The organism is Komagataeibacter sp. NFXK3 (genome assembly GCF_054182245.1).
Genome location: NZ_JAPIVJ010000007.1, coordinates 1 through 57,671, shown reverse-complemented (window position 1 = coordinate 57,671; position 57,671 = coordinate 1). Strand labels below are relative to the sequence as shown.

Genomic DNA, 57,671 nt, shown 5'->3' with positions numbered 1-57,671 from the left:
CTTTTTGCCTTCGGCCAGCAGGTCATCGAGTGTCATGTGGTCAGTGCTCCCGTATCAGGCACGACGGCCTTGATGTCGTGGCCCGCAGCCCAGGCCCCCATGTCCTCGCGCCGCAGGGCAGCGGCCATCATGTCGGGAAACAGGTCGGGCGTGCAGGCGAAGACGGGAATGCCCATGGCCGCGACCTGCCCTGCCATGGCCGGGTGGTAGGCGGGATTGCCCGTATCGGTCAGGGCCAGCAGCACGATTACGTTGACCCCGAGCCCGTGCAGCCAGGCCATGCGGGTCAGCAGGCCCTGCGCATCGCCCCCCTCATACAGGTCGGTAATCAGCACGAGATGGGTCTTGCCGGGCTGCTCGATCCGCTCGGCGCAATAGGCCACGGCCTGGTTGATGTCTGTGCCGCCGCCCAGCTGGAGGCCGAAGAGCATGTCCACCGGGTCGGCGAGTTCTTCGGTCAGGTCGATCACGGTCGTATCGAAGCACACAAGCCGTGTTGCAACGCCCGGCAGCGAGGCCATGACGGCGGCGAAAATGGAGGCATAGACCACCGATGTCGCCATGGAGCCGGACTGGTCCACGCACAGGATGACCTCATCAAGATCCACGCTGCGCCTGTTGCTGCTCATGAACCCCACCAGCCGCTCGGGCACGATGCTGCGGCATGCGGGCTGGTAATGGCGCAGGTTGGCCATGATGGTGCGCGGCCAGTCGATATTGGCAAAGCGCGGGCGGGCGGTGCGGCGGGTGCGGTCCACCCCGCCGCGAATGGCATCGGCCGTGCGCTGCGCAAGCCGGTCCATCAGGGCTGCGACAACCTTGGCAATGACTGCGCGTGCGCTCTCGCGGGTCTTGTCCGGCATGGCGCCGCGCAGCGCCATGAGGTCGGCCACGAGGTGCACATCCGCCTCGACGGTTGCGAGGAATTCGGGCTCGAGCAGCATCTGGCGCAGCCCCTTGCGCTCAAACGCATCACGCTGGATGACCTGCACGACCGAGGCAGGAAAATAATCGCGGATATCGCCCAGCCATTTCGCAATGCCGGGGGCGGAGTTGCCCAGCCCGCCCCGGCCTTTTTCGCCACCCGTGCCATACAGCGCGTCAAGCGCGCGCGACAGGCGCTGCTCACGCGCGGGCAGCGGCGGCATGCCCGGGGCCTCCTCAATGCCCAGCGCAAGGCGCCACCGGCGGCTGCGTTCGGCGGTTTCTTCCATATTCATGACACCCCTCCCGCATCGAGCAGCGCGAGCACGCGGGCCTGATGCGCGGGCCATAGCGCAGCTACATCAGGCACGGGCGTGTAGTCGCGCGTGGCCTGCGCGGGGGCGAACAGCGCATCAAGCAGGCGCCGCCGCTCGGCGCGGTCAAACGCCGCGAAAACCCGGCGGAACAGGGGCAGGCTGTTCATGAACACATCCTCATCAAGGCTCACGAGCCAGGCATCGACCGCCTGGCGCAGCGTGGCGTCATGGATCAGGCGCGGACCGGCCGCCTCAAAAAACCCTTCGAAGAAACCGGCGGCCTGCGCAATCGGCGTGCCGGGCGAGAGCATGCGCGCCATGAGGTCGGTCGTGGCCCCGGCCCCGAGTGCATCGGCTTCATACAGCAGGCGTGCCACCGTGCCGGTAACGAGGCGGGTGGTGCCCTCCTCCTCCATCACCTCACGCAGGGCCTGGCGCCATCGTGCCGTGATGTCCTGCCCCATCTGCGCCAGGGCTATGGCCTGATCGGCTGCCAGCAGCGCGTGGCGCAGTTCGGTTGCGGCGGCGGCATCAAGGTTACGGGCATCATGCGGCAGCGACAGGGCCGCGCGCACCACCATCTGCGGCATGAGGCCATCAAGATGCGCCACCGTGCCCGCACGCGCCTCGCCATAACGCATGATGGCGGCCATGGGCGGCAGCGTGCGCAGCAGGGCGTGGCAGGTGGTGGTCAGGGCCGCCCTGTTCGCCAGCACGCCAGCGCCTGCGGCAACCGCACGGTCCAGGTCGGCCACAAGGGCCGCGCGCACCAGCTCCGCCAGGCCATCGAGCGTGGGTTCGCGGCCCATGCGCTCCATGAGGCGGCCTGTCGCGGCCTCGGCAATGGTGGCGCCATGCACGAGGTTTTCAACCAGTTGCACCGCAAATTCGGGCTGCCAGCACAGAACCCAGTTCTCGCGGAACGTGCCCCGGCTGCCGCCTGCATCAAGCAGCCTGCCCCAGTCCACATCGAGCACATTGAGCCGGTGCAGCAGGGTGGAGCGGGCCAGACCGCTCGCGCTGCGCAGGTCAACCGACAGGCTGCGTTCCAGCGCCTCGGGCTTGAGGCGGGTCGCCTTGAGCTGGCGTTGCAGATCCTCGATCAGGGGGGCGCGGGGCACGTTGGCCGGGATGGCACCCACATCGGACCCGATGAGCAGGGCCGGGGCGATACCGTCCCACCGCGTGCGGTAGCCTTCGCACAGGCAGGCGATGACGGCATCGGCCAGTTCCTCGAACCCCGGCGCGGGGCGGTTGCGCAGGGCGGCCAGCGTCCGGGCCAGGCGCTGCGCCTCGATCACGCTGGCAACCGACACGAAATGCCCCTGCGCGCGCAGGGCCGCGACAATGCGCGCAAGCCATGTGACGGTGGCGTTCGCATCACTGTGGGTGGCCCACAGATGCGCGCACCACCCCGGCGCCACAACACCCGCCCCATAACCGCTGGCACGGGCCAGGCGCGGGGCGGTCCACGGCGCCCATGTAGCGCAGACCTTTACCCTGGGCCGCCCGCGCAGCAACGCGCGATCCGCCGCCAAGGGCCTGCGTTCGGCCAGGGCGGGCACATGCCACGCCCCGCACACCACGGCGATGGGGCCGTCAAACTCCCTGGCCGCCCGGGCAATGGCAAGGCGCATATGGGCCTCGCGCGCGGCTTCATGCGGGGCGGGGTCCGCCGCCTGGGCCCGCAGGGCTGCCATGGCATCGGCCACGGCGGTAAAAACGGGGCCGGGATGCGGGTTTTCCTCGATCACGTCCGCCCACCATGATTCCCCATCGCGGTAGCCAGCCAGCATTGCCAGCGTGCCGATGGGATCACGGGTGACGGGATCGGGCGGCTCGGCCTGCGCATCGGCCTCATCCGCTTCCCGCGCCAGCACGTCGGCCGCGGGCAGGTCGATGAAGCGGAGTTCCGCCCCATGTTTCACCCCCCAGCAGGCGGCCTGATATTCGGGCGAATATTCGGCAAACGGCGCGAAACTGGCCCGCGTGGGGTCCGCCACCACATAGGACAGCAGGGCCACCGGGGGCACCATGGCCGGGTCACCAAGCAGGGGCAGCAGGTCGGAGGCATCGGCCGGGCCTTCGATCAGCACCACCTGTGGCTGCAGCGCATCGAGCGCCTCGACCAGTCGCCGCGCCGAGCCCGGCCCATGGTGCCGGATGCCGAAAATGGAAACCGCGCCAGCCATCGGGTCAGATCATCTCGGTCAGCGCGGCGTAATATTCCTCGAACCCGACTTTTTTCTTGAGCACGGTTTCCAGATATTCGCCCAGCACCACGCGGTCCTGCACCGGGTCCTTCACCACCGCGCCGATGATGCTGGCCGCAAGCGTTGCGGGGGTCAGTTTTCCATCATTGAAGAAAGTCGCCTGGCTGATGCCGCCCACCAGCACCGCAATCCCCTCCGCCGTGGACAGCCCGCCCGAAGGGGTCTTGAGCGCCACCTTGCCATCCTCGGTGGCACCACCGCGCAGTTCGCGGAAGATGCTCACCACCCGCGCCACTTCCTCGGCCACGTTGGGGGGCGTCGGCAGGTCAAGGGTTGCGGTCATCTCGCTCACGCGCTTGACGATGATGGCGATTTCCTCATCCACGCGCTCGGGCAGCGGCAGCACCACCACGTTGAAGCGCCGCTTGAGCGCGAATGAGAGTTCATTTACCCCCCTGTCGCGGTTATTGGCGGTGGCGATGATGTTGAACCCGCGCCGTGCATGGATGGCGGTATTGAGTTCGGGGATGGGCAGCATCTTCTCCGACAGCACGGTAATGAGGGTGTCCTGCACGTCGCTGCCCATGCGGGTCAGTTCCTCAAGGCGGCAGATCTTGCCTGCCTCCATCGCGCGCATCAGCGGCGTGGGCACCAGCGCCTCGCGGCTCGGGCCATCGGCCAGCAACCTGGCGTAGTTCCAGCCATAGCGGATCTGGTTTTCATCCGTGCCGGCGGTGCACTGGATGACCAGCGTAGAATCCCCCGTAATGGCGGCGGCCAGATGCTCGGACACCCATGACTTGGCCGTGCCCGGCATGCCCAGCAGCAACAGCGCGCGGTCGGTGGCAAGGGTTGCGACCGCCGTTTCGATCAGGGCGCGGCTACCTACGTATTTGGGGGTGATGAGCGTGCCATCACCCGCAACACCGCCCATGAGGTAGGTCACGACCTGCCGGGGCGAGAGCTTCCAGCCCGGGGGTCTGTGGCCGCCTTCCTCGGCGGCCAGCGCGCGCAGTTCGCCTGCATAACTTTCCTCGGCGAGCAGCCGCAGTTTTTCGCTCATTCCTGTGCTCCAGTCTTCTCAAGGGCGATATTGAGCCTGAGCATGTCAAGCCGTGAGTCGGCGGCGAGGTAGCCCGCCTGTTCAAGTGCTGCCATGGCCTGCCGGGCGGCGCGGGGCGTGGCGATCAGGCCAAGTGCCAGCAGTTCGGTTGCAAGGTTGGAGGCGGACAGTCCATCCTCTGCCGTGCGTGCCGCCAGCACGGCGCGGAAGGCGGGGGTGTTCACCACGTCATCCAGTTCACCCCCGCCCGCCAGCAGGCCAAGTGCCGAGAAGAATGCCAGCCGCCCCTCAGCCGCAAGCGGGGCGCGGGCCAACTGCGCGCGCGCGGCCACAGGCAGCCTTTCGGCCAGGGCATCATAATCGCGCCTGTATGGCGGCCCGTTGACCAGTACGGCCTGCAGCAATCCGGGCAGCATCGCATCCGGGCCGCTTCTTGCCGCCATGCTGATGAAATCCATATCCAGGCGCTCATCCACGTTCCATGGCCACAGGCGTGGCAGGTCAGTGGGCGCCAGATTGAGGGCCGCCGCAAAGTCCAGAACAGGCACCTGGTACAGCAACCTCCAGCGGGCGTTTTTCTGCGCCTGTGTTTTGAGCGGCATGGCCTTTATAACCTGCTGGCCGCCTGCCGCGCCCACGGGTTCGATGGCGAAAAAACCTGTCAGTTCTTCAGCCATCGCCCCATCGCAGGTTCCTGTTTCCTGCCGCGCCAGCAGCAGCGTGGCCAGTTCCTTCAGCTTGCGCGCCCGGTCCGTGCTGGCAATATCGCGCAGCAGCGGCACATCATCAGGCCCGGCATCGGCTCCCAGAACGTCCAGCAGGCCCAGGCGCTCATCAGCCGTGAGATGCCTGCGCCTGTTTTCAAACAGGGCACGGGCGCCAGCGGGGTCACTGTGGCGCAGCCGTACAAACGCCGCAAGCCGGGTGGCCGGGCCGAAATCATGCCAGTTTTCCGCGCTCAGGGGCGCATCGGGCGCCATGGGCAGGGTTTCCTGCCCGGCGGCGATGGCGGCAGCCCAGTCCTGCCACGGGGCGTAAAGGGCTGGCACGTCATCCTGCGGGGTCGGCATCCAGTCCGCCGGGTTGAGGCTGTAGCCGCGCCGGGCCAGCAGATGCACGAGGCCAAGGGCGCGCACCTCCTTCAATTGACCAAGCACGCGCCGTATCGTCGGCGCCAGGGCCTCTGGCACGGGGGGCAGGGCGACCTGCGGAATGGGGGGGAAAGCCTTGAGGCTGGCGGGCACTGCCGCCTCCACCATCGCATCAAGGAACTGGCCACCCAGGGCCAGCAGCCGCAGTTCCGCCACCGCCGGGTCCTGGCCCAGCACAGGCTGCCACGCCGTTGCCACGGGAGCCGCCGCCGCCCCCATGGCCCAGCGCGCCAGCACCGGGGCCATCATGTCATAAACAGGCTCAGCCATGATACAGGCGCCCCCACGCGCTCCGGGCTGCGAGCAATGCCAGCCGGTCATGCGCCCACAGGCCGATGGCGCGCGCAAGATCAGTGCCAAGCCATACGGGCGGTACATCACCCGCCAGCGGCAGCGTCAGGCTGCCATCGGCGGCACGCCACCACAGTTGTTTCGCTTCATCATGCATGATGCGCCCCGCTGGCAGCATGAGCGGCACCTCAAGGCGCCACAGCTCGGCCAGAAGGGCCGCGTTGATAGCCGCACGCGGCGGCGCGCCCGCAGGCCAGTCGGGCGCATCGGCGGATGGCAGGGCTGCGTGTTCGCGCAATATGGCACGCAGCGGAAAGGGTGCCGGGTAGAAGGCGAGCGTGCCGGTAAAATACGCGCCCGGCGTGAACAGGCTGCTCCGCTGCATGCCAGCGCCCTTGGGAAAAAAATCAACCAGCATGGCAAAGCGCGGACCGTCATCGCCCAGATTGAGCAGCCATGTGGTCTGCACCACCAGCCTGTCGCGCTGCATGTGCTGCTGGCTGGCCAGCACTTCCCACACAGCATGAACGCTTTGGGTATCGGGGTGGGCCAGCAGGGTGTCCCGCGTCTCGGCCGTGCAGACAAGGCGGCGCAGGTCAGGCCGCTCCGGCTGCGCGCGGAAGGCGCAGGCAAGCTGCACCAGCTTGCCCAGTTCCACCACGCAGGCCTGCAGCCGCGCCCCCGCGGGCAGGGCAAGGATGCGGGCGGGCAGTTCATCCACCCGGCTGGCAAGGGCGGTGGCCTTGCCATCAACCAGCCGGGCCGCAACCTGCCGGCAGCGCTCGGGCATGTTGTCAACAAAGCTGGCCAGCCCCAGCCGGAGCTGGTCGCCAATCCACTGCTCGAGCGTGCGCAGCCCGTCGCACACGGCCTGCGTGGTTTCTTCCGCGCGTTTTCTGGCGGCCTCCTCGCGGCGGGCCCCGGCTTTGGGGGCGTCCGGCATAGCCTGCTGCACCTGCCGGGCGGCCTCAAGGTCGGGGGGTGTGCCTGCGGGCCCGGCCGTCGCGGCTGGCGTGGTCGCGGCCTTCGGCCTGCGCCGGGCCAGCCACTCCCCCACCCACTCAGGCGGGGCGCCGGACGTGAAGGGCGCCTTTTGCCCTGCACACAGGCAGATCAGCCCAAGCACATGCTTGCACGGAAATTTACGCGAGGGGCAGGTGCATTTACTCCCCATGTCACGCGCATCGACCATGACACGGTAGGGCAGGGCGCCAGAGCCCGCACATTCGCCCCAGAGCAGGGTTTCATCCGGGCTGTGCCCCAGCCCGGACCATTTGGCGGGCTTGGCCAAGCCAAGCCCTGCGCGGAGGGAGGCCTGATCGACCGCAAGCTGTTCGACAATGCCGGAATCAATCTTCATGATGGTTATGGCCTTCCTCCCGATGGAGAAAGCATATCCATCAATGGTAAACATTCAATACGCTACCGACAAATCATATATATTCAAGTATTTTATGTTCCAATACCGCATTTTAAGATACAAAATGAATGCATAAATTGTTTTTTCATTCTTCGTCTTCATGCGCCATGCCACAGACAGGCTGATATTCTCCTGCCCTGTGCCTTATGCTCCTGCACGCCCGATGCGGGCACGGACCAGCGATACGCCCCGCCACAGCACCATGGCCATCAAAGCCGCCGCATAGCTGACGCTGGTGGCGTTATACGTCTTGAATGCCAGCAGGAAATGCACCGCAACCAGCACCGCCACGCCATAGACCAGCCGGTGCAGCCTGCCCCAGCGCCGCCCCAGCCTGCGAATGGACCAGTTATTGGATGTGAGTGCGAGGGGCAGCAGCAGCATGAAGGCCGCAAACCCCAGCATGAGGAAGGGCCTGCGCGTGATGTCATGCCACAGCACGGCCAGGTTGCCCTGCTGGTCAAGCGCCACGTAAACGCTCACATGCATCAGCGCGTACCAGAAGGCCAGCAGCCCCAGCATGCGCCGGTAGCGCAGCAGGCTGATGCCGCTCACCACCCGCAACGGCGTGACCAGCAATGCCGCAAGCAGGAAACGCACCGCCCACAGCCCCAGCCAGCGCTCGAACACATTGACCGGGTCCGCCCCCAGTCTGTCGTGCGCACCATACCAGAAATAGAGTGCTGCAGGCAGCAGCCCCACCGCCATCAGCACCATGGTCTCGCCGCGCCATGGCAGCAGCGTGCGGGTGCGCCCCGCCCCGGTCAGGCGCGGCATGCTCAGTAAAAGCGGCGCAGGTTCATGGTGCCATAAAGCCCGGCCACCTGCGCACCATAGCCGTTGAACATGAGGGTTTTCCTACGACCGCCACCAAAAAATCCGCCTGCGCCAATCACCCGCTCCGAGGCCTGGCTCCAGCGCGGGTGGTCCACATCGGGGTTGACGTTGGCGAAGAAGCCATACTCGGCGGCGTTCATCTGGTTCCATGTCGTGGGTGGCATCTGTTCCACCAGCCGGATGCGGGTAATGGACTTGATGCCCTTGAAGCCATACTTCCACGGCACGACCAGCCTGACCGGCGCGCCGTTCTGGTTGGGCAAGGTCTCGCCATACAGGCCCACGGCCAGCAGGGTGAGCGGGTGCATGGCTTCATCAAGCCGCAGCCCTTCCACATACGGCCAGGCCAGGCTGTCGAGCCCACCCGTCTGGCCCGGCATCTCGGCCGGGCGCACGACCGATTCAAACGCCACGTAGCGCGCGTTGCCCAAGGGCTCGGCCAGAGCGAGCAGGCTGGCCAGTGGAAAGCCATCCCATGGGATGACCATCGACCACGCCTCGACACAGCGCATGCGGTACAGCCGCTCCTCGATCGGCATGGCGGCGATCAGCGCATCGATGTCCCACACGCGCGGATGGGCCACCAGCCCTTCGACCGACACGGTCCATGGCCGCGCATGAAACCGGCCGGAACGGGTTGAGGGATCGGTCTTGTCCAGCCCGAATTCATAGAAATTGTTGTAATGGGTCACATCTTCCAGCGGGGTCGGTTTTTCCGCTGCCTGAAAGGGGCCGGGCCGTGTGTGCAGGGCCTCGGCAAGGGCGCGAGGCCCCGTGCCGACCGCCATGCCCAGCGTGGCCCCCGCCAGCAGCCTGCGCCGCGACAGCCAGACCCCGCGCGGCGTAATCTCGCTTGATGACGGACGCGGATAGGACCATCGGGCCATGAATGCCTTCCCCCTGTGCCTGTTTACGGCACCTTCAACGCATCGCACCCTGCGCGGTATCCCGGCAATACACAATACGGGCCGTAAAACATGACCGGACGTTAAGGTTGGCCCCTTGCCTCAGTCTGGCTCGGGGGATGGTGGCGGCGGCGCGATCTCGCGTTTTTCCAGGCAGGACGGGCACAGGCATGCGCCCCCGACCTGCGGCTGGGGGTGCACTGCCGGGCGTTGCATGCACCAGCAATCACCCTGCGGATCGCACCCGAACGGTGCCTGACAGATGGCGCAGTAAGCCAGTTCAGCCTCCTTCCCGCCATGCGGGTTTTACATGAATGCCACGAACATCGCGGCACACGGCCACAAAGGCATAGCATGACGATGGTGCGACACTGAAAGGCCGCAGGAGCGGCTCTGGCCTGACATCTGGCCCCGCAGGGCCGGGGGAACGTGCAGGCAGGTGGCTTGACCGCACCACATTACAACGCGCGGTTGCGACAGACGGCAAGCGCTGCGTCCCCCCTGCACCCGGCGCATCAGGGCCACACAGGGGCATTCCCTGCCGGCTGGCCCTGGCCTGAGCGCGCCGCGTGGGCAAGCGCCATGGGAAAGCCATGGGTCTAGCCGTAATGCAGGCGTGATGTTTTACGCCCGCTGCCCTTCCATCAGGCGGAAAACGGCGCGTGGCTGGTTCGCAGCGCCTCTGCGGCCTGCCTGCTTTTTCAGGCTGCCCGTCAGCGTTGTGCCTGATCGAGGTGGAATTCCACCGGCACGCTCAGCACGATCGGGTCGCCCCTGACCTCGGGCGGGGGCACCGGCAGGGGTTCGGCCCGCCGGAGCAGGTCCAGCGTTTCCGCATCGAGCAGCGCATGGCCTGCGCTCCGTTCGATGCGGGCTGAAAGGACATGCCCCTGCCGGTCCATTGCAAAATGCAGCACCGCAACCCCTTCCTGCCGCCCTGCCTGCGCCTGCGCGGGGTAGCGTTTGTAGTGTTCCAGCCGTGCCAGCAGTGCGGCCTGCCAGGTGGGCAGCGCATGCGTGGCATGGGCCGGGTCGGCCCCCGGCGCGGGTGCGGCCTGCGCTGGCGCAGGCGGGGCGGCAAGACTGGGCGGCGCCGTTGTGGCCGCGGCTGGGGGCTTGCGGTCAGGGGGGGCATCCCTGACAGGGGGCGTGGGCCGTTTCTTTTTTGGCGGAGTCTTTCGGTCTTCGTGGCGGGGCACGACAGCGGGCGGGTTGGGCGCGGGTGAAGGGGGGGCCGTGATCTCGGGGGGCGGCAGAGGCGTGGGGTCAGGCTGCGAGAGAACCTGCATGGGGCCGGGCGGCGCATCGGTCGGGGACACGGGGGTGGCGACAGGTTCGGGGGCCAGGTCAATGGCGATGGCCGCTGGCGGGGCCTCAGGCACGGGCATGACCGGGGGTGGCTGGCGCATCACCCACCACGTCGCACCCGCCAGCCCGCCCAGAACCACCAGCAGGGATGCGCCCCATACCAGCCCATCGCGCCGGTCAGCCCGCCGCAGGCTGGCGGCGCGCCATAGCGTAAAGGAAGCGGGTGTGTCACGGGTCGGGAAAACGGTGGGCATCAGGGTGCCGTGCTCCCCTCACCCGCATTTTGCAGGTTGACCAGGGCGACTTTCAGATACCCCGCCGCGCGCAGCCGGTCCATCACGCCCATCAGCGTGCCGTAATCCACGGTTTTATCCGCACGGAGGAAAATGCGCGCGTCACGGTTGCCCTGCGTTGCGGCGGCAAGGGCTGCGGGCAGGCTGTCGGGGGTCACGTCATCCTCGCCCAGCGCCAGCCCGTGATCGGCCTTTACGGTCAGGAAGACCGGAGCATCGGGGCGGGGCACAGGCTTTTCGGTGGAAGAAGGCAGATCAACAGGCACATTGACGGTGGTGAGGGGCGCCGTGACCATGAAGATCACGAGCAGCACCAGCATCACGTCGATAAAGGGCGTGACATTGATGTCATGCGCCTCATGCACGCTGTCATCACCGTGGCGGATACGCTGCATTGCCATGACCCGCCGCCCTATTCCGCCGCCGCGCGGGCATCATGCAGCGTGTAGCCGCGCAGCACGGCGCTGCCCTGCGCCGCGCGCCCCAGATCGCGCGAGACCAGGCGCATGACCAGCGCGGTGAGATCAGCCACCTGTGCCCGGCACCCCGCCGACTGGCGCATGATGTGGTTATAGATCACCACCGCCGGTATGGCGGCCACAAGGCCGAGCGCGGTTGCCAGCAGGGCCTCGGCAATGCCGGGGGCCACCACGGCCAGGCTCGTGGCCCGGCTGGCCGCGATGCCGGTAAACGCGGTCATGATGCCCCAGACCGTGCCAAACAGCCCGATAAAGGGGGCCGTCGCACCAATGGTGGCCAGCAGGCCGGTGCCGCGCATGAACCGCCGCCCCTCGGCGGCCTCCAGCCGCTCAAGGTGCAGGACTATGCGCTCCTTCATCCCCTCCGCATCGCCCGCGATATCATGCGACTGCCTGCGCTCGGCCTGCACCGCCACGAGCAGGGTGCGGGCAATGCGGCAGGCGGGCGCGCCATCAGCACCATCCGCCACAGATGCGCACTGGTCCAGCGCGGCGGCGGCGTTGTGCATCTGCCTGCGCGCCAGCAGGAGTTCGACGGTTTTGGCGATCAGGATGGTCCATGTGATGAGGCTGCACGCCACCAGCACGAGCATGACGCTGCGCACCACGGGCCCCGCATGCACGAACATCTCCCACGCGGAGAATGACATGGGCGAAGAAAGGACTGGCGGCATGAATGAATCCTGGATTTTTACTTTGTGAATACAATAACGGCATGCACGCCTGCTGTTCAGGACACACGATCATTCCTGACACAACGGAACAACGCTTTTGTGCCCGCACGGGCATGCCGCACCAGCAGATGGCAAATTCCGGCACATTATGCAAGTGATAATCAATATCAAATTATTGATGCCATAGCGCAAGCCCCCGTCGCGCCACGGCCCTGCTCGCCACATTTCTTTGATAAAACAGGTCTCTTTACGCTACTTGGCACTCGTGCTGTTACATGATTACATATTATTTCATGAATTTTTCGCTCTTATTCTTTATTTGACCATGTTGCCCGCAGGCAACACTTAGCTTTGTTCTTTGTTATAATAATGAGAATCATTTGCGTTATGTGTTGCGAGCGATTATCAACACCCCGTTTCCGTCATCATAATCAGACAACACACCCACCATGTAGGGTGCAGCAGGAGTGGTGAATTGAGCCAGCCAGAACTCTCCCCCACCAGGGCACAGGGGCACGGTCTTCGCGTGGCCGTGGCACTAGGCATGTCGGTCGGCCTTGGCGCAGGCGCGGATGAGGCCCATGCCGAGGCCCCGCCCGAACCGACCGATACAGCCGACAGCACCATCAAGCTGTCTGCCGTGCGCGTGGGCGGCCAGGCCCACGCGGAAGATGCCGGCATTGAATCGGGCAATACCAATAGCGAGACCCTGCATATCGCCCGCATGCCCGCCAGCGTGCGCGACACGCCGCAGACCATTACCGTCGTGCCGCAGGAGCTGATCAGGCAGCAGCGCGCCTTCACGCTCGACCAGGCGCTGGCCAACGTGCCGGGCATTACCCTTTCCACCGGCGAGGGCGCGGGCGGGCTGAATGGCGACCAGTTCCGCATTCGCGGGCTGCAGGCGCGTCAGGATATCTATACCGATGGCCTGCGTGATTTTGGCACCTATACGCGCGATACCTTCAACACCGAGAGCGTCGAGGTCATAAAAGGCCCATCGGGCGAATATTTCGGCGCGGGCAATGTGGGCGGTGTCATCAACCAGAGCCAGAAGCATGCCCATGCGGGCAACAGCTACAGCTATGACCAGACCTTTGGCAGCGGGCCGCTCTTTCGTGGCGTGGGCGACATCAACTACCAGATCAATGAGGACATGGCCATTCGCATCAATGGCATGTTCAACAAGCAGGATGTGGTTGACCGCGACAACGTGACCTCCAACCGCTATGGCGCCGCGGTCGATTTTGGCGTGGGCCTGCGCAGCAAAACGTCATGGCACCTGACATGGCAGTGGCTGAACAGCAACAGCAAGCCCGATTACGGCGTGAGCATGATCGATGTCGGCGGCATCTATCGCCCCATTACCGATTATGGCGTGGCCCGCAACACCAGCTACACCCGCAATTTCGACTTTGACCGCTCCAATATCCACACCCTCACCTCCGCGCTCAAATCAGACATCACGCGCTGGTTCACGCTCACCAATGACACGCGGCTGAGCCTGTACGAGCGCGATTACACCGCCACCACGCCTGCCGCGTGCTCGGGGGCATGCGCCGCCGCCATCCTCTCGGGTGGCAATTACGCCCTGCCCTATGGCGCGGGCGGCGGTGCGGCCTACCGGCAGCAGGGCTGGGGCGTGCAGAATGTCATCATGGGGCGCGCGCGCTTCAATACCGGTTTTGTCCATCATGACCTCAAGGCGGGGGTGGACATCAACTACGCCAGTGATTCGCGCTGGCCGGGCAGCTTCACCAACCGCACCAACAACCAGACCATCCGCAACCCGCAATATGCCTATCCGGGCACGTCGCTCAGCTTTCCCGCTACAGGCTACGGCAATGCCAATGCGCGTGACCTCGGGCTGTTCCTGGCCGACCGCATACAGCTGACCCGGCAGCTTTCGCTGTTCGGCACCGCGCGGTGGGATTCGTTCAGCAGCACGTATTACAAGCAGTCAACCGCAAGCGATGGCCGCGCCGAGCAGAAATCCGACCGCTGGAGCCCTTCGGGCAGCATCATGTATTCACCGCTGAAGGATACATCATTCTACTTCACCTTTGCACGCTCGTACAAGCCCGTGGGCACGGATGTGTCCTCACTGGTCACGGTCAAGCCGCAGGCGGGTGACGTGGCGCAGAAAGGCGTCAACCTCTCGCCCCAGCGCAGCGACCTGTTCGAGTTTGGCAACAAGTCCGACTTCTTTCACAAGCGGCTGGGCACCACGGTCGCCTTCTTCCAGATCAGCGAGAACAATTCGCGTTATTATGACGTGAATGGCGACATGGAAACCGGCTTTGCCGATTCCGGCAGTGGCCGCCGCATCCGTGGCGTGGAACTGAGTGCGAACGGCAAGATCACGCGCGACTGGCAGGTCTTCGCCTCCTATTCCTACATGGACGGGCGCGTGACCCACAGCAACACCGGCGATAACGGCAAGGTCGCGCCGCAGGTGCCGCACAACAATATGTCGGTATGGAGTTCGTATGACCTTTCGCGCATGCTGCTGCGCCCACAGTGGGGTGACCTCAAGATTGGCGGTGGCGCACAGTATTCATCAGGCTACTGGGCCGGTCCGGACACGACCAATACAGCCCGCATGCCCTACACCTTCAATCTCAATGGCATGGTTTCATGGGATTACAGGCACTACCATGTCTCGTTCAACGCCAACAACATCACCAACCGGCTCAATTATGCCTCCTCGTTTTCCGGCTCGCGGGCGGTTCCTTCACCGGGGCGTTACTTCCTTGGCAGCATTGGCGTATCATTTTGATACTTCTATATTCCAAAATGAATGACATATACTGTCCAAAACAAGAGAATACCGTGCTGAAATGAATGAATGCGGACAGGCTGCCCCAAATCGCCACGCCCGCCCCATGCCAGGCGTGGTGGAGACGCAGCTCATGCTGGGGCAGATCCATCTTGACCAGGGCCGCAAGGAGGACGCCTTCCTCATGTTCGAGGCGGCCGCACGCAGTGGCGACCCGCGTGCGGTGAACATGCTCGGCCGCGCTTACGAGCGCGGCTGGGGCACCACGCGCAACCCGGCCGCCGCGGCCCTCCTTTACACCCATGCGGCAGATAGCGGGTATGGCTGGGCGCTGTTCAACCTGGCCGACCTGTACCTGGCAGGCCAGGGCGTGCGGGCCGATCCGGGGCGTGCCCATGTCCTTTATGTCGCGGCATCACGCGCGGGGGTTGCCAAGGCCCTGAACATGCTGGGCGTCATGGCGGAACAGCGCATGGTGCCCGCGGCGCAGCCCGCAAGCGCGCCGATGTTCTTTCATGCCGCAGCAATGGCAGGCGACTGCTGGGGCTGCGTCAATCTGGCACGGCTGCATCTGGCCGCAGGCCAGACGGCGCAGGCCATGCCGTGGCTGCGCAAGGCGCTGGAATACGGCTTCGGGGATGTCTTTGCCGCCATTGCCACGCTTGTGGCCGCAAGGCCCGAGCCCCTGCTACGCGCTGTAGCGCAGGAGGCCACAAGGCGGATAATGCCCCCTGCCGATGACAGGTAATGGGGGACCTTGCCGTAAGTGCCGGATATTTTTCCCGACAGGCTTTTCGCCACAACACGATCGCATGACACATGAAACTGATGATAAAGAAATACGCCACGCCCCTTATTACCGGCCTGTTCCTGGTCTCGGCCATTTCCGGCACGGCCCTGTTCTTTCACTGGATGCCGGGCATGTTCCACTCCATGCATGTCTGGCTGAGCATGGTGCTGCTGCTGCCTTTCGTGCTGCATATGTGGCGCAACTGGTCGCAGTTCCTGCTGTATTTCCGCACGCCCTCGATGCTGGTGGCCTGCGGGCTGTCGCTGGTTGCCGCCATTGCCTTCGTGCTCACCACGGGGCATGCGGGCGGCAACCCAGCGCGCCAGCTTTTTCCGCTGCTGACCCATGCGCCGCTCAACACACTGGCCCCCGTGCTGCACGCTACACCCGACGCACTGGCCGAACGCCTGAGCCATGAGGGCTGCACGGTGCATTCCACTGACGAGACGCTGGAACAGATCGCAACGGATTGCGGCCAGAAGTCAAACGACCTCCTGCTGCGCCTGCTGCCGCATCATGGCGATCATGGGCATTGAGCACAATGATCCGGTCAACAGGAAATTCCTCATGCTGATTCATATTCCCGGCGTGCTCAGCCGCCATGATGTGGCCCATTGCCGCGCGGTGCTGGGCCGCTCGCAATGGGTTGACGGGCGCGTGACGGCGGGCGAGCAGTCCGCCAAGGCCAAGTTCAACCTCCAGATCCCGCATGACAGCGCGGAAAGCCGTGACCTGGCCGACCTGGTGCTGCAACGCCTGGGGTGCAATGCCACCTTCAACAGCGCGGCCCTGCCGCTGCGCGTGTTCCCGCCCCTGTTCAACCGCTATGACGCGGGCATGTGCTTTCACACCCATATCGACAACGCCATCCGTCCCCTGCCGGGCACGGGCCACCGGCTGCGCACCGATGTATCCTCCACGCTGTTCCTCAGCGAACTTGATGAATATGACGGCGGCGAACTGATGATACAGGACACCTATGGCACGCAGAAGGTGCGCTTCCCCGCGGGCGACATGGTGCTCTACCCCGCCACCAGCCTGCACAGCGTCAGCCCCGTTACGCGTGGCAGCCGCTGGGCGTCGTTTTTCTGGTCGCAGTCCATGGTGCGCAATGACGTGCAGCGCACCCTGCTCTACCAGTTCGACCAGTCGATCATCGAAACTCGCCGCACCCTGCCCGACAGCCACCCCGCCGTGCTCGGCCTGACCGCCACCTACCACAACCTGCTGCGCCAGTGGGCTGAACTGTAGCCGTACCGGCCTGACACCCTTATGGAAATTCACCATTTATGGAATTGCGTTGTTTCCATTGCATCCGCAATTGGCATGGCTGGATACGGCAACACATTCACGATAAAGACAGGCCGGAATACAGGGTGGAAACAGATACAATGAACATGACAGACGCCCGCCACGCCACAAGGCGCTGAGGTGATGGAACCGGACAGGACCATGCGGGGGCGGCTACGCGATATTGTTGCCGGGCTGTCGCTGGCATCGATGAACATTCCGCAGGTGCTGGGCTATACCCGCATTGCCCAGATGCCTGCGGTGACCGGCCTGTACACGGTTCTGCTCCCGCTTGTAGCCTTTGCGGGGTTTGGGGCCTCGCGCCATCTGGTGGTGGCGGCTGATTCCGCCACGGCGGCGATTTTCTCCAGCGCGCTCGGGCGCATGGCCGTGCCGGGCAGCGTGCATTACATGGCGCTGGTCAGCATGGTCGCCCTGCTCAGCGCGGGGTTCCTGCTCGTCGCGCGGCTGTTCCGCCTTGGCTTTCTGGCCGATTTCCTCTCGCGCACCGTGCTGGTGGGGTTCATGGCCGGCGTGGGCGTGCAGGTGGCACTTGCCATGACGCGCGACATGCTGGGCATAAATGTCACGGCCCATAACACCATGCTGCAACTGTTCCAGACAGTGCAGCGCCTGCCACGGCTCAATGGTCCGACGCTGCTCCTCTCGGTGAGCATTGTAGCGGCCATCATGGCGGGCGAGCGGCTGGTGCCCCGCCTGCCGCTGCCACTGCTCACGGTGGTGGGGTCGATCATGGCCAGCATGATGTTCGATCTGTCCGGGCACGGCATTGCCATCATCGGCCCGATTGAGAGCGGCCTGCCGCGCCTGCGCCTGCCTGATGTTTCGTGGAATGAAATGCTGGCCCTACTGCCGGTCACCACATCATGCGTGTTTGTCATCATTGCGCAGAGTGCCGCAACATCCCGCGCCTTTGCCCAGCGCTTTCATGATCCGGTCAATGACAATGCCGACATTCTCGGCCTTGCCGCAGCCAACGCCGCCGCCGGGCTGAGTGGCACCTTCAGTGTCAATGGCAGCCCGACCCAGACCGCCATGGCCGTGCAGGCGGGCGCGCGCACGCAGCTTGCGCAACTGACCTTTGCCGGCATCACCATGCTCGTGCTGCTGTTCCTGACCGGGCCGCTGCAATACCTGCCGCGCTGCGTGCTGGCCTCGATTGTCTTTACGGTCGCCCTCGGCATGATCGACCGGCGCGCCATGCTGGCCATCTACCGTGAAAGTCCGGGCGAGTGCGGACTGGCGCTTGCCACGGCGGCCGCCGTTATCAGCATCGGCGTGGAACAGGGCATATTCCTGGCCATTGCGCTCTCGCTGTTCCGCCATGTGCGGCACAGTTACGAGCCCCATACCATGCTGCTGTGTTATGATACGCATTCCGGCCTGCTTGAGCCGCAACCTGTCTCGACCGGGGTACAGACCGCGCCGGGCGTGCTGCTCTACCGGTTCTGCGCGGATCTGTTCTATGCCAACTCGATGCGCTTTGTCAGTGATATCCGCTCCCTCGTGGCCCCTGCGCGCGCGCAGCCTGACTGTATCGTGGTGGATGCCAGCGCGATTACCGATATCGACTTTTCAGCCGCAAGTGACCTGCGCGACCTGTTTGCCAGCCTCAGGCAACAGGGGGTCAGGATCATATTCGGGCGGGTCACGCCCTATCTCCGCGCCGACATGGACCGCCATCGCATCACCCCGGTTATCGGGGCGGAGAACATTTATGCCCAGTTGCATACGGCCATGGCCGCGGCACGCCACGGCATGAATACACACCCCCCCGCCTGATGGCGCACCGGCAGGAAGCGGCCAGCGGGTCACCTCCGCCCGCACCGCCTGAACACTGCGCCTGCGCATGATATTCTCTTTTACCAGAGCGGCTCTCAGTCTTTCAGGGGCTGGAGGATCTGGCTCAGGATGGTCGTGGTCGCTGGCTCGCGGTGAAAATCAAGGCAGCTTTCAATCCCTTCCAGATGCCGCGCCATGAGGGCGGAGGCTTCGACATAATCATGCGCCAGAAGCAGTTCCAGCAGATCGTGATGATCAGAAGACAGGCAACACGTCGTGTTCTGTCGCTCATACATGGTGATGATGAGCGACATGCGCAGGATCAGTTCGCCGGTAATGCTTTTCAGCACTTTGTTACCAAGTTCCTCGATCAGGGTCAGGTGAAACTGGCCGGAAAGATAGATCATGGCAATCGCGTCATGCGCCGCATGGGCCTGGGCTTCCTCCGCCATGATCCGGCGCAGTCGCTCAGCCGCCTGCGCCGATAGCCTGCGGTAAGGACGCGCGAGCAGGCTGACCTCGATCAGGCGGCGGCTGGCCAGTACGTCACGCGCTTCCTGTGGGGAGGGGCGGCTGACAAACGCCCCGCGCCCCGGCTCCAGCGTAACGATGTGCGAGCGCGACAGCAGCAGCAGCACCCGGCGGATCTTGGCGCGGTTGGAGCGAAAGATCTGGGCAAGCTCTTCCTCCGGCAGCTTGCTGCCAGGCGCCAGCTTGCGCTCCAGGACCGCCTTGCACAAGGCATCAGCAATGCGCGCCTCTTCCTTGGCAGATGATCCCATGGCCCGTGCCTCCCCTCCCCTTTTGCTGAAACGCATTTCTGTTGGGGCAGTCTGGCGCTTCCGTCAAGAGCCTTGATATTGTAAACAATAATGGTTGACGAAACACGTTTCCAAATCATACTGACTGACAGAGGCCACTGATATGGCCCACCTTAATCATGATTGGATGCCTGCCCGTGTCGCGCCTGCTGCTTATCAATCCCAATACCGATACGGACATGACGCAACGCATGGCAGCGTATGCCGAAGCCCAGTTTGCCGGTGCTGTTGCGATTGAGGCGGTCACGGCCCGGTTCGGGGCGCGCTACCTGACCAACCGCGTTTCCGTAACCATTGCAGGCCATGCGGTGCTCGATGCGCTGGCATGCGCGCGCGGCCCGTTTGACGCGGTGCTGGTGGCCTGTTTTGGCGACCCCGGGCGCGAGGCGCTGGCCAGCATCTGCCCGGTGCCGGTTGCGGGCATGGCGCAGGCTTCCCTTATGCGCGCGGCACGGCTGCCGGGGCGCTTCTCCATCGTGACCGGTGGCCCGGAATGGAAACCCATGCTCGTGACCCTGGTGCAGGCCATGGGATTGAGCGCGCGACTGGCGTCCATCCGCATCCTGCCCGCCGCGGGCAATGTGCTGGCGCAGGGCGGCGCTGCCGCCTGCCGCCAGATTGTGCGCGCCTGCAATGAAGCGGTGCAGGAGGATGGCGCCGCCCGCGTGGTGCTGGGCGGCGCAGGGCTGGCCGGCTTTGCCGCGCGGATTGCGCCCGACGTCACCGCCCCGGTCCTGTGTTCCCTGCACGAGAGCCTGCAGGAAACCTTTAACCTGCTGCAGCACCCCATGCCGCCGCAGCCCCCTCGGGATTGCATGGAGACGGTGGGCCTGTCCCCCGAACTGCACCGTTATCTGGCCTCTGGCGCGGCCGTGCGCGCCTGCCAGGATTGAAATCCATTTTTGTAAACAATATGCGTTGACACGTATTTTGAACCGATATTATCCTATATCCGTAATGAGAGACATTTCTCTCAAGTATCATTCCATATGATGATCCCGGCCTGCCGGGTGGGATAAAGAATAAGGACACCGGCAATGTACCTTGACGGAAAAAGCCCGACCGGATCGCATCCCTCCAGGCAGGCCCTGCCGCTGCTCCGTTTTTCCGTTCAGGCCCCCGGTCATCGGTTTTTCCTGGTGCTGACAAGCGCGCTGGTGCTCGGTGCGCCACGCGGGGCGGCCCTGGCCCGCACGGTAGCGGCCCATGATGGTACGCATGCACACGACGCCCATCCCGCCACCGCCCAGCCACAGGGCGTAAAGGCCACGGGCGGGGCCGAGCAGATCCGGGTGGGGGCCAGTGTTGTCCATTCAGCCGATGGCGTGACCGGGCGCGCACCCGGTGGCGGCCTGATCCAGAAACAGACCGCGCCCAAGGCCCGCAGCACCGTCACCCCCGACTACATCATGAAGCAGTCACCCGCGCAGAACGCCTATAACGCCGTCAAGCTGCTGCCGGGCATCGTAGTCGCCAATACCGACCCCGCGGGCCATGAGAAATCCGCCCTGAGCATGCGTGGCCTGACACAGGACCAGATTGCCAATGTATGGGAAGGCATGCCGCTGAGCAGTATCGGTGGCTACAACCTGGACGTGGCATGGGTGAGCGATAGCGAGAATATCGGCAGCGTTTCCGTGCAGCCCGGCTCATCCAACCTCGATACGCCCGCCATCAACGGGTCAGGTGGCATGTTCGAGTTCAAGAGCCGCGATCCTTCAAAGAAATTCGGCGGGCTGGCCGATGTGGGCGTGGGCAACCGCGACTATACCCGCCAGTTCCTGCGCGTGGACACGGGTGAATGGGGCAAGACGGGCATCCGGTCCTACATCTCGTTCTCCAACCAGCATGACACGTTCTACCATGGCCCTGGCCAGGAAGACTTCAAGCATATCGACTTCAAGATCCTCAAGGAATGGGGCGATGGCAACCGCGTGTCGCTGGTCGGTGGCTTCACGCGCGGCATTATCGGCAACGAGCCCTACTGGGACATGACCATGGCCAGCTGGAAGCAGAAGGGGCTGAAGAACGAACTGGCCGGTTCCTACAACCTCAATGATGCCGCTGGCGGCACCGATTACTGGAAGCTGAACTGGCTGCATTCCAAGACCTTCAACATCGCCGCCCCCTCGCACTTCAACTTCGGGCGGTTCGGGCTGGATGTCACCCCCTATGTCGCGGCCAACCAGAAGGTTTACGGCTCCGGTTTTGAACTCAACGACCAAGTGTACAATGGCTATGGCAGCAGCCCGCAATCCATTGTCATTCCCGGCCAGCAGGCGGGCCAGTCCTATGGCGTGGCCGAGCAGTACAGCAGCCTGAACGAAATGCGCGGCGGCGTGAACGCCAAGCTGAGCTACAAGGCCGGCAATCACCATATCTATCTGGGCTACTGGTTCGATTACGACAATTCCACCAACCTTGTCGGCTATACCGGGGTCAGCAGCGGGGGCGACCCGGCAACCTCATGGGGGCGGGCGCGCAACTCGCTGCGGCTGGGCAACGGGCAGGTTTTCTATTCCCAGAACTACAGCGACATTTCCACCGTCAACGGCATCTATGCGGGCGATACGGTCACGTTGCTCAACGGGCGGCTTGTGCTTGATGGCGGCATGCGCGTGACCATGATCCACCGTGACGGCACTGACAACATTCCTGGCCTGCAGCGCAAGGTCAGCGCCAACGAGTTCATGCCGCTGCCCACGCTTGGCGGCCATTTCCAGCTCAACAAATACGTGCAGATCTTCGGTGGGGTCTCGACTGGCGCCAAGGCCCCGCCTGACAGCGCCATGATCACCACCATCAACCCCAATACCGGGCAGATCGCCAATCAGGGCCAGACCCACATCCATGATGAATATAATATTACCGAAGAAGTGGGCATGCGCTACACCGGCAAATACATCATCGGGTCCTTTACGTATTTCCATTACAACCTGTCGCATCATCAGGTTTCCACCTCGATGTTCCTCGGTAACGAGGCCATCGGGCAGGTGATTGACGCGGGCAACCAGACGACCAACGGGTTTGACGCGGAAATCGGCACGCGCCCCATCCACCATTTCCGCCCCTATGCATCCATGCAGTATCTGCACTCGACCATCGACAACGATATCCAGGGCCTGCCCACCAAGGGCAAGATGGCGGTCAACACGCCCACATGGGCGGCCTCGCTTGGCGTGGACTGGGATAACGGCATCTTCTTCTGGAATTATGGCCTGAACTACTTCTCCAAACAGTATTCAACCTTCATGAACCAGGAAGCCCTGCCCTCGCTTTACACCATGAATGCCACAGTGGGTGCGCGCCTGCCGCGCAACAGCCTGGTGGGGCGTGGGCTGAGCTTTCTCAAAAGCCCGGAAGTCATGCTGTGGGTCAACAACATGATCGACAGCCACGCCTATTCCGCCATCAACAGCGTCAGCCTGACCAATACCACCATCGGCAAGATCCAGGGCACGGCGCCTACTTATAATACGCTGGGGCGTTTCTCCGCCGTAGTGACCTTCCGGGCCGGGTTCTGAGCGGGCACCGTGCAATGGAATCCATGAGCCCGCATGACCTTCACACGGCCACCACACCCGGGCATAGTGGCCTGCGGGGGAGCAGTGTATAAACATGCAGGCACGACCGGAAGCAGTTCCATCTTCTCCAGCCCCGCACGATGACAGGTTACGCAATAGCGATCTGCTCCCTGCGGCAAGGCAGGACTGGAACTGGTACGATTACCTGTCTTTCTGGATGTCTGATGTGCATAGCGTTGGCGGCTATGTCACGGCTGGCAACCTCTTTACACTCGGCCTGCCTTCAGGGCTGGTTTTTGCCGCCCTGCTGGCGGGCGTACTGATTGTAAACGCCCTGTGCAACCTTGTGGCGGTGCCCAGCCAGCGCACGGGCACGCCGTTTCCGGTTGTATGCCGCATGTCCTTTGGCGTGCTCGGCGCCAATATTCCCGCACTGATCCGCGGCGTGATTGCCGTATGCTGGTACGGCATACAGACCTGGCTGGCATCAAACGCGCTGGTGGTGCTGACCCTGCGGCTTGCCCCCGGCCTGACACCATGGGCCGAGGCCCGGCTGCACGGCATGCTGGGGCTTTCAGCCGTGGGGTGGGGCGCATTTGCCCTGTTATGGCTGGTGCAGGCCGCCATTTTCTGGCGGGGGATCGAGACAATCCGCCGGTTTATCGAACTGGCGGGGCCTGCCGTATACGCCATCATGATCGCGCTCGACCTGTACCTGCTCCATCATGTGGGGTGGCGCCATTTTTCCTTGCGCATTACGGGTGCGGGCGCCCCGTTGCATGGCAGCGCACTGGCATGGGCCAGCGTGAATGCCGTGGCACTCGTAGTCTCGTATTTTTCCGGCCCAATGCTCAATTTTGGTGATTTCGCCCGCTACGGGCGCAGTGCGGCGGATATCAGGCGCGGCAATTTCTGGGGGCTGCCGTTCAATTTCATCGGGTTTTCGGCCCTGACAATCTGCACCATTGCCCTGACCGCACCCGCTTTTGGCCATGTCATGATCGATCCGGTGGAAACGGTCGCGCATATCGATAGCCTGACTGCGGTCATATTCGGCATGCTGACATTCATCATTGCCACGGCAGGCATCAATATCGTGGCCAATTTCGTCTCGGCCTCGTTCGATTTTTCCAATCTCTCGCCCCGGCATATCAGCCTGCGGAGTGGCGGCATGATCGCGGCCGCCGGATCGATCGTCATCATGCCATGGAAACTGTATGGCAACCCACAGGTCATGCATCTGACACTGGATGTGCTGGCGACGTTTATCGGCCCGCTATTTGGCATCCTTGTCTGTGACTACTATATCGTGCGCCGCCGGCAGGTTGATGTTGCAGCGCTTTACACGACCAGTGCGCAGGGCCGTTACTGGTACCGCAACGGGGTTAACCCGGCGGCCGTCCTGGCCCTGCTGATTGCGGTGGTGGCGGGGGGCGCGAGCGTGTTCGTGCCTGCTTTATCGGCCCTGTCCGAATTTGCATGGTTTATCGGATGCCTGACGGGAGGGTTGTGTTACCTGGCCTTGATGAAATCGGACCATGCCATCAATTCACCTTCCTGATGACCAGCATATACGGTAGCGGCGCAGGCAGGCTTTGGCAGGAGAGCAGCCATAAAGTCGCCACGGGGTACGTATGTCAGGGCAGCAGGCCGTTTCCTACCGTATTTTCCTGCAGAATATAAAATTGTTTTTCCATCGTGACATAAATAGAAAACCCATTGCGCCACATGCCATCCACATACCCGCCAGTAGAGCACACAAAGCGGCGCGACCATCTTGGTATATACAACTAAAAAGCGCGGCAGCAATAAAGACCAGGCCGAAAAGAGCAATCATGATTTCCCACCAACCGGCTCCACTTTTCTGTTTGTAAAAAGCAACCAGTGCGGATAACTGCACCAATAAATAGCTTATCATGATACATATGGCTCCCACAGTGCCAAAAAATGCATAAATATCCATTCCACCAGAGGGGAGCGCCGGCATGACCGGCTTCAACAGGATAAGCAAAAATTGCTGGGATACAATCAAAACGGTAATCCCGAATGGAGAAAGGATATGATCTGACAGGAATGCTGCGCTGGATGCTGGCAAAACACTGCCCGACCCGCTCACGACATGACGCGCGAGATTGCTGCATGCCGTAATGGCCGCGACTGTTCCGGCAAAAGCAGAGCCGAGTGCCGCAAACCCAAAGGCAACCATGCTCCATCGCCCTATATAGTGGCGGGCCATATCAGCAAGGGCATTGGATGATACGGCCAGGGCCGACAGGCCACCGAGGTGCCGCTCAAAGCCATATTGAATAACAGCCATGACACCAACAAACATGATGCCGGATATGATGACACTTGCCGCCAGGGCCTGATGCATCACACGGGGTGAATGTCCATTTTCTTCTGACAGGGTCATGCATGATTCAAATCCTGCCCAGGACAGGAAGGCAATGACAACACCAGAAAGGATAGAAGATATTCTGATGGGCTCCGCGGGCACGACAGTGGGCGCAACAGCAGCATGAGGCTGCATTAAAACAGCGCCGCACAGATAGATGATCAGGATGATTCCCACCCCTTCCATGGCCAGCAGAACATGCATGATGGTATTGGTCTGGCCACGGATGATCATGAGATTGAAAAACAGGACAAGCATAAAAAACGGCAGGTAAGACGTTATATGCATATCCGGATACAACATATGAATAATATCCGAAACAAACGAGGCTGTCACATTTGGGTTGGCCAGTGAAAAACTTGCATAGGCACCCAGTAGTGCAAGGGATGCAAACTGCCCCGCCCGTTTCCCCAGGACCTGCCCGACCGCAACGTCAGCCATCCCGACATGCCCCCCCATGGAGGCAAGGCGGCCAAAGCTATAGGCGATGGCGGAGATGCCGATCCAGCCAAGCCCGTATACTTTCCACAAGGCAACATGGGTCAGCCCCACCAGCGCCTGCCCATTGGCACACAGGACCACCGTGGGGCTGATGAAAGCCAGGGAAAGCGCCAGAAGCTCGATTAACCCCAGCTTACGTTTCGTGCAGCCGGGTTCCGATGTGCCAGACATGTTGACGCCACCCCACAAGAAAACACAGATACCGTGACAGTCACGGGCATGTCATAAAGCTGTAATGGTAACAGAATGACCATCCCGTTCCGGCCTGGATATCCGTTACGGGATAATAATATAATACCGGACACATATTAAACCCAAATCCATAAAAATATTTTAAACTTTATTCTGGAATACACCTGATGGATTCTTTATTTTATGCATTTATGTTGCCTTATAGCAACATAATTTTCCTTAAACCCGATGCATCCATTATTCCTTTATCAGGCAGCTTGAAATTAACATATTCCATATATAGGATTTTTTTCGGAAAGAACCGGTCAGATACCGTTCATTCCATGCTCTCTTTCGCGCTCCCCCGATCCGGTCCGCGCGTTCAGGCGCGCATCTTCCACTCAACTGGAAGAAAGGAACAAACCCATGAGTCGTCAGAAAACACCGCAACAGCATGACAGGCTTGGCCCTGATATGTCGCCGGTTGCCATGACGGTGATGACGGCTACTCATTCCCAGGAGACATGCCATCCCTGTACTCAGGCGACACTGGCGTTCGGGTGCGATCTGTTACAGGCATCATCTGCCATCCTGTTCTGGGTTGATTCCGCTCAATTTGTTCAGACAATAGAGCTGACCGGTACGGAAGCCGACCTGTTGCCGGAGTATTTCAATAACGGCTTCTATACCTACGATCCCCTCAGCATCCGCAAGGTTCTGAATGGATCAAACAATGTGCTTATGCTGGATCATGAGCGTAGCCACAATTCACATGACCACAACCAGATTCATGATACGTTTTTGCAACGTCACGGAATTGTAGACGAAATCAATTTTCTTTTCCGCAATGAAAATGACGCCGTGGCGCTGTTAAGCGTGATGAAGCGCCAGGTGGACCGCACGCCTTTCCCGACTGATTTCCAGTGGGAAGCCCTGCGCCGTTACATGGAATTTACCCTCCAGCAGCATCCACAGATGCGTGACCGGCGGATATGTCGTGTCCTGAAAGAAAAGTTCCAGCTTACCAACAAGGAAGTCGAGGTCGTTTTCCTGCTTGAAAAAGGCGCCTCGAACTGGGAAATCTCGGAAATAATGCATATCGGGGTTTCGACCGTAAAAACCCATATTGTCAATATATTGAACAAGACTGGCGTCGGCAGCAGGGCGGCTGTCGCCGCTTACATGCGCTCCTTATGATGCCCTGCTGGCTATCGCTTTAATGAAACACAATGCGGGGAAAATAGAACGATACGATAAAATTCGGCACATCCACGATCTCGCTCACGCGCAGATCCCCGCAAACCGAGCAGAGCATGTAAGCATTGATGGGTGAGATACCATACTGGCACCCCAGCAGGTCGATCATACGGGAAACACTTTCCCGTGCAGCCTGAAACAGGTCGGGGCCGATCCCGGTCGTAACTTCATATCCTGCTCCGTCAAGATGACGTGTAACCGGGCCGGAAGTGGTCAGGCGCGGCGCGGGCAGAGCCGTGCGCTTGAGTAACTCAACACGTATTTCCACATTCATGGCGCTTTCAATTGCGGTTCCGCATACTTCGCCATCACCCTGCGCCGCATGCGTATCTCCCAGTGACAGGAGCGCCCCTTCCACTTCTACCGGCAGGTAAAGTACGCTCCCTTCAGCGATATCGCGCAGATCCATGTTGCCCCCTACCCGCCGTGGCGGCACAACGGAATGCGGGCCCGGCTCTGCCGGGGCTACGCCAATCGTGCCAATAAAGGGCTTCAATGGCACCCGCACGCCCTCATGGCCAAAAAGCGCAGGCCCCAATGTGACACGATCGTAGCGCCATAGATAAAGGGATGGCTCGGGAAACTGGTCTGCCAGCAGGCCAAAGCCGGGTATGTTCGCAGTCCAACCCTGCCCCGACGGATGGAAGCGGTTGACGGTTATTTTAAGCGCATCCCCCGGTTGCGCACCCTCTACATAAACAGGTCCGTTAAGGGGATTGATGCGCCCGAAATCGAGTGTCTCCAGTGTGCGGGCGGTTGCATCCACGTCTATCTGACCGCCAGAAGCATCGGCACACTCGAAGCACAGAACGTCACCAGACCCGGCAACATGAACGGGCGCCGTGTCACGGTTCCAGCCAAAATGCGCCTTATGGCGGTGAATGGTATGTACGCAGGCCTGACACATCTGGCGGAACCTTCTATAAATAAAGGGAAAGCAGCCTGTTTAGAACTGCGCGGAAACCGTGCCGAAATACTGCCGGGGCGCACCGATAAACAGCGTCGGATAGTCACCGGAGAGTGGATAACCCTCGATCCCCATGCCTCCTACATAGGTGGTATTGAAAAGATTGTAGACACCAAAATTAATCTTGAGGTTTTTGGCAAATCCGATATGCCCGAAATTGTAGGTAGCCGAAAGGTTGGCCAGCCAGTAAGCCGGTACGTATGTGTCATTCACATAAGAAAGCGGCCGACGCCCTGTATAGGTCGCGCTGAACGTAGCGCTGGCATTTTTATACGTGTATGTCGCATTGGTTTTATACATGAACTTGGGGTAGGCAACCTGGTGCTTGCCTTTCAGGCTCACATACTGGCCTTCATATTCAATACCGCCTTCATACTGCGCATCATTGTAACTGAAGCTGTTGAATATTTCCAACCCTTTGACCGGGCGTAGTGTTGCAGAAACATCCGCGCCGTTCATGGTTTCCTTACCTGCATTGGTAAAGGTGCTGTAAGGCTGGAAAATATTGCCCGCTTCCGTACTGACCAGCCGGTTATAATAATCAACATGATAAAAATCGACCGAGGCAGACAGGCGTCTGGAATTGTACCTGTAGCCGACAACATAATCCCATGTCCGTTCAGGCCGCAGGGAGTTTTTGGTATCGTTGAAAACCTGCTGGTTGGAATCTGTCCATGCCCCGCCATTGGGCATGTTCCACGGATAATAAGTATAGGCGCGCATGTTTTCCGCTATATCGAAATACAATTCATGGTGCCGGAGAAAGGTATAATTCATTGAAAAATGCGGGAGAAAGGCATCTGCCGCAGTCAGGTTGCCACGCGGCAGGGCACTGGCTCCTGTATAGGCGGCGTTGTTGTAACTTGCACCACCATGCGTGGTCTGCAGCATGGAGCGAAACCCTGCGCTGACCGTCAGGTTACGCCTGATGTGATATGTATCCTGCAAGAAGAACTGGAAGGTATTGGTATTGTACTCATCGTCGAATTCAGTCGTATAGGGATTGACATATGGCCCCATGGAACTGATCGGCTGCCCCTGCCCCAACAGGGGTTCGCTATACAAACGGGCAGGGAAACTGTTCCAGTTATTTTCATACCAGAAGCCAGCCTGGATGTGGTTCGATGCAATATCATACTCAAAGGACTGTATGCCACCGATCCGGCGCATGCCCATATGGCCGACATACTGGCTCATGGGCGAACCGTTGGGGGAAGGAATGGCTTCCTCCATTTCATAGTTGCCGCTGGAGACATGGGCATACAGGATTGTTTTTTCTGTCAGGCGCGGTGTCAAATGGAATTCGGCAATAAGGGCGGAAAGGAAATTACGCTGTTTCTGCCCGGCATCATTATAGGTTGCACTTGATTCATCCTGCGCATTACCCAGTTTCTGTATATTGGCTGAATAGTTCCCCTGTGCTGCGGCATAGGCCTCGCCATAGTTCGGGTAAAGGTAATTCAGGTTTCCGCCCAGTGTTTTCAGCATATTCAGGCTTTCCGCCATGTAATTGTACTGGTCCAGTTCGGACCAGTCAAAAATGGCAGAGATTTTGCCTACATCATGAAATGGCTGAACAAGTTTGAAATTGACCTGCTGGGCAAGCTGGTCGCCATAGCCTTTCCATAAATTATCGTCAGTCCGGGCATAGGAAGCATAAAACCTGGTTCCCGAAGCATTCAGCTTGCCACTATCCACCCGGGCAAACGTGCGAAAGGTGTGGTTGCTGCCAAATGTCTGTGATACGCGTCCGCCTGCCTCTTCGTCAGGGTCGCTGGTGCGGTAGGTCAGGGCACCACCAAGGTTGGTTGTGGAGGGCGTGCTGAGCGCCCCCCCACCCTGGGAGAGTTGCATGCCAGCAATATTATCCTGAATCACCGCCTCATTGATATCGAGGCCGTTATATTGCTGGAATCCCTGGTCACCCATGGGTATGCCGTCAAGCGTGGCGCCGATCTGGCTCTGGTTGAAGCCACGGATGTAAAGCGTATTTGCCACCGTATCGAGGCCGAACGGGTCATCGGATGCAAAGCTTACGCCCGGTGTCGTATTCGCCAGCACGGCCAGCGGGCTGGTGCCGGGAACATAAATGTCCATTGTCTTGCGCGATACGGCCTGCTGCGACCCGCGGGAAACATTATGCGCCGTGGAAACCCTGAGCATTTCAGGCGCTGGGGGCGGCACGGGCGCGCTGGTCGTGGGCTGGGCAGCACGGGTGCCTGCACGACCTGAAGGCTTGACATGGCGCGGTTTGGCTGTCGTCGTATTATCTGCCGCGACTGGAGCAGCATAGCTGCTTTCTCCCCCCAGTCCGATGACAAGGGCGGGAATGGCAACTGCGCATGACAATGCACAAGTAAGATGATACCTGTATTGAAGTATATTCATAAACCTGTACTCCTTTTTATGCCATGCAAGAATGACAATAATTTTTATTTATAAAAATTCATGCCGTGCATATTCCCGATTTCAAGATGCGGTTTTTACAATCCATACGCGATCGCGTTACAGAAATGGATGCCCCAGCAACCCACGGGTTGCGCATGGAAACACAAAGGGTCATGGCGTTACGGAACCTGAAGCGCAAACTCCTTGCGGAACGGCAGCGAATACCGTTATTTCCAATTTCTGTTTGGGAAGAAAAAGCGCAGAGACTTCCACGATTGTGCTGGCCGGGCGATTTGGGCCCACCCATTTAGCCAGCAATGCTGCATGGGCGGAAAGTTCGGCAATATCCGTTGTATAGATGGTCCAGCTTAACAGATGCTCGCGTGTCAGGCCGTCCGCTTTCAGGCAGGCATCAAGCGTTGCCAGCACGAATTCAATCTGCCCGGCCATATCGTCTTCGCTGATGATCTGCAGGTTTTTCAGGCCACCCCTAAGCGGCGCAACACCGGCATAGTGGACCATGTTGCCGAACTTGACTGACTGGGAAAAACCCATGGCGCCGAAAATATCCGCGTCAAGGTAACCGATATCCGGTGCCGTGCGGCTAATATTGGTGCAAGTTTTCATTATTTGCTGCTTTTTGCAAGATCGGCGGCCTGGGTGGAGGTCAGGCTCTTCTGCCCGATGGACGAAGTATTGTGCACTTCATGCGGCATGTTATCACGCACGATCGTCATCGGATCTTCGAAATCACCAACATAACCCAGCGCGAAACAGCCGGTCTGATATCCCATCAGCTTCAGAAGGTCATCAGGCAGCGTTTTCGCGATCTCGACCGGGGTTGTGAGGTACTGGTTTTCTTCCTGCCTCACCCAGCCAACAGCATAGGTAATATTGATGGCCTGACGTATTTTTTCCGATATGTTGGCACCGGCTCCATGCCAGACCTTGCCCGTATAAAACAGCGCGGAACCACGGCGCATTACAGCGGGAACGGCTTCACTGTCATCGTATTTGGTGCGGTCATCCAGATGACTGCCGGGCACGACGCGGGTTGCCCCCATTTCTTCCGTATAATCAGTCATGGCCCAAAGAATATTGCACTGCACATCGTAATCCGCGGGAAAAGGGAAAAAATCCCATACGATCTGGTCGAGATGGAGTGCCTGTGCAGGCGAACCCGGAAAGACGCTGATGATCTGCGTCAGATGCAACTGGACTGTCGTGGCCTTGTGCAGAAACTGCTTTGCCACCTGCGTGGCGGTATTGTTCATGACAAGTTCACGCGCCGCGGGTGAACGTGCAATCAGGGCGCCCGTCCGTTTTGTGAGTTTCCCGATGAAATTATCAGCCCCGTAGAGAGTATGATCAATATAAGACTGCATTTCCTTGGTGATCCTGTCCATCAGTTCCGGTGATGCCAGGTCATCTACAATCGCGTAGCCATATTTACGCAGGGTTGCGACCACTTCTTCAGGTGTAGCCGTGGGGGGAAGGTGAATGGCTTCCATGATCGTTTCTCACTTGGGTTGTGACTGAAAACCAGCGTGCGTGTGCTGACGTGGATTTTCAATCCATCTTTGGATCGATAACGCAATGGAATTGCCGATCACATCCCCCAATGGAACGGTCCTGTCGCAGGAACCCATCAAGTAGGGACAGGTCATGGCCGCCGGTTCGCGTTCCCGGCCTCCATGCCTTAAAATAATATTGTGGAATAACAGATGTTACGGCACGGAAGGCAAGTCCCAGCGTGTCCCGATCGCCAGTTCAATGCCTGCCCTGCCTGCAATTACGACGGCCTGATGGCGCAAGGTCCAGTATCATGCAGACTCTGGCCGCCACCATGTTAAAGTAACGACGGGTCACGACCAGATACGATCACGGCACGCACATTCATGCCCGCAATCCAGTTTGCTGCAAGCGTCATTATTGTGGCGGCCAGATTGATGCTTTCCCATGCCCCGGGTAAGATGCCGAGCCTGTTAAAAGCCCTTGCGAGACGGTTTCGTCCCCTATAATCCGAAGGAACTGTAGACAGAAGGTCGAATGGCGGATCAGGACAGAAAGAGAAAATTTTCGGGTCGGCCTGACAGCTGGATGTCAGGAGAACTGGATGCCCTGATCCTGAAAACCGCCACCCGCCTGTTTGGCGAACAGGGCTACGCCGCCACATCGGTCGAACAGATCGCCGCCGTGGCCACGGTGGGCAAGCAGACCATTTACCGCCAGCACCCCTCCAAGGTAAACCTGTTCAAGACGGTCATTGCCGAACCGGGAAACAGCTTCCTCCTCGCCGCCTCTCCATCGGATGAAATGGTATCCAGCGATCCGCTGCAGGCGCTGTACAAGACCATGCGGATGCTGCTTGACCTGATCCTCAGCCCCGAAACACTTTCGCTGAGCCGCCCCTTCATTTGTGAAGGATGGCGTTTTCCCGATCTGGTGGACCATGCCGGTGCCCATAACCTTTGATCTGCTGGAAAAACTGAGCTGCAAGCTTCTGACCGCCGCCTCCCGCACGGGCCTGCTGCAAGAGGGATGCGAACCTGAAGAAACCGGACAGGTGCTGGCCACGCTCTGCCTTGGGGGACCACACCAGCAGATGCTGTTCGGGCGCAGGATCCTGACAATGGCAAAGGAGCACGACGACTATCTAGGCTCAGGACTCATTCTTTGAAGGAAAAGATGAAGCTTGCTGCGATCTGGATTGCGGACATGAACGTATGAGCGCACCGGTCGCACCTGACCGCAACACGTCGCCAGTCTTTCAACTTTGCAAACATGGTTTCGATAAGGTGGCGCTTTTTATACAGGTGCCAGCTGTAAGATGGCTTTGATTTTCCGGTTCTTCCTCGGTGGAATGCAGGCGGTAATGTTCCGTCCGGCACGAGATCATCTGATCCGGTTGCTGTCATACCCCCGATCCCCAAAGACCCCTTCTGTTCCTTCCAGTAGGTCCGCCAGAAGAACACCTGCCCCTTTGAAGTCACTGACCTGTCCAGCAGTCAGATACAGGCGGACAGGCCGGCCCTAGCCATCACACACGGCATGCAGCTTTGAGTTCAGTCCGCCTTTTGTCCGTCCGATATGGCGGGGAAAAGCCCCTTTTGAGCAGGGACGCCGTCGTCCTGTGTGCCTTGAGGTGTGTCGCATCGATCATCAGGCGTTTTGATCGACCCGCCCGTTCACTCATATGCTGCAAAGATCCGATCAAAAACACCAGGACGGCTCCAGCGGATGAACCGGTTGTATAAAGTCTTATGCGGACCATACGCTTCCGCCGCATCTTTCCACTGAAGGCCGTTAAGGATCACATAAACGATCCCCGCTCGGAACCCGCCGGTCATCCACGCGCGGCATGCCGTGAGCCAGAGGGAAATACGGCGTAATCCCCTCCAGCTGGCTTTCAGACAGCAAAAACACGTCACTCACAGGCTTACCTTCCACGAGGATCTGTGAATCATGGAATATCGCTCAATTCAATAAATTAATAGATCCTGAGCCAGGTCGAAAGCCTGTGGGCGAGGCGCAAGGAATGGCGGGCTGTCGCGACCCGATACGAGAAGACAGCCACATCCTTTCCCTCCGTCATCCTCCCTGCTGCTCCTGACAGGCCCTTAATGGCTTCCCCATCCGCCCCCACCAGGCGTTTCGATGGAAATGACTTCTTCTGCCTTCATCGTAACGGACCCTTTACCACCAACGACCTGTTCATTGCCGTCCCGGTCCGTCTTGACATTGCGCCCAACCGCACCGTCCTTACCCCCATGCAGCCCGTAAGGACTGAACCGACGCCGGTCCGACTGGAACGAGACACGGGCCTCATGCCCGATAACCCGAAGGGACCGGATGACACCACATCCGCCCCTGTGCCGCCCTTCCCCACCGGAGCCTTCGCGCAATTGGTAACATTCGACACGCAGCGGATAAGATATTTCCAACGCCTCGATAGGGGTATTCATGGTATTGGTCATATTGACCTGCACCCCGTCCATCCCCGCCCCATGTGGCCGACCGCCCTGTCCGCCACATATTGTCTCGATATAGGTATAGGACTGCCCGTTTCTCGGATCGACGCCCCCGATGCTGACAAGGTTCATTGTGCCCTGGCTCGCAGCGGGAATGCGATCAGGCGCAATCTGGGCAAACGCCCTGAGAACCGCATCAGTGACCCGCTGCGTTGTCTCGGTATTGCCTGCGCACACGGCGGCCGGGGCCTGCGCATCAAGGAAGCTGCCCTTGGGAATACGGATATCCAGCAGGCGCAATACGCCTGCATTGGCCGGCAACGTCGCATCAATCAGCAGCTTGACGGCAAAAAATGAGGCTGACTGCGTCATCGGTGCAACCGCGTTGACGTTACCCGCGCATTGCGGCGATGAACCTTCAAAATCAAGCACAAGCCTGTCGGGGGAAATTGTGGCGCGCACGCATATCCTGACGGGATCGGTATTGGAGCCGTCATCGTCAAGAAAATCTTCCGCCTCGTACACGCCGGGCGTCATTTCAGCCAGGCGGCGACGCATCCGGCGTTCGGAATAGTCCAGGATGGCTGCAAATCCGCTTGCCAGCGTGGCATGGCCAAACCGTTCGGCCACCTCCTCCAGCCGGGCGATGCCCACACGTAGCGCGGCAAGCTGGGCGTTCAGGTCGCCGCGCCGCTCTTCGGGCGTGCGCACATTGCGCAGGAAAATGGCCTGGATGTCTTCCTGGAGCACGCCGGCACGATACAGTTTGACAGGCGGCAGAATGATGCCTTCCTGATATATGCTGCGCGATGCCCCCGGCATCGAACCCGGTTCCATTCCCCCCACATCGGAATGGTGGGCGCGCGTGGCAACGTACGCAACGCATGTGCCATCAATAAACACCGGTGCCAGTAACGTGACATCAGGCAGGTGAGCGCCTGCTACAAACGGGTCATTGACCATCACGATGTCACCCTGCTCCAGCGGCCCGCTCCGCGCAAGGATCGGTGCCACTGCGCGCATCATGGAGCCAAGGTGCACGGGCACATGCTCGGCCTGGGCAACCAGCTGCGCATGCTGGTCGAACAGGGCGCATGATGCATCCATCCGCTCTTTGATATTGGGGGAGAAAGCGGTCAGCTTGAGTACTGCCCCCATTTCCTGGGCCACCGCTTCAAGTGCATTGCGCAGGACCTCAAGCGTGATCGGGTCAATCGGGTTAGCTAGCGGGGCACTCACAGCGCGACCTCCACAATAATATTGCCTGACGGGTGTACAACCGCACGATCATCGGGATAGAGCACGGTCGTTGCCGAGACTTCCTCAACCACCGCAGGCCCGATAATGACATTACCGGCACACAGGTGTTCACGGCGGTACACTTTCGCCGTATGGAACGACCCCGCCTCGCCTGGCTGCGCGCCTTCAAAATAGATCGTCCGTTCGCCACGGATCGCCTCTGGTCCGCACTGCTCGCCGCCCGCTGGCAGCACGGGCAGGGCGGGCGCATCAATATGTCCGATCGCGGTTGCGCCAAACCCCACAATTTCAATCGGGGCCTGCGGGTCTGCGTGCCCGAAGCGCTGACGGTGCGCTTCATGGAATTTCCCGGGGAGCGTGTGCCACGCAGCCCTCAGGTCCCCTTCCAGCACGATCGAGAGTTCATAACTCTGCCCCCGGTACCTGACATCGGCCCGCAATTCGACCGACCGCCGCGCCTCTGGCACGCTATCGGCCGCCAGCAGGGCATCGCCGCGTGTGCGCAGATCCTCAAGGCGTGCGATGACCGTATCCTCGGCCAGATCGGCATGGGCTGCGATGAACGTCTCGTTCACCTCGTGCCTGAGATCGGACACAAGCTGCCCCAGAGCACACAGGATGCCTGGCGTGGGTGGAACCAGAATGGTCTTCATGCGCAGTTCACGCGCCACTGGCGCGCAATGCATGGGACCAGCCCCGCCAAAGGGAACCAAGGCAAAACTGCGCGGGTCATAGCCCCGTTCGACAGAGACAACCCGGATACCGCGCACGATATTGGCATGCGCCACACGCAGCACGCCGGCCGCCGCCTCGGCTATCGACAGCCCCATGGGGTCGGCCAGATGGACCCGGATGGCGGTCTCGGCCGCCTGCAGGTCCATGAGCATGTCACCACCCAGACGGGTCTGGCTGTCAAAACGGCCCAGCACAATATTGGCGTCCGTTACGGTGGGCAGCGTGCCACCGCGTCCGTAACATGCGGGGCCGGGCACGGCTTCAGCGCTCATTGGCCCCACGCGCAGTGCGCCACCCTCGTCAATCCAGGCAATGGAACCACCACCTGCCCCAATAGCGTTGATATCAATGACCGGCAGTCGGATGGGAACGGTCTCGAGCACCGCGGAACGGGTAATGGCAGGCCGCCCGTTGCGGATAAGGGAGATGTCGGTGCTGGTTCCGCCTATATCCATGGTGATGATGTCATGGATATCGGCAAGGCCAGCCACATGGGCGCTGGCGACTACCCCTCCGGCCGGGCCGGACAATACGGTATGCACCGGCTTGGTACGGGCGCCGTCAATGGTCATCAGGCCACCTGCGGCATCGATCACCATGATTGGCTTGTCCGCGCCCAGGCCCAGTCCTTCGCCCGGGTCACGCAGCAGGTGGGAAAGCGAGCGCAGATAGTTTTCCATGACAGGGCGCAGATAGGCGTTCATTACCGCCGTGCTGCCGCGCTCGAATTCGCGGAATTCGGACACGACTTCCGCCGAAGCACACACGACCACCCCCGGCAGCAGGGCCTCGAGCCTTTCACGCGCCCGGCGCTCATGCGACGGATTTGCGTAGGAATGCAGGAACAGAATCGCAACGGCCTGCACGTCAGCGGCCTTCATTTCATTGGCGATCTGTTCCAGCGCGCCTTCATCCAGGGGCTCGACTTCTTCTCCGGCCGCATTCATGCGCCCGGCAACGGTAAAGCAGCGTTCACGCGGGACCAGCGGTTCAGGCCTGACCACGTCGATATCGAACAGGCTGGGCCTGTTCTGCCGTCCGATGAGCAGGATATCACGAAAGCCCCGGTTGCAAAGCAATGCAGTCCGCGCACCGGTGCGCTGGATGACCGCATTGGTCGTGGTGGTCATTCCATGCCCGACATAATCGACATCGGCACCACTTTTCCCCTGAAGGGCCAGAGCTGCCTTGAGGCCCTGCACCGTGCCCACGGCCCGATTGGCTGGTGTGGTCGGCACTTTGGCAACGGTGATGCGGCGGGTCGCCGCATCATATGCAATACTGTCCGTAAAGGTTCCACCGACGTCGGACGCAACGCTTAGCTGCGACAATGCTTGTCTCCTAAAACATAGAATTAACGCGACCCGTGCAGGCCGATATAAGGCCCAGCACACGCCCTGGAGCCTGTGCCAGCCAGTCTGTCATACCCTGTTTAGAACTCGGCCCTGATGGAACCGAAGAACATCCGCGGTGCCCCGGGCGCCAGCGAGGCATAGGTCAGCGCACCGCTGGAAATGGACATTGGGTTACCATTGGCCCCCATGGTCGAGATGTAATGCGTGTTCGTAAGATTCGTGATATTGAGGCTGAAGATCAGGTTTTTTACGACCGAAAGCTTCTTGTCATATTTACCGAGGTTAGAGAGCTTGTACTGGATGCCCAGATTCGCCATCCAGTAACCAGGCATCTTCACATCGCCTGTATAGCTGTAATTTCGCGCCCCGATGTAGTTTCCATCAATATAGGCGGTGGCATTGTGCCATTCATACGATAGCCTTCCCTTATACATAAAGCGCGGATAATTGACGATCTGCACGTTCTTTGTATTGTAGGCAATGCCAGCACTGCTGATATTGTTATCATAAACCGCGTGATCGTAACTGATACTGTTGGTAAGCGCCAGATTACGGATGGGGTTTACGGTAACGCCCACATCCACGCCGTTCATCGTCACGCCACCAACATTCTCGACAACCGACTGGGGGTTGATGATGCTGCCGGATGTAACCTGCTGCAAGCGGTTTTGGAAATTGGTCCTGTAGCCATAGACCGACGCAGAGATGATCTGTGACGAGTACCGGTAACCGGCTGCGTATGTCCATGCGGTTTCAGGATGCAGGGCGGCAGCGGATGAGTTGTACGCACTCTGCGTAACCGCGAAGGGCGAGTTGGAAAGGTGATACCCGGATTCCGCGTAGGTATGGACGTTCTCCGAAATATCAATAAAGAACTCATGCCCCGGCAAGAAGCGCCAGTCTACGCTGATATGAGGCAGGAACGGCTTGGAGGTCGTCAACCCGACCCCGCTCGCGATCTGCGCGCCAGCACCATAAAAATTCGGATTGAGGAAACCATTGCCAACCCGCGTCGTGCTCAGAACGGACTTGAAGCCGAAATGCAGCGAAAGGTTGCGGATCGGGGAATAGGTATCCTGAAAGAACGCTGTAAACGTATTGGTATTATATGACTGGTTGAACATTTGCGCAAACGGGTCGGTCCATTTACCTAGCGTCTGCGGCAGTTGCCCCTGCACGACCCCATTGACCACATTCGGCACCGCATAGGCGTTCATGGGTGACTCGTAATGGTTGTTTTCATACCACACGCCCGCGCCAAGATGATTATGCGCGATATCGTAATGGGCTGCCGACATGATCCCGAAACGGCGGATCATGGGTTCCTTGATCACTTCTGCCAGGGGCGAACCGGACGGATCGACCATATTGGAATATTCACTCGTGGGCGCAGTCCACGTGGTCTGAGCTTCCTCACCATGGCCATAGGCCGTGGTGGTCCAGCGCAGGTGGTTGGTAATGGCAAGGTCTGCCTTCAGGCCGCCCAGATAGTCAACCTGGTTGGTGCCGCCATCGTAGTACGCAATATCACGCTTGCTGCTCAGGCCGTTATAGGATGCCGGATAATTGCCCTGCGCCACCTGCGTAGCCGTTTCATACCCCGAGGCGCCGCCATTGGTATAATCGGTTACCCGGTCGCCCAACGCTGCGAGCACGGCAGGTGATTCACTCTGGTAATTGTTCTGGTGCAGGTCCGACCAGTCAAAGAACGCCGAAATCTCGCTGCTGTCGCCAACGGGCTGTACCAGCTTGGCATTCACCTGCTGCATGAATTGTTCGCCATAGCCCTTCCACTGCGCCGTATCGTTGCGCATGTAGGATGCGAAGAATTTCGTCCCGGTCTTGTTCAGCCGGCCACTGTCGAAGCGGAAGAACGTATGATACGCGTCATAACTCCCGAAACTTTGGGAAACCACACCGCCCATCTTGTCTTTCGGGTCACTGGAACGGTATTGGAGCGCGCCACCAAGGTTGCTGGTCGATGCCACGGCTTCTGCACCTGCAGACTGCGAGACGTCGATACGGGCGACGTTTTCAGAGGAAATGGCCTGAATGGGATTTAGGCCGTTGTAGTTGCGGTAGGTGAACTCACCAAGCGGGATGCCATCAAGGGTTGCGCCGATTTCCGACTGCTGGAAACCATGCATGAACAACTGGGCCGACCAGTTATCTACGCCCTGTGCATCATTGCCCTGAAACATCACGCCTGGCATTTCCCCCAGGACCTTCAGGGGGTTGGTCCCTGGCACCTCAAGCGCCATGCGCTTTTGCGTGACCGAGGCAATCGCACCACGCGGCACGTAATGCGACTGGACTGAGATTTCTTCAGGTGCAAGGTTTGCATTGACCGCGCTATCATGCCTGGAAGACGATGTGGCATGAGGCCGTGACACAGCCCTGGGCTGCACCTTTTTGGAAGCGGCACTGGCTTCATGGCACACGGCCGTAGCCATGATCGTTGTTGCCAAGAGTGCCTTTGATAGTGGAAAAGTGCGTCTCATCACATATCCTATCGAAGCTGGGAAAGGCTGCCGATCCATCAGTTTTTGACTTGGTGCAGGACGACCTGACCGTTACGTCCCGCCATGGCGCGTCGATGTCAAAAGCACTGCTGAACTATATAACTGGCGTTATTTCGTTCTCCATTCATGCATTTCGGAATGTTCATTTTTACATAAAAAGAGGAACATCTTCATACAGACCATTTTATTTTATCAAAGAAATAACGGGTATTTCACTGATATGGTAAAACCGGTCAAAACACCATGCTGTTTCGATAAAGTAATGTAATCCGGAAAAAGGCGAAGCTGACAATAAGTTTTCCTTATTCCTGCCCGGTCCGCCTGGCCCCCTTATGCACCGGGCAGGCTGCTGCCCTTACCCTTCAAGGTGCCATGCCGCCTGGTTTCACAATGATCATACCAAGCCACGCAGGTCATTTTTGGATGGCGTTGCATCATGCCTCCCCGCCTGATCCTTCACGCATGATGCGCGGCAGGACACGGCCGGGATTCATAATATTGGCCGGATCAAAAGCCGCCTTGACCGCCTCCATCATCTGCAGCTCAAGATCATCCTTGTAGGTGGCCATCTCCGGCACATGAAGTGCGCCGATACCATGTTCGGCACTGAACGTGCCTTTGAAACGCATGGCCTGATCATATACCAGCTTGTTTACCCGCTTTTTCATCCCGGCCTGATCCTGAACGCCAGCCCAGACGCTTTTTTCAAACATAACATTATAGTGCAGGTTGCCATCACCCAGATGACCCACAATTACTATTTGCGCCTGCGGAAACGCGGTCGCAACCGCTGCGCCGGTTTCCTCAATGAATGCCTTCAGGGCACGCAGGGGAACGGCGATATCATGTGAAAACCCCATGCCTTCCGTTTTGTTCGCTTCGGTCACGCTGTGGCGTATGGCCCAAAGCGCCTCGCGCTGTGCCATGTTGGCCGGGATCACCACATCCGTGATCAGCCCATCCTCGATCCCGGCTGCAAGCCGTGCCTCGAATTCGGCAAGCTGGGCATCACGATCCGCCCCGCAGGCAATATCCACCAGCAAAAACCAGGGGGCATCCGCATCCAGTGGGCAACTGACGTGGGGAACGTGCTTGAGGACCAGTTGCAATTCACTGCGCGAGATCAGTTCCAGGGCAGTCAGCGTGCCGCCAAAGTGCGTCCGTAGCATCTGGGCAACCGCCAGGGTTGCCTCGAGCGTGGGGTGGGACATGAAGGCAGTAATCATTTCAGCCTGCCGGGGAAAAAGCCTGAGCGTGGCCGCCGTAACAACGCCCAGCGTTCCTTCCGCCCCGATAAAGAGCGCACGCAGGTCGTACCCGGTATTGTCCTTGCGCAGCGTGCGCAGGCCATTCCAGACCCGGCCATCTGGCAGCACTACTTCCAGACCCAGCACCAAATCGCGCATGTTCCCATAACGCAGGACGGCCGTGCCCCCCGCATTCGTGGCGATATTGCCTCCGATCTGGCATGATCCTTCCGCACCAAGGCTGAGTGGAAACAGCAGGCCAGCCGCCTCTGCCGCGTCCTGTACATTGGCCAGGACACAGCCTGCCTCAACCGTCATCGCGCCATCTTCCACGCTTACGTCGATAATCCGTGACATAAGTGACATGTTCAGCACGATGCCCATGGATGACAGGGGCGGCACGGAGCCTGCGCATACGCTGGTATTGCCGCCCTGCACATAGACGGGTACCGCATGACGGTGGCACAGCGCCACCACCTGCGATACCTCCGCCGTGCTGCGCGGCCGTACGACACACAGGGCATCGCCCCTGCAGCGCCCCCACCAGTCCTCAAAATAGGGCAGAACCTGCGCGCTATCGGAAATTACGCCGTTATCTCCCACACATGCGCGCAGGCTTGCCATGAAATGTTCTGTATTCATCAGGATGTTATCCTTCAAGCAGGTAGGAGCACCGTATCGGATGCAAGCCAGCCCAGATGGATTTCGCTATCTATCTGCAAACTTGCATAATCATTATGGGCACGCGTTTTGAACTGTAGCCGGCCACCGCCCTGCCCGCGCACCGCGACACGTATGAACCCCCCAACAAAATTGACGTTTTCCACAATACAGGCAAAACGGTTCGGGATATCTGCCGCTGGCGCCACACACATGACATGCTCCGGCCGCACCAGAAGCTTGGCATGGCTGCCAACCGGGATGTCGGGCCTGCCGACCACATGGATCGATAGGCCACATTCACTGCGGAAGAGGTTCTCGGCCACGAGACGGCCCGCGAGGATGTTGGATTCCCCCAGAAAGGTTGCCGTAAACTCCGATACAGGCGTGAAATACATTTCCTGCGGGGTACCGATCTGTTCGATCCGTCCCCTGTTCATCAGGCATATCCTGTCAGAGAGGTTCAGCGCCTCCTCCTGATCATGCGTGACATAGACAAACGTGGCGCCGGTTGCACGATGAAGGGCCTTGATTTCATCCTGCATCTGTTCGCGCATGTTTTTATCCAGTGCGCCGAGCGGTTCATCCATCAGGATGATACTGGGCGAATAGACCAGACAGCGCGCAATCCCGACGCGCTGCTGCTGGCCGCCCGAAAGCTCGCGTGGTTTTCGATGGGCAAAACCTTCCAGCCCCATGCGGTGCAGGATATTCGTGACCGCCTGCCTGATCCGCTCTGCCGGCCAATGACGGATCCGTAGCGGAAACGCAATATTGTCAAAAACATTCATATGGGGCAGCAGCGCATAGTTCTGGAAGACCATACCCAGACCCCGCTCACGCGCCGGCACGGCCGTTACATCGCGTCCGTCAATAAACACACGCCCCCCATCAGGATGGGCCGCGCCATTTATAACATTGAGGATCGTTGACTTGCCCGACCCGCTCGGGCCGAGCAGGCTCACGAATTCCCCCGGCCTTATTGCAAGGTTGATGTTGTCCAGCGCCAGAAAATCGCCATACCGCACCATAACATCCTGCAGGCGCAGGCGATCGGGCGGTGCCACCATATCAGTATCTGTGCTGGACTTTTCCATATGAACCATCAGGACGCCACAGGAACATTATAGGCGAGCGGCAGGCGGCCACCATCGGCATAGATCACCTGCCCGGTAATATAGCTGGCCATTGGCGAAGCCAGGAAAACGGCGATCTCGGCAATTTCCTCGGGCTGCCCCAGACGCCCCATGGGCGTGCGCGAAAGCATGCCGTGCCGCATGTCGGGATTGGCCTGCATGATGTCCCGCAGCAGTTCCGTCTCGATACTGCCTGGCCCGATCGCATTGACACGGATGTTGGAAGGCGCAAGCCCCAATGCCATGACACGCGTCAGCTGGTTCATCCCGCCTTTTGAAACCGCGTAGGGCACGATACCCGGGCTGCATACAATAGCGTTGATGGAACTCATGTTGATGATCGAGCCACCACCCTGCTTGGCCATGACCCTGGCCGCCGCCTGCCCAAGCAGGAAAGGCCCCTTGAGGTTGACGCGCAGCACGCGGTCAAAGTCTTTTTCCTCAAGATCAAGGAAAGCCGCGCTGTGATTGATTCCGGCATTACAGACCGCGATATCAAGCTGTCCGAATGTTGCGACCGTTTTTTCTACCGCGTTATTGACGTCCTGCGCATTGGAAACATCGCAGGCCATGAACAGGCATGTCCCCTGGCCCGAAAGTTCGGCAGCCAGTTCTTCGCCCTTTTCAGCATTGATATCAATAATGACGACCTTCGCCCCATAGGCCACGTAGCGCCTGGCGATGGCTGCGCCAATCCCCTGCGAGGCGCCAGAGATAATTGCAATCTTGTTTGCCAGATCCATGGTATTTTCTTTCACGAGACAGGTTTGAATATTTGGCACGGATTGCATGTGGCCATCAGCCAGATCGCATGCCGGGCATGAGACAGGCGGGAAAACCTCCTAGAAGCTATCCCCGCCCTCAACTGGCCGCACCCGCGATGCCACAAGGCATGCAAGAAACGACACAGCAGACAATAATGTCGATGCAACAGCGATCAGGGGAGAAATCTCCCATTGGATACTGCTATACATGCGTACGGGCAGTGTTTCGGTCTGCACGCCTGAAATAAACCAGGCGATGACGACCTCATCAAACGACATGAGCAGCGCAAACAGCCCGCTTGCAATAATGGACGGCCTGATCTGCGGCAGCATGACGCACCAGAACACCCTCTGGCGCCCGGCCCCCATAAGCTGTGCCGCGAATTCCAGCCGGGGGTCGATCTTCCGGATGCCAGCCGTAAGGGTCATGATGACGTAGGGCGTGACATAGACCGTATGCGCCAGGACAAGGCCCGCGAAGGAGTTGATCAGCCCCAGCGTGGAAAAATAGAAGTATATGCCAAGCGATATGATGATGGTCGGTACGGCCAGTGGCGTCATGAGCATGCCACGGATCAAATTCTTGCCCGGGAATGCAAACCGCTCGAGGCCATACGTTGCCGGTATGCCAATGCCGAGCGAAAGTATCGTGGCGGAAAAGGCAATAAAGACACTGTGCCAGACCGATTGCATCCATGCCGGGGAAGACAGGAATTCAGCATACAGCCGCAATGTCGGGTTCGTGCCGCCGCCCTGGCCTGGCCCGGCGATCAGGCCGAACGAAATCAGCATGACAATAATGCTTGGCACCAGCAGGAAGCCATAGACCACACAAGCCAGCCCCGTGGTAAAATACCGGGTACGGCGGGCTGGCCTATCCATTGAATCCGAGTTCATGCCCGGCGCACCTTTCGCAAAGTGGCGGCCATGACGCCGCATAGCCCGATAATGGCCAGCAGGCACATGCCAATGGCCGCAGCGGCGGACCAGTCCAGGGTTTCACGGGTATAGAAATCAACAAGATTTGCCAACATGACGTCATGCCGCCCGCCCAGCAGCGCGGGAACGACAAAAAAGCCCAGCGAAATGATGAATGTGGACGAGGCCCCCGCAATCACGCCAGGCAGGCTCAGGGGAAGGGTAATCTGCCTGAATACGCGTAGCGGGTGCGCGCCCATAAGGGTTGCGGCCCGCCCGAGTGCCGGGTCAATCGCCAGAAGGCTGGCCAGAACCGGAAAAATAACAAAAGGGACAAGGTAATTGGCCATGCCTATTACAACGGCAAACTTGTTGAACAGTAATGGGAGCGCCACCTTGTGGCCGACCAGGTAACTCAGGGCCGAATTGATCAGACCCCGCCGCCCCAGTATGATGGTAAATGCATAACTTTTTACCAGAATACTGGTCCAGAACGGCATCAGGACCAGAATCATCATAAGCGCGCGTCGGCGCGGGGTCTGGCGCGCCAGATGAATTGCCACCGGGTAACCCAGCAGGACACTCAGCACCGTTGCCAGGATACTGGTTTCAAACGTGGACCATAACGACTGGAAGAACAGCCTGCTGGACAATAACGTGACATAGGCAGAAAAGCTGAAATGCGGACCGTTGAAACTGACATAAAAAATGTAAAGCAACGGAATGCCAACAATGCCCACCATAAATACAGCCGCAGGCCCGATCGTGCACAGAGCACCAGTTCTGTCCCTGGTCATGGCAGGTATGGTCATGACAGGGTCCATTCCTTGAACCGCCGCTCAAGCCCGCTGTAGTTCTGCGCCCACCATGCATCATTGACGAGTGCATTCCGGCCAGGGTTGATGTCAGGCATCCAGCGCTGTACCCTTTCTGACAGCATGCCCATCGCCTTTTCATTAACCGGCCGATTGACAAGCATATCCATCGTTGCAGCCTGACGGTCGGCACGCAGGGCAAAGGCGACGAACTGCATGGCCTCATCCCTGTGCGGCGCGCCTTTCAAAATGGACAGATATTCCAGGAAATTCAGCGTCTGGGCGAATGAAAAATCGATTGAAACGCCGCCGCTCGCCTGCGCGGCCTGAACACGGGAGGCATAGCTGTAACTGAAATCAGCCTCCCCTGCCTCCAGCATGGTAATGGTCTGGGTCGTGGCCTCAACCCATTTTATGATCGAGGGTTTAATCGTGTCGAGCATCCGGAAACCGCGTTCGACATCCAGCGGATAGAGCTGATCCGGGGGCACCCCATCTGCCAGAAGGGCGACTTCAAGCGTTTCGCTAACCCGGTTGCGCAGTGTCCGCAGTCCAGGGAAACGCTTGGTATCGAAATATTCCGCAAAAGTGCGCGGGTGCCGCCCATCAGGGAACTCCCTGGGGTCATAGGCGATGCCACCTGCGGTCAGGCAAAACGGTGCCAGGTCATGTGTGGGCTGCACGGAAAGTTCGGATAACGGAAAGTGTGTTGTATCCAACGCCTCCCAGTACCCTTCACGCGATCCCGTTGCCGCGAGGGGGCCGGGTGAATCAAAGATGTCCCATTCCACGTTGCCCGACAGGATCTGGGCCTTCACCTTGGCCAGGTCTGGTGTATCCACCATCGTGACATGGATGCCCGTCTCCGCCATGAACGGTTCAACCAATCCCTTGCGTACGGCATTATGGTAGCTTCCCCCCCAGCTCACAAAAACCAGTTCCCCGCCGGAGCGTGCAAGGGAGCGGCGTGAAATGAACGGGGCTGCAAGCGCGGACGCACCCCCAAGGCAAAAATTCCGCCGTCTGACCTTATGCGATACTGCCCTGGAGTGTGACATCTGTCCGTCCTTGCACAGGTAAGGAATTAGTCCATGACCGGTCTGGTAAAAGCCTCTGTGGTCAGTTCTCCCCGGCAAGAAATGCCGGAACAAGCTGTGCCAGTTTTTCCTTCAGCATGGCGCTTGCCGGCTGTAGTGGCGGCAGGACCTCACCATAGGGACGGCCCACCAGCGACAGGGCAGCTTTCAACGGTGCCGGATTATGTTCGGAAAACAGGGCCTCGACCACCGGCATCAGGCGTGCATGCAGGGCAAGGGCATCGGCAAGACGGTTCTGGCTTGCCGCCTCGTAAATACGGTTCCAGGCTGACTGGAAAATACATGATGTGGCCAGAAGGCCACCCTTTGCCCCCATCGCCACATGCACCGGGAATACGTTCTCCTCACCCGACAGGATGGCGATCTTGTCTCCCGCCGCTTCAAGAACCTTCAACTGCTGTGACAGGTCATTGTTGCAGGCCTTCATTGCAACCACGCGCGTCTGCTCCGCAAGCGTTGCCACAGTTTCTGGTGTGAGCGAGATGCCGGTACGATACGGTATTTCATACAGCATGATTTCCGCATCGACCGCATCGGAAATGGCTTTGTAGTAATCAACAATGCCGGCCTGCGTTGGACGGGAATAATAAGGCGTCACCACCATCAGCGCGTCGGCGCCAAGGGCACGGGCGTTCCGTCCGGCACTGATCGTATCATTCAATCCTGGTGAAAGAATGCCGCAGATGACGGGAACATCCCCATCTGCCGCCGCAACCGAATACTCCACCATCTGGCTACGCTGGCGGTCGGTCAAGGCCGTATATTCACCCGTGCCGCCATTGGGCGCGATGGCGCTGGCTCCCTGGTCGATCACATGGCGCACCAGGGATGCAACCGCACCCTGATCTATCTGTCCATGCGAATCCAGGGGGGTCGGTGTTGCTGTCACGATACCGGATATGCTGACAATTGAGTGTGGCATGCGAATACTTTCGAGCCGATTATGTTTCAATTTCGATATGGATACAATTTGGATACCGGTCTATCGCCTGTCAAGGAATTTCGATCGGATTCCGGAGGTGTTTTTCCTTTATTTAAGCAGCCCTCATATTCATTATCCTTTTTTCGTGATTGAATTGTTGAGTGCTGGCCCAAAGCAATTAGGATCGGCATAATTATGGACAGAACGATATAGGCAGCAGATATATGGCAGGTGATTCAGGATCCCGGGAGGGAGACCGTGTTTATTCAATGTTACGAAAACGCATACTTGCAGTAGATCTGGAACCGGGATCTGTGCTTGACGAGGCCCGTATCGTGCAGGACATGGGCACATCGCGCACCCCCGTGCGTGAAGCGGTCATCCGCCTTGTATCTGACGGCCTTCTCAAACGCGACGGGCGGCAGGTTATCGTCCCGACATTTCAGGTTGCGCAGTTGCGGGCGTTTTTTGAAACATTGCTTCTCTATACACGCGTTACACACCGGCTGGCGGCAGAACGGCGCAGCGTCAAACAACTGGCCGACATATGGAATGCCGTAAAGGCATTTGAGAAGGAGGCCCGTAACGGCATCGAGTTCGAAATGACGGATGCCAACCATCGGTTCCATCGCACGATTGCTGCCGCATGCGACAACATTTTCTTTCAGGAAGCGTATGAGTCCATCCTGCTCCAGTCATTGCGCCTGTCACGGCACTGTTTTGTTGCCGGGATCAAATCAGAATACAAGCACAGGGAGCATCTTGAAACGATCATGGCCGAGCACAGAGCCATAGCACAAGCGATTGAAGATGGAGACGCGGACCGCACGGATGTTCTGGCAACCGCCCATATCAGCCTGTTCCGGTCATGGCTGAGCGACCAGTTACTCGGGCCTGCCGAACTGCTTAATGAAATGATGTTGTGATGAACGCAATACCCGTAACCGGCATGACCGCGTCAGGCAGGTTCGGTATGGTCGCGTACGTCGCCACAACGCCCCGGCCTGTTGGCGTTCACAACATTGCTTTCATATCCGGGGCAAGAGGCCTGTTCCCCGGCCCTGCGCAGCACACAGGGTATTCCACAATAGGCAGGCGATTGTCATGGGTCCGACGCCACCGGGCACAGGTGTAATGGCGGCTGCCTTCCGGGCTGCTTCATCAAAGGCCACGTCTCCCACAATACTGGCATGGCCCTGTTTTTCCACGCGATTGATGCCCACATCAATCACAATGGCGCCCGGCTTGATCCATTCGCCCCGTACCAGCCCTGCATGTCCTGCCGCAACAACCAGTATGTCCGCCCGCCGTGCCTCGGCCGCTACATCGCGTGATTGCAGGTGCGTCATCACAACAGTGCACCCTTCGTTCAGCAACAGGCGGGCGGTGGGGCGGCCAACAATATTCGAACACCCTATAATAACCGCATGCAGGCCTGCCATATCGGGGATGACGCGCCTTAACAGCAAACGACAGCCCACCGCAGTGCACGGGATCATGCCATCTTCCCGCCCGACCGCGAGTTTGCCGGCGTTTACAATATGAAAACCATCAACATCCTTTGCCGGTGCAATGGCGTCAGTCACCACATCGCGGTTCATATGCGCAGGCAAAGGCAACTGCACAAGAATTCCATGCACGGAAGCATCCGTATTCAGCGATGAAATCAGGGCGAGCAGTTCAGCCTGTGTCGCATGAGCCGGCAACCGGTAGGAAATGGAGTGCATGCCCACCGCCTTGACGGCCCGGATCTTGTTGCGCACATAAATATGGCTGGCAGGGTCTTCCCCCACCAGGACCACGGCAAGGGATGGCGTAATCCCCTGCGCGCACAGGCGCGAGACCTCATGCGCTACATGGCCTTTCAGCAAGGCGGCCTCTGCCCTGCCATCAATTACAGTTGCGTGGCCAACACTGGAATTATTGTGCATCAGGATACGAATACAATTGTTTTATTGCTATTCATTACGGTACGGTGCTCGATATGATACCGCACCGCCCGGGCCAGGACACGGCGCTCTATGTCCCGCCCCTTGCGGATCAGGTCATCGGGGGTGTCGCTATGTGAAATCCGCTCGACATCCTGCTCAATGATCGGCCCTTCATCAAGGTCGCTGGTTACATAATGGGCCGTGGCTCCGATCAGCTTAACACCACGGTCAAAAGCCTGGTGGTACGGACGCGCGCCCTTGAAACCGGGCAGGAAGGAATGATGGATATTGATGCAGTTACCTGAAAGATAGGCTGCCATCTCGTTCGACAGGATCTGCATGTAACGCGCAAGCACCACAAGCTGCGTGCCAGTTGCAACGATGATGTCACGGATCTGCTGTTCCTGCTCGGCCTTTGTCTTTTTGGTTACAGGCAGATAGTGAAACGGAATTCCATGGAAATCTATATTTTCATAGGTTTCCGCCGGATGGTTGGAAATGATGCCGACCGGCTCGATCGGCAGTTCCCCGATACGCCAGCGATAAAGAAGATCAACCAGGCAGTGGTCAAAACGCGATACCAGGAACAGGACCTTCTGCCGCCTGCGCAGATCCACGAGTGACCAGTGCAAGCCGAATGTTTCGGTCAGCGCCTCCAGTGTGGCCCTGATCCGGTTCCGTATAGTCGGGTCATCGGCAATGTCGAATACGATACGCATGAAGAACTGCGTACTCGTGGCTTCGTCAAACTGCTGTGCCTCGGTAATATTGGCGCCCAGTTCAAACAGGCGGGTGCTGACTGCGGCGACAATGCCCGGGCGGTTATGGCAACTGAAGGTTACGGCAAAAAGGGCGTGTGTTGCAGAAGGAAAAATCATGTCAGTTTTGTTCCGATTCCGGAATGCCGCCCCGCATGGCGGCAAGAATGTCATGATGCAGGCTGCGGGCTAGACTGCGAAAGACGATGAAATCATAGGCGGGTTGCCGGTCACGCTGCATGAGAATGACCGGGATATGACCCGCCTGTGTCAGTGCGACGCTGGAAAGCCCGAAACAGCGCGGATGCAGGTCTATCGGGACCAGTTTGGCCGCGATGGCGTGCGCATACGGGCCGGAAAGCGTGAGCGTTACGCGCCCGTCGGTCTGGTCGGTCAGGGCGGCGTGCGCCCCGCAGGCCACCTGCAGTTTTTCCATCAGCCCTGAGCCTTGGGGGGCACAGGCCAGCCACTGGTTCGGGCCGATCCATAAAATGGACACTCCTTGCTGCCGGGTGGCGGTGCCAGGGGCTGGCGGCAGGCTGGCGCCCAGGGCGTGCAGGACCGCTTCGCGCAGGGCTGGCAGGGAATTGCTGAAGCTGCTGATGCTGACCATTTCCTCCAACGGTGCGGGGGCCAGTGACAGGCCCCCGACCCGACAGGGTTCGGCCGCGATGGGAGCGCAGGGCGAAAGGATATCAGGCATGCAGGCGGCTCCCTTCGGGGTCAACAAAGACGGGTGGCACCACCTGCGCCTCGATCACGGTGCCCGCCAGCGGGTTATGAACGGCTATGACCTCCCCATGCCTTTGCGGGCCATGCGACAGGAAACCAAGCGCGATCCAGGATTCAACCGTAGGTGACCATGCGGATGAGGAAATCCACCCCTGATCGGATGCGGCATCTGCCGGTGCGCCACGTGGCAGCAGGTGGGCACCGGCCACAAGGGCATCGCTGGCATGAAGCGGCTTCAGCCCTATCAGCGTGGGGCGGGTGGCATCGCACAACGCGGTACGCTGCGCCATGGCCCGCCCGATGAAGTCCTTCTTGCGCGACAGCATCCGCCCCATTCCCAGGTCATGCGCGGTGGTCTGGCCATTCAGTTCCGGGCCTGCCGGATGCCCTTTCTCGATACGCATCACACCCAGGGCCTCCGTGCCATAAGGGGTTATGCCGTAAGGTGCCCCCACCCGCATGAGCAGGCGCGCCAGCGCGTCGCCATAGCGTGCAGGCACCGCAATTTCATACGCCAGCTCCCCCGAGAAGGAGAGACGGAACAGCCGCCCCCCCACACCATCGCGCAACCGGACGTTTGCAGCCCCCATGTAACCAAAGGCTTCGTTGGACAGGTCAAAGGATTCATCAATGATTTCACGCAGCACATCACGCGAGCGTGGCCCGGCCACGGCAATCTGGGCCCAGGCATCGGTTACGGAGATGAACCGGACATCAAGCCCGGGCCACAGACACTGGTGGCAGAATTCCAGATGCCGCATGACCGCGCCCGCATTCGCCGTGGTCGTGGTCATGACATAGTGGTTCTCGGCCAGACGTGCGGTGGTGCCATCATCAAAGGCAAAGCCGTCCTCACGGAGCATGAGGCCGTATCGCGCCCGCCCCACCGGCAGCTTACGCCATGCATTGACATAAACACGCTCAAGCAGCGTTGCCGCATCAGCGCCCTGGATATCAATCTTGCCCAGGGTCGTGACATCACAGAACCCTACGCTCGAGCGTACAGACCGGACCTCACGGTTGACGGTCTCCTGCCACGATGTTTCACCCGGCCGGGGGTACCACTGTGCGCGCTGCCATATTCCGTTGGATGTCAGGACACAGCCTGCCTCCACCGCCCAGTCATGCGTGGGCGGCAGGCGGTGTGGCTTGAAATGACGCCCACGATGCGTGCCCGCCAGGGCGCCGATCGCGCATGGCTGCACGGGCGGGCGCACAATGGTCGTACCGGTCTGCGCAATACTCCGCCCCCGCTCCCACGCCATCATGGCCAAGGCATTCACATTGGCCGTCTTGCCCTGGTCGGTTGCCATGCCCAGCGTCGTGTAGCGCTTGAGGTGCTCGACCGCCCAGAACCCTTCACGCGCAGCAAGGCTGACATCCTTGGCCGTTACATCATTCTGGAAATCAATGAACGCCTTGCCAGCCTGCCCTGCCCTGCCCCTGTCCAGCGCATGCCACAATGGCGCGATGGCATAGCCTTCCTTTTCTGCTGCACGGGGCAGCACCATGGCGCAACCAGCGGCCGGGTCAGAGCCCGCCCCCTGTGCCGCCGCGCGCCCAAGCGCATCACCCTGCGCCAGTGCGGCATCCGTGGTCAGGGCGCCCGCCGCGAAACCGGCCAGATGCAGCCCCGGCGCCGGGCTGGAGACGACAAAGGCATTAAGCGCCTCATCATACACCGGATGCGTGCGGTGGTGGGTGGCAAGGGCAATATCGGGGTTCCACCCTCCTGATACCGCCAGCAGGTCGCAGGCAAGGCGGCGGGTCTTCCCTGCGCTGTCGCGCACCTGCACGGCCTTCAGCCCGGTATGCCCGGTCGTGCCTGCAATGGCCCCGCCTGCAAACAGCGCCGCCCCGACCTGCCTAGCCATTGCCTGCGCCGCAGTGGATGACGGCTGTCGGGAATCAACGATTGCGACAACACGCACACCCGCGTCATGCAGGTCCGCAGCCGCCCGCAGGCCATCATCATTATTGGTATAGATGACGGCCTGGCGCCCCGGCACGACCCCGAAGCGATTGACATAGCTGCGTACGGCGCCTGCCAGCATGATGCCTGGCCGGTCGTTGTCGGGAAAGACGATAGGCCGTTCGATGCCGCCTGTGGCAAGGATGCATTGCCCGGCCACAATGCGCCACAGCCGCTGGCGAGGCTGGCCGGCCTGCGGCACCGCCACATGGTCGGCCACGCGCTCAAGCGCACCAAAGCATCCGCCGTCATAGCGCCCGAAAACACATGTGCGGGTCATGATCCGGACTTCAGGCAGCGCGCGAAGGTATTTTTCAGTATCCTGCGCCCATGCCCAGCCGGGCCGGTCATCGAGCATCACCCGTTCGGCACGCAGCCTGCCACCGGTCAGGCTGTCCTGTTCGCACAGGATCACCCGCGCGCCTGCCCCGGCCGCCGCGCGGGCTGCGGCCAGCCCGGCAGGGCCACTCCCCACGACAAGGACATCGCAGAATGCGGTGGCTTTTTCATAATGGTCCGGATCGGCCTCATCCGCCGCACGTCCCAGCCCGGCGGCCCGCCGGATGATGGGCTCGTATACTTTCTCCCAAAAGGAGGCAGGCCACATGAATGTCTTGTAATAGAACCCCGCGCTGAATACCGGCGCCAGCAGGCTGTTGGCGCCAAGCATATCGTGTTTCAGGGTAGGCCAGCGATTCTGGCTTGTGGCAGCCAGCCCATCAAAGACTTCCGTAACCGTAGCGCGTGAATTGGGTTCCCGCCGTGCGCCCTCGCGCAGCTCCACCAGGGCGTTGGGTTCTTCCGGCCCGGCGGACAGGATGCCGCGTGGCCGGTGGTACTTGAAAGAACGCCCGACCAGACGCACCCCGTTGGCCAGCAGCGCGGATGCCAGTGTATCGCCCGGATGCGCTTCCAGCACGCGGCCATCAAATGTGAAGCGGATGGTTTTGTCGCCACGGATGCCATTTCCCCGCGCCCAGCGCATGGGTTGAGTTTTTCCCCTGCGCCCGGTTTTCGGCGGCAGCGATGCGGAAAGATCATTCATGCCTCTGAGACCTCGGAAGCTGTCTGGACGCTGAAGATTTCGTGGGTACGCGTATCGCGCCTGACAACCAGCCAACTGTGGCAGCCTGCGGCATGATACCAATATTCCGCGTGTGGTCCGGCGGGGTTGTCACGCAGGTACACGTAATCCACCCATGCAGCCTCGGGTGCATCCAAATCCGGTCGGCGCACGGTCGCATCCCCACGATAGGTAAATTCTTCCACGCCGCGTGTGCCGCAGTAAGGACAGTGAATACGCATGATTACCTCAATGCAAATTGGGTTGTGCGCCCATGCCTTTTTCATCAATCACGGCGCCTCGTGCAAAGCGGTCTAGACGGTACGCAGTGGCAACCGGATGGGGTTCGTCGCGTGCAAGAAGATGCGCAAAACACAGCCCCGAGGCTGGCGTTGCCTTGAAGCCCCCGTAACACCAGCCGGCGTTCAGATAGAGTTGGTCAACCGGGGTGCGATCAATGATCGGACTGCCATCCATGGACATGTCCATAAGCCCGCCCCACTGCCGCAGCAGGCGGATACGGCCGATGCGCGGCATAAGCGCCATCCCGCCCTCGCACACATCCTCGACCACGGGCATGTTGCCGCGCTGTGCGTACGAGTTGTAGCTGTCTATATCTCCACCAAAGACCAGCCCACCCTTGTCGGACTGGCTTATATAGAAATGCCCGGCCCCGAAGGTGACAACGCAGTCAATAAAGGGCTTCAGTCCCTCAGTAACAAAAGCTTGCAATACATGGCTCTCGATAGGCAGGCGCAATCCGGCCAGCGCCGCAACACGCGATGAATTGCCCGCACAGGCTAGCCCCACCTTTTTTGCACCGATAAAGCCACGTGTTGTCTCGACCCCCTCCACCCTGCCATCCGTGATACGCATGCCGGTTACTTCGCAGTTTTCAATAATATCCACGCCCAGCCTGTCTGCTGCGCGTGCGTAACCCCACGCCACGGCGTCATGGCGTACGGTGCCGCCACGCTGTTGCAGCAACCCGCCCTGAATGGGGAAGCGTGCGTTATCAAAATCGAGGAATGGCAGCTTTCTGCGCACGGCTGAAGCATCCAGCAATTGTGCATCCACGCCGTGCAGGCGCATGGCGTTTCCACGCCGTGTATAGGCATTGCGCTGCCCGTCATTATGGAACAGGTTCAGCACGCCACGCTGGCTCACCATGGCGTTGTAGTTGATATCCTGCTCCAGCCCCTCCCATAGTTTCATGGAGCATTCATAGAAAGGCACGTTGCCGGCGAGCAGATAATTGGACCGTACTATGGTTGTATTACGCCCGATATTGCCATTACCCAGCCATGACTTTTCTACTACGGCAACCCGCCTGATCCCGTAGCGCCTCGCCAGATAATACGCCGTTGCAAGCCCATGGCCGCCGCCACCTACGATAACGACATCGTAACTGTCCTGCGGGGTGGCCTTACGCCATGCGGGTTTCCATCCAGTCTGGCCACGCAACGCTTCGCGCAAGACAGATAAAAAAGAATAACGATCGCTGGACATACGGTCTCCGTTTCTCGTTAATGGAAGCAACGTAGCGCTGTCGTTACGACGCAGTATTATAATTTTTCCTTATGGTGTGCTCATGGCTCCTTCCAGCTTTCCATTTGACATGTCCGCGCTCAACGTATTCCTGGCGGTGTGTGAAAATGGCAGCATGGCTTCTGCCGCACGAAGCCTTGGCATAACCCAGCCCGCCGTGTCGCAAACGATTGCCGACCTTGAGGCCAGAACGGCTACCATGCTGTTTGACCGGCGCGTCCGTCCGCTGGCGCTGACCGCCACCGGCACCGTGTTGCGTCAATATGCGTCAAACCTCGTTTCGGACATGCACCATATCGCAATGCGCCTGCGCGAGATGCAGACCGGGCGCGTCTCGCAACTCAGGATTGGCGTGGTTGATTCCCTGTCGCGTGCGGTGCTGGTAAACACATCGCATTTCATGCAGACACGGACGGAACACCTGGCTGTTTTTGCTGGCCTGACCGAATCCCATGCCGAAGCGTTGCTGACGCGACAGATTGATTTCATTGTCGGCGTCGATGATCTTGAAGACGTGGCCGGTCTGGAACGATGGCCCCTTTTCGAGGAGCCCTACCTCCTTGTGTGTGGTGAGGATATTCCCCCTCCTTCAACGCGGGAGGAATTGAAAGCCATGTGTTCCCAGTATCCATTTGTCCGCTTTACGTTACGTTCACGCTCGGGCACGGAGGTCGAGCGTTACCTGCGCCGCCTGCAGATTGATGCGCCGCTGGGGCAGGAATACGACCTTCCCATCGGCCTGCTTGCCGGATGCCAGAACGGCGGCATTGCCATTTCCACACCGCTCTGCATGCAGGAAGCGGGTTACGCGCCGGGGCAGGGCCTATGTGTGCATCCCCTGCCCGCGGGGGGAATCAAGCGACGCCTGACACTGGTGGCGCGCCGGCGGGAATTTGGTCGCCTACCCCTCGATTTTGCCCAGATGCTGCGTGTATCCTTGCAGGATTATACTCATAGGGTCCTGCATCACCGCTTTGCCGCATTTTCACAATCCATGATCGTACTGTCCTAGGAGCTGATCGACATTCAGGATTTTCTTTTTGTGAAACGGATGTTTGACTGAGCACCGTGTCAGGGCACGGAGTGTGGGATAGCAATCAGGCGGTACGAGTTGAGTGAAGCACAATGGCAACGGATTGCGCCTCTGCTTTTTGGCAAAGTTGGGAATGCAGGCCGCAGTGGGACGGATAACCGCCTGTTCGTGAACGGCTGCCTCTGGATTCTACGCTCTGGCGCGCATTGGCAGGACCTCCTGCCTGAGAGCGGTATGGCAAATGGAAGACGGTGCATTGTCGCTTCAGCAGATGGTCGCGGAAGCTGTCCTTGCAATTGCACCCGCAAGATTATCATCCCGCACGATACCAAGGCTTACAGGCGTGCAATCGCATCGAGCGCTGCTTCAACTGCCTCAGGCACTGAGGATACTACGCTACCCGATGTGACCGGACGTACCATCCATTTCCGTGGCTTTGTTCACTTCGCCTCAGCCATGATCTGGATGGCCTTAAAGGGTGTTTTATGCACCTTGAGCACGTATAGTGGCATTTCCAAGTATGAAATATGCGCACGCGATGATCTACCGTGCTTACCGTCCTGCTTGCCTTCCCTATGCATGCTGCGGTGTGTTCTGGAACGCAAAAAGCCACCCTTTTGGGGTGGCTTTTTGTTTGTCTTATCAGACGGAGATATCTGGTTGCGGGGGCA

General features: G+C 59.8%; 47 protein-coding genes and 4 pseudogenes (1 of these 51 running past the window's edge). 15 read left to right on the top strand and 36 right to left on the bottom strand.

Going from position 1 to position 57,671, the window contains the following annotated elements; translation table 11 throughout:
• The 12 genes and pseudogenes from OQZ28_RS09180 to exbB all read right to left on the bottom strand — a co-directional run.
• Positions 1 to 36 carry the 5' portion of a hypothetical protein gene (locus OQZ28_RS09180; RefSeq protein ID WP_458135905.1) on the bottom strand. It extends 612 nt beyond the left edge of the window, so the window shows 36 of its 648 coding nt (coding positions 1-36); it begins with the start codon at positions 34 to 36; the stop codon falls past the left edge of the window.
• A complete protein-coding gene (locus tag OQZ28_RS09175) occupies positions 33 to 1,220 on the bottom strand; it encodes a VWA domain-containing protein (RefSeq protein WP_458135904.1) in 1,188 nt (395 codons plus the stop codon). Before OQZ28_RS09175 ends, OQZ28_RS09180 begins: the two co-directional genes overlap by 4 nt.
• Entirely contained in the window at positions 1,217 to 3,433 is a 2,217-nt protein-coding gene (locus OQZ28_RS09170; RefSeq protein ID WP_458135903.1) for a DUF5682 family protein, read from the bottom strand. The genes OQZ28_RS09175 and OQZ28_RS09170 overlap by 4 nt, the downstream gene beginning before the upstream one ends.
• Positions 3,434 to 3,437: 4 nt before the next feature.
• Positions 3,438 to 4,517: an ATP-binding protein gene (locus OQZ28_RS09165; RefSeq protein WP_458135902.1), complete on the bottom strand. Its 1,080-nt coding sequence runs from the start codon at positions 4,515 to 4,517 to the stop codon at positions 3,438 to 3,440.
• Positions 4,514 to 5,938, bottom strand: a complete 1,425-nt coding sequence (locus tag OQZ28_RS09160; RefSeq protein ID WP_458135901.1) for a DUF5691 domain-containing protein — start codon at positions 5,936 to 5,938, stop codon at positions 4,514 to 4,516. The genes OQZ28_RS09165 and OQZ28_RS09160 overlap by 4 nt, the downstream gene beginning before the upstream one ends.
• Complete coding sequence (locus OQZ28_RS09155; RefSeq protein WP_458135900.1) at positions 5,931 to 7,319, bottom strand: SWIM zinc finger family protein; 1,389 nt, start codon at positions 7,317 to 7,319, stop codon at positions 5,931 to 5,933. Before OQZ28_RS09155 ends, OQZ28_RS09160 begins: the two co-directional genes overlap by 8 nt.
• 92 nt (positions 7,320 to 7,411) lie before the next feature.
• Positions 7,412 to 7,474 (bottom strand): annotated as a pseudogene (locus OQZ28_RS09150) (hypothetical protein); the annotation flags it as partial.
• A gap of 49 nt (positions 7,475 to 7,523) precedes the next feature.
• The gene (gene msrQ / locus OQZ28_RS09145) at positions 7,524 to 8,156 is read right to left on the bottom strand and encodes a protein-methionine-sulfoxide reductase heme-binding subunit MsrQ (RefSeq protein WP_458135899.1); all 633 of its coding nucleotides are present in this window, start codon (positions 8,154 to 8,156) and stop codon (positions 7,524 to 7,526) included.
• A gap of 2 nt (positions 8,157 to 8,158) precedes the next feature.
• The gene (msrP, locus tag OQZ28_RS09140; RefSeq protein ID WP_130731118.1) at positions 8,159 to 9,103 is read right to left on the bottom strand and encodes a protein-methionine-sulfoxide reductase catalytic subunit MsrP; all 945 of its coding nucleotides are present in this window, start codon (positions 9,101 to 9,103) and stop codon (positions 8,159 to 8,161) included.
• Positions 9,104 to 9,834: 731 nt separating this feature from the next.
• Entirely contained in the window at positions 9,835 to 10,683 is an 849-nt protein-coding gene (locus tag OQZ28_RS09135) for an energy transducer TonB (RefSeq protein WP_458135898.1), read from the bottom strand.
• On the bottom strand, positions 10,683 to 11,117 hold the full coding sequence (gene exbD, locus OQZ28_RS09130; protein WP_458135980.1) for a TonB system transport protein ExbD: 435 nt from the start codon (positions 11,115 to 11,117) through the stop codon (positions 10,683 to 10,685). The genes OQZ28_RS09135 and exbD overlap by 1 nt, the downstream gene beginning before the upstream one ends.
• 17 nt (positions 11,118 to 11,134) lie before the next feature.
• A complete protein-coding gene (exbB, locus tag OQZ28_RS09125; RefSeq protein WP_458135897.1) occupies positions 11,135 to 11,875 on the bottom strand; it encodes a tonB-system energizer ExbB in 741 nt (246 codons plus the stop codon).
• Positions 11,876 to 12,350: 475 nt separating this feature from the next.
• Between exbB and OQZ28_RS09120 the strand changes: the two genes are divergently transcribed.
• The 5 genes from OQZ28_RS09120 (at position 12,351) to OQZ28_RS09100 (ending at position 18,537) form a co-directional block, all read left to right on the top strand.
• Positions 12,351 to 14,654 carry a TonB-dependent receptor gene (locus OQZ28_RS09120; protein WP_458135896.1) on the top strand — a complete coding sequence of 768 codons (2,304 nt, stop codon included), beginning with the start codon at positions 12,351 to 12,353 and terminating at the stop codon, positions 14,652 to 14,654.
• Positions 14,655 to 14,715: 61 nt separating this feature from the next.
• Positions 14,716 to 15,402 (top strand): tetratricopeptide repeat protein, encoded by a 687-nt coding sequence (locus OQZ28_RS09115; RefSeq protein ID WP_458135895.1) that lies wholly within the window; start codon positions 14,716 to 14,718, stop codon positions 15,400 to 15,402.
• A gap of 71 nt (positions 15,403 to 15,473) precedes the next feature.
• Entirely contained in the window at positions 15,474 to 15,980 is a 507-nt protein-coding gene (locus OQZ28_RS09110) for a hypothetical protein (RefSeq protein WP_458135894.1), read from the top strand.
• A gap of 31 nt (positions 15,981 to 16,011) precedes the next feature.
• A complete protein-coding gene (locus tag OQZ28_RS09105; protein ID WP_130731147.1) occupies positions 16,012 to 16,695 on the top strand; it encodes a Fe2+-dependent dioxygenase in 684 nt (227 codons plus the stop codon).
• Between the two features lie 183 nt (positions 16,696 to 16,878).
• Complete coding sequence (locus OQZ28_RS09100) at positions 16,879 to 18,537, top strand: SulP family inorganic anion transporter (RefSeq protein WP_458135893.1); 1,659 nt, start codon at positions 16,879 to 16,881, stop codon at positions 18,535 to 18,537.
• Between the two features lie 95 nt (positions 18,538 to 18,632).
• Here the strand turns inward: OQZ28_RS09100 and OQZ28_RS09095 are convergent, their stop codons facing one another.
• On the bottom strand, positions 18,633 to 19,319 hold the full coding sequence (locus tag OQZ28_RS09095; protein WP_130731113.1) for a GntR family transcriptional regulator: 687 nt from the start codon (positions 19,317 to 19,319) through the stop codon (positions 18,633 to 18,635).
• A 176-nt stretch (positions 19,320 to 19,495) separates the two neighbouring features.
• Between OQZ28_RS09095 and OQZ28_RS09090 the strand changes: the two genes are divergently transcribed.
• The 3 genes from OQZ28_RS09090 (at position 19,496) to OQZ28_RS09080 (ending at position 24,443) form a co-directional block, all read left to right on the top strand.
• The gene (locus OQZ28_RS09090; RefSeq protein WP_458135892.1) at positions 19,496 to 20,251 is read left to right on the top strand and encodes an aspartate/glutamate racemase family protein; all 756 of its coding nucleotides are present in this window, start codon (positions 19,496 to 19,498) and stop codon (positions 20,249 to 20,251) included.
• 144 nt (positions 20,252 to 20,395) lie between these two features.
• Positions 20,396 to 22,882 carry a TonB-dependent receptor gene (locus OQZ28_RS09085; protein WP_458135891.1) on the top strand — a complete coding sequence of 829 codons (2,487 nt, stop codon included), beginning with the start codon at positions 20,396 to 20,398 and terminating at the stop codon, positions 22,880 to 22,882.
• 94 nt (positions 22,883 to 22,976) lie between these two features.
• A complete protein-coding gene (locus tag OQZ28_RS09080; RefSeq protein WP_458135890.1) occupies positions 22,977 to 24,443 on the top strand; it encodes an NCS1 family nucleobase:cation symporter-1 in 1,467 nt (488 codons plus the stop codon).
• Positions 24,444 to 24,539: 96 nt separating this feature from the next.
• Here OQZ28_RS09080 and OQZ28_RS09075 read toward each other — a convergent pair whose 3' ends face one another.
• Positions 24,540 to 25,949, bottom strand: a complete 1,410-nt coding sequence (locus tag OQZ28_RS09075) for an APC family permease (protein WP_458135889.1) — start codon at positions 25,947 to 25,949, stop codon at positions 24,540 to 24,542.
• Between the two features lie 426 nt (positions 25,950 to 26,375).
• On the opposite strand from OQZ28_RS09075, the gene OQZ28_RS09070 reads away from it, so the two are divergent.
• Positions 26,376 to 27,146: a helix-turn-helix transcriptional regulator gene (locus OQZ28_RS09070; protein WP_130731108.1), complete on the top strand. Its 771-nt coding sequence runs from the start codon at positions 26,376 to 26,378 to the stop codon at positions 27,144 to 27,146.
• 19 nt (positions 27,147 to 27,165) lie between these two features.
• Here OQZ28_RS09070 and OQZ28_RS09065 read toward each other — a convergent pair whose 3' ends face one another.
• The 4 genes from OQZ28_RS09065 to OQZ28_RS09050 all read right to left on the bottom strand — a co-directional run bounded on the left by OQZ28_RS09065 (position 27,166) and on the right by OQZ28_RS09050 (position 32,072).
• Positions 27,166 to 28,113, bottom strand: coding sequence for an acetamidase/formamidase family protein (locus OQZ28_RS09065; protein WP_458135888.1), 948 nt, complete (start codon positions 28,111 to 28,113; stop codon positions 27,166 to 27,168).
• A 39-nt stretch (positions 28,114 to 28,152) separates the two neighbouring features.
• On the bottom strand, positions 28,153 to 30,561 hold the full coding sequence (locus OQZ28_RS09060; RefSeq protein ID WP_342633708.1) for a TonB-dependent receptor: 2,409 nt from the start codon (positions 30,559 to 30,561) through the stop codon (positions 28,153 to 28,155).
• 171 nt (positions 30,562 to 30,732) lie between these two features.
• The gene (locus tag OQZ28_RS09055) at positions 30,733 to 31,188 is read right to left on the bottom strand and encodes a RidA family protein (RefSeq protein WP_458135887.1); all 456 of its coding nucleotides are present in this window, start codon (positions 31,186 to 31,188) and stop codon (positions 30,733 to 30,735) included.
• Positions 31,188 to 32,072, bottom strand: coding sequence for a phytanoyl-CoA dioxygenase family protein (locus OQZ28_RS09050; RefSeq protein ID WP_458135886.1), 885 nt, complete (start codon positions 32,070 to 32,072; stop codon positions 31,188 to 31,190). The genes OQZ28_RS09055 and OQZ28_RS09050 overlap by 1 nt, the downstream gene beginning before the upstream one ends.
• A 589-nt stretch (positions 32,073 to 32,661) precedes the next feature.
• On the opposite strand from OQZ28_RS09050, the gene OQZ28_RS09045 reads away from it, so the two are divergent.
• The gene (locus OQZ28_RS09045) at positions 32,662 to 33,036 is read left to right on the top strand and encodes a TetR/AcrR family transcriptional regulator (protein WP_458135885.1); all 375 of its coding nucleotides are present in this window, start codon (positions 32,662 to 32,664) and stop codon (positions 33,034 to 33,036) included.
• Positions 33,014 to 33,241 (top strand): hypothetical protein, encoded by a 228-nt coding sequence (locus OQZ28_RS09040; protein ID WP_458135884.1) that lies wholly within the window; start codon positions 33,014 to 33,016, stop codon positions 33,239 to 33,241. Before OQZ28_RS09045 ends, OQZ28_RS09040 begins: the two co-directional genes overlap by 23 nt.
• On the opposite strand, the pseudogene OQZ28_RS09035 reads toward OQZ28_RS09040, so the two are convergent.
• Positions 33,231 to 33,996 (bottom strand): annotated as a pseudogene (locus OQZ28_RS09035) (IS5 family transposase). The gene OQZ28_RS09040 and the pseudogene OQZ28_RS09035 sit on opposite strands and share 11 nt — an antisense overlap.
• Positions 33,997 to 34,070: 74 nt before the next feature.
• Between OQZ28_RS09035 and OQZ28_RS09030 the strand changes: the two are divergent.
• Positions 34,071 to 34,169, top strand: a pseudogene (locus tag OQZ28_RS09030) (IS5-like element ISMex42 family transposase); the annotation flags it as partial.
• Positions 34,170 to 34,181: 12 nt separating this feature from the next.
• On the opposite strand, the gene OQZ28_RS09025 reads toward OQZ28_RS09030, so the two are convergent.
• From OQZ28_RS09025 to dapA, 10 genes are all read right to left on the bottom strand, one after another.
• Positions 34,182 to 35,771 carry a hydantoinase B/oxoprolinase family protein gene (locus OQZ28_RS09025; protein ID WP_458135883.1) on the bottom strand — a complete coding sequence of 530 codons (1,590 nt, stop codon included), beginning with the start codon at positions 35,769 to 35,771 and terminating at the stop codon, positions 34,182 to 34,184.
• Positions 35,768 to 37,858, bottom strand: a complete 2,091-nt coding sequence (locus OQZ28_RS09020) for a hydantoinase/oxoprolinase family protein (RefSeq protein ID WP_130731105.1) — start codon at positions 37,856 to 37,858, stop codon at positions 35,768 to 35,770. Before OQZ28_RS09020 ends, OQZ28_RS09025 begins: the two co-directional genes overlap by 4 nt.
• A 101-nt stretch (positions 37,859 to 37,959) precedes the next feature.
• Positions 37,960 to 40,383, bottom strand: coding sequence for a TonB-dependent receptor (locus OQZ28_RS09015; RefSeq protein ID WP_458135882.1), 2,424 nt, complete (start codon positions 40,381 to 40,383; stop codon positions 37,960 to 37,962).
• Between the two features lie 455 nt (positions 40,384 to 40,838).
• Positions 40,839 to 42,293 (bottom strand): FAD-binding oxidoreductase, encoded by a 1,455-nt coding sequence (locus OQZ28_RS09010; RefSeq protein ID WP_458135881.1) that lies wholly within the window; start codon positions 42,291 to 42,293, stop codon positions 40,839 to 40,841.
• Positions 42,294 to 42,307: 14 nt separating this feature from the next.
• Positions 42,308 to 43,381, bottom strand: coding sequence for an ABC transporter ATP-binding protein (locus OQZ28_RS09005; RefSeq protein WP_458135880.1), 1,074 nt, complete (start codon positions 43,379 to 43,381; stop codon positions 42,308 to 42,310).
• A 35-nt stretch (positions 43,382 to 43,416) separates the two neighbouring features.
• Entirely contained in the window at positions 43,417 to 44,190 is a 774-nt protein-coding gene (locus tag OQZ28_RS09000) for an SDR family NAD(P)-dependent oxidoreductase (protein ID WP_458135879.1), read from the bottom strand.
• A gap of 99 nt (positions 44,191 to 44,289) precedes the next feature.
• Positions 44,290 to 45,093 carry an ABC transporter permease gene (locus OQZ28_RS08995; RefSeq protein WP_165399129.1) on the bottom strand — a complete coding sequence of 268 codons (804 nt, stop codon included), beginning with the start codon at positions 45,091 to 45,093 and terminating at the stop codon, positions 44,290 to 44,292.
• Between the two features lie 11 nt (positions 45,094 to 45,104).
• On the bottom strand, positions 45,105 to 45,941 hold the full coding sequence (locus OQZ28_RS08990) for an ABC transporter permease (RefSeq protein WP_458135878.1): 837 nt from the start codon (positions 45,939 to 45,941) through the stop codon (positions 45,105 to 45,107).
• On the bottom strand, positions 45,938 to 47,002 hold the full coding sequence (locus OQZ28_RS08985; protein ID WP_458135979.1) for an ABC transporter substrate-binding protein: 1,065 nt from the start codon (positions 47,000 to 47,002) through the stop codon (positions 45,938 to 45,940). Before OQZ28_RS08985 ends, OQZ28_RS08990 begins: the two co-directional genes overlap by 4 nt.
• Before the next feature lie 61 nt (positions 47,003 to 47,063).
• Positions 47,064 to 47,930, bottom strand: a complete 867-nt coding sequence (dapA, locus tag OQZ28_RS08980; RefSeq protein ID WP_458135877.1) for a 4-hydroxy-tetrahydrodipicolinate synthase — start codon at positions 47,928 to 47,930, stop codon at positions 47,064 to 47,066.
• Between the two features lie 257 nt (positions 47,931 to 48,187).
• Here dapA and OQZ28_RS08975 point away from each other — a divergent pair, with 257 nt between their 5' ends.
• A complete protein-coding gene (locus tag OQZ28_RS08975) occupies positions 48,188 to 48,889 on the top strand; it encodes a GntR family transcriptional regulator (RefSeq protein ID WP_458135876.1) in 702 nt (233 codons plus the stop codon).
• Positions 48,890 to 48,991: 102 nt separating this feature from the next.
• Here the strand turns inward: OQZ28_RS08975 and OQZ28_RS08970 are convergent, their stop codons facing one another.
• The 6 genes from OQZ28_RS08970 to OQZ28_RS08945 are packed head-to-tail and all read right to left on the bottom strand — an operon-like array spanning position 48,992 to position 55,928.
• The gene (locus OQZ28_RS08970; RefSeq protein ID WP_458135875.1) at positions 48,992 to 49,894 is read right to left on the bottom strand and encodes a bifunctional 5,10-methylenetetrahydrofolate dehydrogenase/5,10-methenyltetrahydrofolate cyclohydrolase; all 903 of its coding nucleotides are present in this window, start codon (positions 49,892 to 49,894) and stop codon (positions 48,992 to 48,994) included.
• Positions 49,894 to 50,772: a formyltetrahydrofolate deformylase gene (purU, locus tag OQZ28_RS08965; protein WP_458135874.1), complete on the bottom strand. Its 879-nt coding sequence runs from the start codon at positions 50,770 to 50,772 to the stop codon at positions 49,894 to 49,896. The genes OQZ28_RS08970 and purU overlap by 1 nt, the downstream gene beginning before the upstream one ends.
• A gap of 1 nt (position 50,773) precedes the next feature.
• Complete coding sequence (locus OQZ28_RS08960) at positions 50,774 to 51,355, bottom strand: sarcosine oxidase subunit gamma (RefSeq protein ID WP_458135873.1); 582 nt, start codon at positions 51,353 to 51,355, stop codon at positions 50,774 to 50,776.
• Positions 51,348 to 54,401, bottom strand: coding sequence for a sarcosine oxidase subunit alpha family protein (locus OQZ28_RS08955; RefSeq protein WP_458135872.1), 3,054 nt, complete (start codon positions 54,399 to 54,401; stop codon positions 51,348 to 51,350). Before OQZ28_RS08955 ends, OQZ28_RS08960 begins: the two co-directional genes overlap by 8 nt.
• Positions 54,398 to 54,661, bottom strand: coding sequence for a sarcosine oxidase subunit delta (locus OQZ28_RS08950; RefSeq protein WP_458135871.1), 264 nt, complete (start codon positions 54,659 to 54,661; stop codon positions 54,398 to 54,400). Before OQZ28_RS08950 ends, OQZ28_RS08955 begins: the two co-directional genes overlap by 4 nt.
• A gap of 7 nt (positions 54,662 to 54,668) precedes the next feature.
• A complete protein-coding gene (locus OQZ28_RS08945; RefSeq protein WP_458135870.1) occupies positions 54,669 to 55,928 on the bottom strand; it encodes a sarcosine oxidase subunit beta family protein in 1,260 nt (419 codons plus the stop codon).
• A gap of 82 nt (positions 55,929 to 56,010) precedes the next feature.
• On the opposite strand from OQZ28_RS08945, the gene OQZ28_RS08940 reads away from it, so the two are divergent.
• Both OQZ28_RS08940 and OQZ28_RS08935 read left to right on the top strand, forming a co-directional pair.
• Entirely contained in the window at positions 56,011 to 56,979 is a 969-nt protein-coding gene (locus OQZ28_RS08940) for a LysR family transcriptional regulator (RefSeq protein WP_458135869.1), read from the top strand.
• A gap of 84 nt (positions 56,980 to 57,063) precedes the next feature.
• A pseudogene (locus OQZ28_RS08935) lies at positions 57,064 to 57,281 on the top strand (transposase); the annotation flags it as partial.
• A 159-nt stretch (positions 57,282 to 57,440) separates the two neighbouring features.
• Here OQZ28_RS08935 and OQZ28_RS08930 read toward each other — a convergent pair.
• The coding region (locus tag OQZ28_RS08930; protein WP_458135868.1) for a hypothetical protein at positions 57,441 to 57,671 on the bottom strand (231 nt) is incomplete at its 5' end.

Excerpts from the sequence above, each read along its gene's own strand:
- OQZ28_RS09175 (WP_458135904.1), bottom strand. The coding sequence starts at position 1,220 with ATGAATATGGAAGAAACCGCCGAACGCAGCCGCCGGTGGCGCCTTGCG.
- OQZ28_RS09170 (WP_458135903.1), bottom strand. The coding sequence starts at position 3,433 with ATGGCTGGCGCGGTTTCCATTTTCGGCATCCGGCACCATGGGCCGGGC.
- OQZ28_RS09165 (WP_458135902.1), bottom strand. The coding sequence starts at position 4,517 with ATGAGCGAAAAACTGCGGCTGCTCGCCGAGGAAAGTTATGCAGGCGAA.
- OQZ28_RS09160 (WP_458135901.1), bottom strand. The coding sequence starts at position 5,938 with ATGGCTGAGCCTGTTTATGACATGATGGCCCCGGTGCTGGCGCGCTGG.
- OQZ28_RS09155 (WP_458135900.1), bottom strand. The coding sequence starts at position 7,319 with ATGAAGATTGATTCCGGCATTGTCGAACAGCTTGCGGTCGATCAGGCC.
- msrQ (WP_458135899.1), bottom strand. The coding sequence starts at position 8,156 with ATGCCGCGCCTGACCGGGGCGGGGCGCACCCGCACGCTGCTGCCATGG.
- msrP (WP_130731118.1), bottom strand. The coding sequence starts at position 9,103 with ATGGCCCGATGGTCCTATCCGCGTCCGTCATCAAGCGAGATTACGCCG.
- OQZ28_RS09135 (WP_458135898.1), bottom strand. The coding sequence starts at position 10,683 with ATGCCCACCGTTTTCCCGACCCGTGACACACCCGCTTCCTTTACGCTA.
- exbD (WP_458135980.1), bottom strand. The coding sequence starts at position 11,117 with ATGCAGCGTATCCGCCACGGTGATGACAGCGTGCATGAGGCGCATGAC.
- exbB (WP_458135897.1), bottom strand. The coding sequence starts at position 11,875 with ATGCCGCCAGTCCTTTCTTCGCCCATGTCATTCTCCGCGTGGGAGATG.
- OQZ28_RS09115 (WP_458135895.1), top strand. The coding sequence starts at position 14,716 with ATGAATGAATGCGGACAGGCTGCCCCAAATCGCCACGCCCGCCCCATG.
- OQZ28_RS09110 (WP_458135894.1), top strand. The coding sequence starts at position 15,474 with ATGAAACTGATGATAAAGAAATACGCCACGCCCCTTATTACCGGCCTG.
- OQZ28_RS09105 (WP_130731147.1), top strand. The coding sequence starts at position 16,012 with ATGCTGATTCATATTCCCGGCGTGCTCAGCCGCCATGATGTGGCCCAT.
- OQZ28_RS09100 (WP_458135893.1), top strand. The coding sequence starts at position 16,879 with ATGGAACCGGACAGGACCATGCGGGGGCGGCTACGCGATATTGTTGCC.
- OQZ28_RS09095 (WP_130731113.1), bottom strand. The coding sequence starts at position 19,319 with ATGGGATCATCTGCCAAGGAAGAGGCGCGCATTGCTGATGCCTTGTGC.
- OQZ28_RS09085 (WP_458135891.1), top strand. The coding sequence starts at position 20,396 with ATGTACCTTGACGGAAAAAGCCCGACCGGATCGCATCCCTCCAGGCAG.
- OQZ28_RS09080 (WP_458135890.1), top strand. The coding sequence starts at position 22,977 with ATGCAGGCACGACCGGAAGCAGTTCCATCTTCTCCAGCCCCGCACGAT.
- OQZ28_RS09075 (WP_458135889.1), bottom strand. The coding sequence starts at position 25,949 with ATGTCTGGCACATCGGAACCCGGCTGCACGAAACGTAAGCTGGGGTTA.
- OQZ28_RS09070 (WP_130731108.1), top strand. The coding sequence starts at position 26,376 with ATGAGTCGTCAGAAAACACCGCAACAGCATGACAGGCTTGGCCCTGAT.
- OQZ28_RS09065 (WP_458135888.1), bottom strand. The coding sequence starts at position 28,113 with ATGTGTCAGGCCTGCGTACATACCATTCACCGCCATAAGGCGCATTTT.
- OQZ28_RS09060 (WP_342633708.1), bottom strand. The coding sequence starts at position 30,561 with ATGAATATACTTCAATACAGGTATCATCTTACTTGTGCATTGTCATGC.
- OQZ28_RS09055 (WP_458135887.1), bottom strand. The coding sequence starts at position 31,188 with ATGAAAACTTGCACCAATATTAGCCGCACGGCACCGGATATCGGTTAC.
- OQZ28_RS09050 (WP_458135886.1), bottom strand. The coding sequence starts at position 32,072 with ATGGAAGCCATTCACCTTCCCCCCACGGCTACACCTGAAGAAGTGGTC.
- OQZ28_RS09045 (WP_458135885.1), top strand. The coding sequence starts at position 32,662 with ATGTCAGGAGAACTGGATGCCCTGATCCTGAAAACCGCCACCCGCCTG.
- OQZ28_RS09040 (WP_458135884.1), top strand. The coding sequence starts at position 33,014 with ATGCCGGTGCCCATAACCTTTGATCTGCTGGAAAAACTGAGCTGCAAG.
- OQZ28_RS09015 (WP_458135882.1), bottom strand. The coding sequence starts at position 40,383 with ATGAGACGCACTTTTCCACTATCAAAGGCACTCTTGGCAACAACGATC.
- OQZ28_RS09010 (WP_458135881.1), bottom strand. The coding sequence starts at position 42,293 with ATGAATACAGAACATTTCATGGCAAGCCTGCGCGCATGTGTGGGAGAT.
- OQZ28_RS09005 (WP_458135880.1), bottom strand. The coding sequence starts at position 43,381 with ATGGTGGCACCGCCCGATCGCCTGCGCCTGCAGGATGTTATGGTGCGG.
- OQZ28_RS09000 (WP_458135879.1), bottom strand. The coding sequence starts at position 44,190 with ATGGATCTGGCAAACAAGATTGCAATTATCTCTGGCGCCTCGCAGGGG.
- OQZ28_RS08995 (WP_165399129.1), bottom strand. The coding sequence starts at position 45,093 with ATGGATAGGCCAGCCCGCCGTACCCGGTATTTTACCACGGGGCTGGCT.
- OQZ28_RS08990 (WP_458135878.1), bottom strand. The coding sequence starts at position 45,941 with ATGACCATACCTGCCATGACCAGGGACAGAACTGGTGCTCTGTGCACG.
- OQZ28_RS08985 (WP_458135979.1), bottom strand. The coding sequence starts at position 47,002 with ATGTCACACTCCAGGGCAGTATCGCATAAGGTCAGACGGCGGAATTTT.
- OQZ28_RS08975 (WP_458135876.1), top strand. The coding sequence starts at position 48,188 with ATGGCAGGTGATTCAGGATCCCGGGAGGGAGACCGTGTTTATTCAATG.
- OQZ28_RS08970 (WP_458135875.1), bottom strand. The coding sequence starts at position 49,894 with ATGCACAATAATTCCAGTGTTGGCCACGCAACTGTAATTGATGGCAGG.
- purU (WP_458135874.1), bottom strand. The coding sequence starts at position 50,772 with ATGATTTTTCCTTCTGCAACACACGCCCTTTTTGCCGTAACCTTCAGT.
- OQZ28_RS08960 (WP_458135873.1), bottom strand. The coding sequence starts at position 51,355 with ATGCCTGATATCCTTTCGCCCTGCGCTCCCATCGCGGCCGAACCCTGT.
- OQZ28_RS08955 (WP_458135872.1), bottom strand. The coding sequence starts at position 54,401 with ATGAATGATCTTTCCGCATCGCTGCCGCCGAAAACCGGGCGCAGGGGA.
- OQZ28_RS08950 (WP_458135871.1), bottom strand. The coding sequence starts at position 54,661 with ATGCGTATTCACTGTCCTTACTGCGGCACACGCGGCGTGGAAGAATTT.
- OQZ28_RS08945 (WP_458135870.1), bottom strand. The coding sequence starts at position 55,928 with ATGTCCAGCGATCGTTATTCTTTTTTATCTGTCTTGCGCGAAGCGTTG.
- OQZ28_RS08940 (WP_458135869.1), top strand. The coding sequence starts at position 56,011 with ATGGCTCCTTCCAGCTTTCCATTTGACATGTCCGCGCTCAACGTATTC.